This is a genomic window from Bradyrhizobium sp. SBR1B (assembly GCF_014198205.1).
GTDB lineage: Bacteria > Pseudomonadota > Alphaproteobacteria > Rhizobiales > Xanthobacteraceae > Bradyrhizobium.
In genome coordinates, this window is sequence record NZ_JACIHC010000008.1 from 56367 (window position 1) to 113128 (window position 56762).

51 protein-coding genes and 3 pseudogenes (1 of these 54 only partly in view) are annotated in these 56762 nt (G+C 64.6%); 18 read left to right on the forward strand and 36 right to left on the reverse strand.

The window, feature by feature from the left end; genetic code table 11:
- Positions 1–165: 165 nt before the first annotated feature.
- Entirely contained in the window at positions 166–1611 is a 1446-nt protein-coding gene (locus tag GGD61_RS21480) for a short-chain fatty acyl-CoA regulator family protein (RefSeq protein ID WP_018323280.1), read from the forward strand.
- A gap of 145 nt (positions 1612–1756) precedes the next feature.
- On the opposite strand, the gene GGD61_RS21485 is transcribed toward GGD61_RS21480, so the two are convergent.
- Positions 1757–2050: an antibiotic biosynthesis monooxygenase gene (locus GGD61_RS21485; protein WP_014497428.1), complete on the reverse strand. Its 294-nt coding sequence runs from the start codon at positions 2048–2050 to the stop codon at positions 1757–1759.
- Positions 2051–2281: 231 nt separating this feature from the next.
- Here GGD61_RS21485 and GGD61_RS21490 point away from each other — a divergent pair.
- Together GGD61_RS21490 and GGD61_RS21495 are read left to right on the forward strand one after the other, a co-directional pair.
- Positions 2282–3081 (forward strand): annotated as a pseudogene (locus GGD61_RS21490) (hypothetical protein).
- A gap of 175 nt (positions 3082–3256) precedes the next feature.
- Entirely contained in the window at positions 3257–3613 is a 357-nt protein-coding gene (locus GGD61_RS21495; protein WP_183231084.1) for a hypothetical protein, read from the forward strand.
- Between the two features lie 187 nt (positions 3614–3800).
- On the opposite strand, the gene GGD61_RS21500 is transcribed toward GGD61_RS21495, so the two are convergent.
- Both GGD61_RS21500 and htpX read right to left on the reverse strand, forming a co-directional pair.
- A complete protein-coding gene (locus tag GGD61_RS21500) occupies positions 3801–4442 on the reverse strand; it encodes a tetratricopeptide repeat protein (RefSeq protein WP_092261557.1) in 642 nt (213 codons plus the stop codon).
- Between the two features lie 137 nt (positions 4443–4579).
- Positions 4580–5515, reverse strand: coding sequence for a zinc metalloprotease HtpX (htpX, locus tag GGD61_RS21505; protein ID WP_092261558.1), 936 nt, complete (start codon positions 5513–5515; stop codon positions 4580–4582).
- 283 nt (positions 5516–5798) lie between these two features.
- Here htpX and GGD61_RS21510 point away from each other — a divergent pair, with 283 nt between their 5' ends.
- From GGD61_RS21510 to GGD61_RS21530, 5 genes are all read left to right on the forward strand, one after another.
- Positions 5799–7169, forward strand: coding sequence for an HlyD family secretion protein (locus tag GGD61_RS21510; RefSeq protein WP_092261624.1), 1371 nt, complete (start codon positions 5799–5801; stop codon positions 7167–7169).
- Positions 7166–9106, forward strand: a complete 1941-nt coding sequence (locus tag GGD61_RS21515) for a glycosyltransferase (protein ID WP_092261559.1) — start codon at positions 7166–7168, stop codon at positions 9104–9106. The genes GGD61_RS21510 and GGD61_RS21515 overlap by 4 nt, the downstream gene beginning before the upstream one ends.
- A gap of 116 nt (positions 9107–9222) precedes the next feature.
- Positions 9223–10524 (forward strand): lytic murein transglycosylase, encoded by a 1302-nt coding sequence (locus GGD61_RS21520; protein ID WP_092261560.1) that lies wholly within the window; start codon positions 9223–9225, stop codon positions 10522–10524.
- 109 nt (positions 10525–10633) lie between these two features.
- Positions 10634–11137 (forward strand): DUF1993 family protein, encoded by a 504-nt coding sequence (locus GGD61_RS21525; protein WP_018323272.1) that lies wholly within the window; start codon positions 10634–10636, stop codon positions 11135–11137.
- A gap of 179 nt (positions 11138–11316) precedes the next feature.
- Complete coding sequence (locus GGD61_RS21530; protein ID WP_092261561.1) at positions 11317–12417, forward strand: alkene reductase; 1101 nt, start codon at positions 11317–11319, stop codon at positions 12415–12417.
- A 207-nt stretch (positions 12418–12624) separates the two neighbouring features.
- Here GGD61_RS21530 and GGD61_RS21535 read toward each other — a convergent pair whose 3' ends face one another.
- From GGD61_RS21535 to glpD, 7 genes are all read right to left on the reverse strand, one after another.
- The gene (locus tag GGD61_RS21535; RefSeq protein WP_026202903.1) at positions 12625–14367 is read right to left on the reverse strand and encodes an ABC transporter substrate-binding protein; all 1743 of its coding nucleotides are present in this window, start codon (positions 14365–14367) and stop codon (positions 12625–12627) included.
- 130 nt (positions 14368–14497) lie between these two features.
- Positions 14498–14827 carry a DUF2160 domain-containing protein gene (locus tag GGD61_RS21540; protein WP_018323269.1) on the reverse strand — a complete coding sequence of 110 codons (330 nt, stop codon included), beginning with the start codon at positions 14825–14827 and terminating at the stop codon, positions 14498–14500.
- A 69-nt stretch (positions 14828–14896) separates the two neighbouring features.
- The gene (locus GGD61_RS21545) at positions 14897–15703 is read right to left on the reverse strand and encodes a carbohydrate ABC transporter permease (protein WP_018323268.1); all 807 of its coding nucleotides are present in this window, start codon (positions 15701–15703) and stop codon (positions 14897–14899) included.
- The gene (locus GGD61_RS21550; RefSeq protein ID WP_092261563.1) at positions 15703–16677 is read right to left on the reverse strand and encodes a carbohydrate ABC transporter permease; all 975 of its coding nucleotides are present in this window, start codon (positions 16675–16677) and stop codon (positions 15703–15705) included. Before GGD61_RS21550 ends, GGD61_RS21545 begins: the two co-directional genes overlap by 1 nt.
- Positions 16677–17762: an ABC transporter ATP-binding protein gene (locus GGD61_RS21555; RefSeq protein ID WP_183231085.1), complete on the reverse strand. Its 1086-nt coding sequence runs from the start codon at positions 17760–17762 to the stop codon at positions 16677–16679. The genes GGD61_RS21550 and GGD61_RS21555 overlap by 1 nt, the downstream gene beginning before the upstream one ends.
- Positions 17763–17774: 12 nt before the next feature.
- Complete coding sequence (locus tag GGD61_RS21560; RefSeq protein WP_092261565.1) at positions 17775–18854, reverse strand: ABC transporter ATP-binding protein; 1080 nt, start codon at positions 18852–18854, stop codon at positions 17775–17777.
- Positions 18851–20401 carry a glycerol-3-phosphate dehydrogenase gene (gene glpD, locus GGD61_RS21565; RefSeq protein WP_092261566.1) on the reverse strand — a complete coding sequence of 517 codons (1551 nt, stop codon included), beginning with the start codon at positions 20399–20401 and terminating at the stop codon, positions 18851–18853. Before glpD ends, GGD61_RS21560 begins: the two co-directional genes overlap by 4 nt.
- 275 nt (positions 20402–20676) lie before the next feature.
- Between glpD and GGD61_RS21570 the strand changes: the two genes are divergently transcribed.
- On the forward strand, positions 20677–20928 hold the full coding sequence (locus GGD61_RS21570) for a type II toxin-antitoxin system Phd/YefM family antitoxin (RefSeq protein ID WP_092261567.1): 252 nt from the start codon (positions 20677–20679) through the stop codon (positions 20926–20928).
- Entirely contained in the window at positions 20928–21344 is a 417-nt protein-coding gene (locus GGD61_RS21575) for a type II toxin-antitoxin system VapC family toxin (protein WP_092261568.1), read from the forward strand. The genes GGD61_RS21570 and GGD61_RS21575 overlap by 1 nt, the downstream gene beginning before the upstream one ends.
- A gap of 4 nt (positions 21345–21348) precedes the next feature.
- Here the strand turns inward: GGD61_RS21575 and GGD61_RS21580 are convergent, their stop codons facing one another.
- Both GGD61_RS21580 and GGD61_RS21585 read right to left on the reverse strand, forming a co-directional pair.
- The gene (locus GGD61_RS21580; RefSeq protein ID WP_092261569.1) at positions 21349–22194 is read right to left on the reverse strand and encodes a DeoR/GlpR family DNA-binding transcription regulator; all 846 of its coding nucleotides are present in this window, start codon (positions 22192–22194) and stop codon (positions 21349–21351) included.
- A 91-nt stretch (positions 22195–22285) separates the two neighbouring features.
- The gene (locus GGD61_RS21585; RefSeq protein ID WP_092261570.1) at positions 22286–22972 is read right to left on the reverse strand and encodes an HAD family phosphatase; all 687 of its coding nucleotides are present in this window, start codon (positions 22970–22972) and stop codon (positions 22286–22288) included.
- A gap of 154 nt (positions 22973–23126) precedes the next feature.
- Between GGD61_RS21585 and GGD61_RS21590 the strand changes: the two genes are divergently transcribed.
- A complete protein-coding gene (locus GGD61_RS21590; RefSeq protein WP_026202902.1) occupies positions 23127–23579 on the forward strand; it encodes a nuclear transport factor 2 family protein in 453 nt (150 codons plus the stop codon).
- A 235-nt stretch (positions 23580–23814) separates the two neighbouring features.
- On the opposite strand, the gene GGD61_RS21595 is transcribed toward GGD61_RS21590, so the two are convergent.
- From GGD61_RS21595 to GGD61_RS21645, 11 genes and pseudogenes are all read right to left on the reverse strand, one after another.
- The gene (locus GGD61_RS21595; RefSeq protein WP_018323258.1) at positions 23815–24006 is read right to left on the reverse strand and encodes a hypothetical protein; all 192 of its coding nucleotides are present in this window, start codon (positions 24004–24006) and stop codon (positions 23815–23817) included.
- Positions 24007–24231: 225 nt separating this feature from the next.
- On the reverse strand, positions 24232–24663 hold the full coding sequence (locus GGD61_RS21600; RefSeq protein WP_092261625.1) for an acyl-CoA thioesterase: 432 nt from the start codon (positions 24661–24663) through the stop codon (positions 24232–24234).
- Between the two features lie 209 nt (positions 24664–24872).
- Positions 24873–25496, reverse strand: a pseudogene (locus GGD61_RS21605) (fatty acid desaturase CarF family protein); the annotation flags it as partial.
- 58 nt (positions 25497–25554) lie between these two features.
- Entirely contained in the window at positions 25555–27651 is a 2097-nt protein-coding gene (locus GGD61_RS21610) for a 3-hydroxyacyl-CoA dehydrogenase NAD-binding domain-containing protein (protein WP_177237409.1), read from the reverse strand.
- Positions 27652–27653: 2 nt separating this feature from the next.
- Positions 27654–28937 (reverse strand): acetyl-CoA C-acetyltransferase, encoded by a 1284-nt coding sequence (locus tag GGD61_RS21615; RefSeq protein ID WP_183231086.1) that lies wholly within the window; start codon positions 28935–28937, stop codon positions 27654–27656.
- The gene (locus GGD61_RS21620) at positions 28937–31204 is read right to left on the reverse strand and encodes an acyl-CoA dehydrogenase (protein ID WP_177237410.1); all 2268 of its coding nucleotides are present in this window, start codon (positions 31202–31204) and stop codon (positions 28937–28939) included. Before GGD61_RS21620 ends, GGD61_RS21615 begins: the two co-directional genes overlap by 1 nt.
- Positions 31205–31459: 255 nt before the next feature.
- Positions 31460–32083 (reverse strand): flavin reductase family protein, encoded by a 624-nt coding sequence (locus GGD61_RS21625; protein ID WP_092261574.1) that lies wholly within the window; start codon positions 32081–32083, stop codon positions 31460–31462.
- A gap of 181 nt (positions 32084–32264) precedes the next feature.
- Positions 32265–32864: a TetR/AcrR family transcriptional regulator gene (locus GGD61_RS21630; protein WP_018323253.1), complete on the reverse strand. Its 600-nt coding sequence runs from the start codon at positions 32862–32864 to the stop codon at positions 32265–32267.
- A gap of 33 nt (positions 32865–32897) precedes the next feature.
- A complete protein-coding gene (locus GGD61_RS21635; RefSeq protein ID WP_092261575.1) occupies positions 32898–36035 on the reverse strand; it encodes an efflux RND transporter permease subunit in 3138 nt (1045 codons plus the stop codon).
- Between the two features lie 224 nt (positions 36036–36259).
- Positions 36260–37366, reverse strand: coding sequence for an efflux RND transporter periplasmic adaptor subunit (locus tag GGD61_RS21640; protein WP_183231087.1), 1107 nt, complete (start codon positions 37364–37366; stop codon positions 36260–36262).
- A gap of 313 nt (positions 37367–37679) precedes the next feature.
- On the reverse strand, positions 37680–39023 hold the full coding sequence (locus tag GGD61_RS21645) for an MFS transporter (protein WP_092261577.1): 1344 nt from the start codon (positions 39021–39023) through the stop codon (positions 37680–37682).
- A 78-nt stretch (positions 39024–39101) separates the two neighbouring features.
- On the opposite strand from GGD61_RS21645, the gene GGD61_RS21650 reads away from it, so the two are divergent.
- The gene (locus GGD61_RS21650; RefSeq protein WP_183231088.1) at positions 39102–39548 is read left to right on the forward strand and encodes a DUF2809 domain-containing protein; all 447 of its coding nucleotides are present in this window, start codon (positions 39102–39104) and stop codon (positions 39546–39548) included.
- A gap of 90 nt (positions 39549–39638) precedes the next feature.
- On the opposite strand, the gene GGD61_RS21655 is transcribed toward GGD61_RS21650, so the two are convergent.
- The 3 genes from GGD61_RS21655 to GGD61_RS21665 all read right to left on the reverse strand — a co-directional run bounded on the left by GGD61_RS21655 (position 39639) and on the right by GGD61_RS21665 (position 41552).
- On the reverse strand, positions 39639–40805 hold the full coding sequence (locus GGD61_RS21655; protein ID WP_092261579.1) for a winged helix-turn-helix domain-containing protein: 1167 nt from the start codon (positions 40803–40805) through the stop codon (positions 39639–39641).
- A 126-nt stretch (positions 40806–40931) separates the two neighbouring features.
- Positions 40932–41186, reverse strand: a complete 255-nt coding sequence (locus GGD61_RS21660; protein WP_183231089.1) for a hypothetical protein — start codon at positions 41184–41186, stop codon at positions 40932–40934.
- A 120-nt stretch (positions 41187–41306) separates the two neighbouring features.
- Entirely contained in the window at positions 41307–41552 is a 246-nt protein-coding gene (locus GGD61_RS21665; RefSeq protein ID WP_092261580.1) for a hypothetical protein, read from the reverse strand.
- Positions 41553–42104: 552 nt separating this feature from the next.
- Here GGD61_RS21665 and GGD61_RS21670 point away from each other — a divergent pair.
- A pseudogene (locus GGD61_RS21670) lies at positions 42105–42747 on the forward strand (OmpA family protein).
- 47 nt (positions 42748–42794) lie between these two features.
- On the opposite strand, the gene GGD61_RS21675 reads toward GGD61_RS21670, so the two are convergent.
- On the reverse strand, positions 42795–44225 hold the full coding sequence (locus GGD61_RS21675) for a phospholipid carrier-dependent glycosyltransferase (protein WP_183231090.1): 1431 nt from the start codon (positions 44223–44225) through the stop codon (positions 42795–42797).
- A 51-nt stretch (positions 44226–44276) separates the two neighbouring features.
- On the opposite strand from GGD61_RS21675, the gene GGD61_RS21680 reads away from it, so the two are divergent.
- Positions 44277–44978 (forward strand): FecR domain-containing protein, encoded by a 702-nt coding sequence (locus GGD61_RS21680; RefSeq protein WP_183231091.1) that lies wholly within the window; start codon positions 44277–44279, stop codon positions 44976–44978.
- Between the two features lie 2 nt (positions 44979–44980).
- Entirely contained in the window at positions 44981–46135 is a 1155-nt protein-coding gene (locus tag GGD61_RS21685; protein WP_183231092.1) for a hypothetical protein, read from the forward strand.
- Between the two features lie 111 nt (positions 46136–46246).
- Here the strand turns inward: GGD61_RS21685 and GGD61_RS21690 are convergent, their stop codons facing one another.
- From GGD61_RS21690 to GGD61_RS21700, 3 genes are all read right to left on the reverse strand, one after another.
- The gene (locus tag GGD61_RS21690) at positions 46247–46735 is read right to left on the reverse strand and encodes a VOC family protein (RefSeq protein WP_183231093.1); all 489 of its coding nucleotides are present in this window, start codon (positions 46733–46735) and stop codon (positions 46247–46249) included.
- A 41-nt stretch (positions 46736–46776) separates the two neighbouring features.
- On the reverse strand, positions 46777–47205 hold the full coding sequence (locus tag GGD61_RS21695) for a VOC family protein (protein WP_183231094.1): 429 nt from the start codon (positions 47203–47205) through the stop codon (positions 46777–46779).
- A gap of 118 nt (positions 47206–47323) precedes the next feature.
- Entirely contained in the window at positions 47324–47836 is a 513-nt protein-coding gene (locus GGD61_RS21700; RefSeq protein ID WP_007606929.1) for a cupin domain-containing protein, read from the reverse strand.
- Between the two features lie 128 nt (positions 47837–47964).
- On the opposite strand from GGD61_RS21700, the gene GGD61_RS21705 reads away from it, so the two are divergent.
- Positions 47965–48183 (forward strand): CsbD family protein, encoded by a 219-nt coding sequence (locus GGD61_RS21705; protein WP_026202894.1) that lies wholly within the window; start codon positions 47965–47967, stop codon positions 48181–48183.
- Positions 48184–48350: 167 nt separating this feature from the next.
- Here GGD61_RS21705 and GGD61_RS21710 read toward each other — a convergent pair whose 3' ends face one another.
- The 5 genes from GGD61_RS21710 to ggt all read right to left on the reverse strand — a co-directional run bounded on the left by GGD61_RS21710 (position 48351) and on the right by ggt (position 54562).
- Entirely contained in the window at positions 48351–48815 is a 465-nt protein-coding gene (locus tag GGD61_RS21710) for an FKBP-type peptidyl-prolyl cis-trans isomerase (RefSeq protein ID WP_018323238.1), read from the reverse strand.
- A gap of 60 nt (positions 48816–48875) precedes the next feature.
- Positions 48876–51167: a xanthine dehydrogenase family protein molybdopterin-binding subunit gene (locus GGD61_RS21715; protein WP_183231095.1), complete on the reverse strand. Its 2292-nt coding sequence runs from the start codon at positions 51165–51167 to the stop codon at positions 48876–48878.
- A gap of 2 nt (positions 51168–51169) precedes the next feature.
- Complete coding sequence (locus GGD61_RS21720) at positions 51170–52186, reverse strand: xanthine dehydrogenase family protein subunit M (RefSeq protein ID WP_092261587.1); 1017 nt, start codon at positions 52184–52186, stop codon at positions 51170–51172.
- 4 nt (positions 52187–52190) lie between these two features.
- The gene (locus GGD61_RS21725) at positions 52191–52805 is read right to left on the reverse strand and encodes a (2Fe-2S)-binding protein (RefSeq protein ID WP_026202892.1); all 615 of its coding nucleotides are present in this window, start codon (positions 52803–52805) and stop codon (positions 52191–52193) included.
- 170 nt (positions 52806–52975) lie between these two features.
- Entirely contained in the window at positions 52976–54562 is a 1587-nt protein-coding gene (ggt, locus tag GGD61_RS21730) for a gamma-glutamyltransferase (protein WP_183231096.1), read from the reverse strand.
- 198 nt (positions 54563–54760) lie between these two features.
- Between ggt and GGD61_RS21735 the strand changes: the two genes are divergently transcribed.
- Positions 54761–55555 carry a rhodanese-related sulfurtransferase gene (locus GGD61_RS21735; protein WP_183231097.1) on the forward strand — a complete coding sequence of 265 codons (795 nt, stop codon included), beginning with the start codon at positions 54761–54763 and terminating at the stop codon, positions 55553–55555.
- Positions 55545–55763, forward strand: coding sequence for a SlyX family protein (locus tag GGD61_RS21740; RefSeq protein WP_092261590.1), 219 nt, complete (start codon positions 55545–55547; stop codon positions 55761–55763). The genes GGD61_RS21735 and GGD61_RS21740 overlap by 11 nt, the downstream gene beginning before the upstream one ends.
- A gap of 6 nt (positions 55764–55769) precedes the next feature.
- On the opposite strand, the gene GGD61_RS21745 is transcribed toward GGD61_RS21740, so the two are convergent.
- Positions 55770–56762 carry the 3' portion of a diguanylate cyclase gene (locus GGD61_RS21745; RefSeq protein ID WP_092261591.1) on the reverse strand. The gene runs 912 nt beyond the window's last position, so the window shows 993 of its 1905 coding nt (coding positions 913–1905); its start codon lies beyond the right edge, outside the window — the gene reads right to left on this strand; the stop codon is at positions 55770–55772.

A 56762-nucleotide genomic window follows, 5' to 3' on the forward strand; every position in this document is an offset into this window, starting at 1 on the left:
AGATGCCTGTCAGGAGCTAAACGCGAAAACAGAAACTTCGGATAGATGGCTTGTTTTTTATTGGTGATGTCATGTAACATCGGAACATGTACTAGATGTTATTTTGTAAATCTTGTAAATTATAGGTCAGCTAGACTGTCCTTAATGTGCATGGAGTCCTGAGAAATGCCCGCCAATTCCGGCAAGAAACTCTTCGTCGGCCCGCGGTTCCGCAGGATCCGGCAGCAACTGGGGCTGTCGCAGACCCAGATTGCCGAGGGCCTCGGGATCTCGCCGAGCTATGTCAACCTGATCGAGCGCAACCAGCGCCCGGTGACGGCGCAGATCCTGCTCCGGCTGGCCGAGACCTATGACCTCGATTTGCGCGACCTCGCCACCGCCGACGAGGACCGTTTCTTCGCCGAGCTCAACGAGATCTTCTCCGATCCGCTGTTCCGCCAGATCGACGTTCCCAAGCAGGAGCTGCGCGACCTCGCCGAGCTCTGCCCCGGCGTCACCCATGCGCTGCAACGGCTCTACGCCGCCTATACCGAGGCGCGCCAGGGCGAGACGCTGGCGGCGGCGCAGATGGCCGACCGCGACGTCGGCACGCGCTTTGAGGCCAATCCGGTCGAGCGCGTCCGCGAGCTGATCGAGGCCAACCGCAACTATTTTCCGGAGCTCGAGCAGGCCGCGGAGGCCCTTCGCGATGAGCTGAACGTGCCGGCCGAGGGACTCTATGCAGCGCTCGCGGCGCGGCTGCGTGAGAAGCATTCGATCCAGACCCGCGTCATGCCGGTCGACGTGATGCGCGAGACGCTGCGGCGTTTCGATCGCCATCGCCGCCAGCTGCTGATCTCCGAGTTGGTCGATCCGCCCGGCCGCGCCTTCCAGCTCGCCTTCCAGCTTGGCCTCGGCGAATGCGCGCAAGCCCTGGAGAGCATCATCGGCCGTGCCGGACCGCTCGACGACGCGCCGCGCCGGCTGTTCCGCATCACGCTCGGCAACTACTTTGCAGCGGCCGTGATGATGCCCTACCCCGCGTTCCTCGCCGCGGCCGAAGCCCTGAATTACGACATCCACGTGCTGGCGCAGCGATTCAATTCCGGCTTCGAGCAGGTCTGCCACCGGCTCACCACCCTGCAGCGGCCGAACGCGCGAGGCATTCCGTTCTTCCTCTTGCGCGTCGACAATGCCGGCAACGTCTCCAAGCGCTTCTCCTCCGGCACTTTCCCGTTCTCGAAATTCGGCGGTACCTGTCCGCTGTGGAATGTGCACTCGACCTTCGACACGCCCGATCGCCTGCTCAAGCAGGTGATCGAGCTGTCCGACGGCACGCGCTATTTCTCGATCGCGCAGATGGTGCGCCGCCCCGTCGCGCCGCACCCGCTGCCGCAACCGCGCTTCGCCATCGGCCTCGGCTGCGAAATCCGTCACGCCGCGCGCCTGACCTACGCCGCCGGCATCGACCTGGAGAAGACCGAGGGCACTCCGATCGGCGTCAACTGCCGCCTCTGCGAGCGCGAAAACTGCGCCCAGCGCGCCGAACCGCCGATCACGCGCACGCTGATTTTGGACGAGACGACGCGGCGGGTATCGAGCTTCGCGTTCTCGAATGCGCGGGAGTTGTGACGGGCACTCTCTCCTTCGTCATGGCCGGGCTTGACCCGGCCATCCACGCGCTACAGCGTGCGAGGAAAGACGTGGATGCCCGGGACAAGCCCGGGCATGACGACCGAACATGCGGCCGCTGCTCGCCAATATCGCAAACAAGGCCCTACGCCAGCGTATGCACGATCACCGGCCCCGCAGCCGCGCTCGCATGGCCCGCAAGCAACGGCCCGAGATCCTTCTCGATCCAGGCGATCGCCCGCCGGTTCGCCTCCTCCGCCTGCTCGAACTTGTCGAAGATCGAGATCGCGGTCACGGTATCGTCGCCGGCATAGACGACGTAGTAGGCACGGAAACCGTCGACGTCGCTGATGATCGGAACGGCGCCGTCCTTGATGCGGCGCGCCAGCTCTTCCGCGCTCCCGCTTTTCGCCTTGGCCTGACGGATGGCGGCATACATGGCATCCTCCCCTTCCGGCTGTCTGGACTTTTGGGCTCTGTGCCCGGAGCCGATGTTACGCCGAAGCCCGCCGCCAATCCACGCTTGGTTAACCCCGCACTAATCTGCCGCAGCGATCTGCAACCACCGGTTAAGCACGCCTCAACATCGCTGCCTTAGTCTTGCCCCACTCACTTTTCGCAAACAACGGTGGCCTATTCTGCCGGGCGAAGTGACATCAGGGGGTTCATCATGCGCATTGCGTTGCTGCTGACCGCAACCATGTCGGCGCGCTCTTCGCCAATCCATCCCAAGCCGGATCGCTCGATGCCGATGCAGCGCAGTCGCTGCCGCCGGGCTTCCAGAGCTATCGCGGCTACATGTTCGACCTGTCGGAGAATTCCGACCGCAAGGATGTCGACAAGCTCACCGACAATCTGAAGAGCCAGATCGACGCGGTCGAGGCGGCCGGCCTGTCGCCGCGCGTGCTGCGCTTCTTCCGCACCGTGCCGATCATCGCCAGCGAGCTCGCCTGCCTCGACGAAGGTGCCGCCACCGCCTGCTACGGCCGCGTCGCTCCCAACGTCGAACGCCGCGTGCCGCGGACGCTGACGGTCTGGGACCACGACAAGCAGCGCTGGACCAATCCGAACGCCGTCGACCTCGCGGTCGATTCGGGCCTCGGCGTGATCATGCTGCGGCCGGACATGATGCGCTACGAAAAGGAGGCGGTGCTGCTGCACGAGCTCCTGCACGCCTACCACGCGCGGCTGTTGCCGGACGGCTACGCCAACAAGGGCGTGATCGCCTATTTCGCCCTTGCCAAGTCCAAGGACTTGCTGCCCAAGGAATCCTATGCGTTGAAGAACCCCATGGAGTTCTTTGCCGTGACCGCCAGCATCTTCCTGGCCGGAAAGAGCGAATTCCACGATCCGAAGTCGCGCGAGACGCTCAAGGAGAAGATGCCGGACTATTACAAATATCTGGTCGGAGTGTTCGGCTTCGACCCGGAGCCGGCGGCTGCAAACGGCCCGGTCGCCTCGCTGAAGTGAGGCGAACGTCGAGCTGCCTCAACCAGATCAACCAAAGAGCCGCGCGAAATGCGCGGCTTTTTTGTTTTGCAGGCCGGAAGCTGCGGATGACGCCCAGGCGGGAATTGCCAAGGCGGGGCCCGATCTGCATAGTCCCGCCCGCATCGAGACCCATTTTCGAAGAGGATAGAACAACATGGCGGACGCCGACCTGGATGTCGTGATCCGGCAACTGGCCAGACAGCTGCATACGGGCCTGATGACCCGCGCCAAGGAGCGGCGGGATCGCTTCAACGGCCTGGCGGCCAAGGCCAAGGGCAAGGACACCGGCGACCGCTTCAAGATGATGGCCAAGGCCACCATGGAGCAGGCCACCGCCGCCGCCAAGCGCCTGCAGATGTCCGCCGACAACGTCGCCGACAGCTACGCGCGGTCAATGCGGCTTGCCGCTAGCGCCCAGGTGGCGGCGAAGGTCGAGAAGAAGGCGAAGGAAGAGAAGCCGGCGAAGAAGGCCGCGAAGGCGAAGAAGGCCAAAGCCAAGAAGGCGAAGTAGGCGGACGAGAAGTATCTCTCCGCACAATCAGCACCTAGGGTGGGCATAGCGACTTGTCCGCCGTAGCTCGAAGAGCGAAGGCGGAAGCGTGCCCACGCGTCTGTTGCCGTATTGTAGAGATCGTGGGCACGGCGCAAGGGCGCCTTTGCCCACCCTGCGATTCCAGGATTCGGTGGATAGAGCCCCCTCACTGCCTCGGCACTGACACCTGCGTCGGCTCGGCGCTGGCGAGTTCGGCGAGCCTGGCGCGCGCGGCTTCGCGGGTTTGACCGTCCTTGCCGGCCGGCAGCGCCAGCGCCGCCTCGAAATCGGCGCGCGCATCGTCGGCCTGGCCGCGGGCGAGGAACGCCAGGCCACGGTCGAGGCGGGCCTGCGCATCCGAGGGGTCGAGGCGAACCGCCGTGTTGTAGCTCAGAATCGCGCGGTCGAGATCGCCGGTGGCGGCGAGCGCGAGACCGCGCTGGTGATAGGGCGCGGCGCGCTTGGGATCATGCGCGATCGCCTCGTCATAGTCGGCGATGGCGAGTTCGAGGTCGCCATTCTGACGGCGCGCGAGCGCGCGGTCGCGATAGAGCGAGGCGCGGTTGGGATTGAGGTGAATGGCCTCGTCGAAATCGGCGACCGCCCGCCTGAAGTCGCCGTGGCGCAGCGCGATCCGTCCGCGCCCCTCATAGGCAAAGGCGATCAGCGATCCGCGCAGCGGCGAGAAGCCGATCACGGCGGAGCAGATGTCGGGATCGTCCTCGTCGCCGCAATTGACGACCATGTGCGTGGACAGGCCGACGAGCACGCACAGGACGATCAGCAATGGTACGGCAGCTCTGGTCATCTTCGACGGTGGCCGGCAGCGGGCCGGTCACGCATCCCCTTTCGAAGGAAGTGTCTCGCCGGGGTCTTAACACCGGCTCGGACCATCCTGTGTGCGCCAGGTCACAAAGCCGACCGCAAATTGCCGCAGGTTCCATATCAGCCCCAGGGACCACGCGAGGACGAGCGCCCCCATGGGCTGCGCGGCGGATAGTTCTCGTTGGCGCCGACCGACGGCGCCGGCCGCGTGCCGAGCTCGGCCGCGAGCTGCTGAAGCGCCGCAATGCGGTTCTGCGTCGAGGGATGGGTGGCGAACAGATTGTCCACGCCATGGCCCGACAGCGGATTGATGATGAACATGTGCGCGGTCGCGGGGTTTCGCTCGGCCTCATAGTTCGGCACCTGATGCGCGGCGCCCTCGATTTTCACCAGCGCGGAGGCCAGCCACATCGGCTGCCCCGCGATGCGCGCACCGAGATTGTCCGCGGCATATTCGCGAGTGCGGCTGATCGCCATCTGCACCAGCATGGCGCCGAGCGGGGCGAGGATCATCATCAGGATCGAGCCGACGATGCCGAGACCATTGTTGTTCTCGCGGTTGCCGCCGAAGAACATGCCGAACTGCGCCAGCATGGAGATCGCGCCGGCGATGGTCGCAGTGATCGTCATCAGCAGCGTGTCGTGATTCTTGATATGGGCGAGCTCGTGCGCGATCACGCCGGCGAGCTCCTCGCGGCTGAGCTGACGCATCAGGCCGGTGGTGACGGCGACGGCGGCGTTTTGCGGATTTCGGCCAGTCGCGAACGCGTTGGGCTGCATCTCATCCATCAGGAACACGCGCGGCATCGGCAAGCCTGCCCGGCCCGCAAGTTCCGCGACCAGCCCGACCAGCTCCGGCGCGGTCGAACGATCGACCTCATGGGCGCCGTACATCGAGAGCACCATGCGGTCGGAGTTCCAGTAGGTGAAGAGATTGGTCGCGGCGGCAATAACGAGCGCGATCATGGCGCCGGAGGCGCCGCCGATCAGATAGCCGACGCCCATGAACAGGGCGGTGAGGCCTGCGAGCAGCATTGCGGTACGAAAATAGTTCATGGCCGTCTCCCAAGGCGGCCGCGGGCGAACCTCTGGCCGGCACCCCGGAGGTATGAAGGCTGCCTGCGACTGCAAGGTTCGTGCGTCGCCCGGCCGCACATTCCATCGCGGCGTCAGCCTTTCCCGCGCCGCTAAAGCTTGAGCGGGATTTGCGCAAAAACACCCGCAGACGTTTAGCAACCTGGAAAGCGCAATCGCGGCTTAATTCGTGGTAACCGGGCACGCCGCGCGGTCGCGGCGCATTGACCGGTTCCGTTGGCACCCCGTCAGCAAGGTGACCGTCATGATGGACCGCTCGAGCGCCGCCTCCCTCGATCCCGCATCTGCTCCCTCCCCTCACGACGCCAAGATCGACGCCAAGATCGACGCGAGGACTGACGCGAAGGGATTGCAGGAGGCGCTGTACGAGCAGATGTTCGCCAATGACGAGCCCGGCCCCGCGCCCGATGCGAAGACAGAGCCGGAATCGCAGCGGCGCTGGCCACGTCTGAGGCGCGGCGCGAAGATCGCGATCGGACTTGCCCTCATCGCCATTTTCGGCTGGCTGCCGCTGCGCGCGGTCTGGGAGTATTCAAGCGTCGAGGCCGTATTGAATTCCCGCCTCGTCACCCTGCGCACGCCGATCGGCGGCCGTGTGGCAGCCGCGCAGCGCTTGACCGACCAGGCCAGACTCGACGCCGGGACCGTGGTCCTGCGCGTGGTCAACCCGCGTGGCGATCGCACCCGGCTCGACGATCTCCGGCGGCAGAAATCGCGCCTGGAGAACGAGCGGCCGAGCCTTGCCGCCAAGCTTGCCTCGGCCCAGGCCGCGCAAAAGGACCTGGCGCGACAGGCGACGCAATTCCGCGACGGGCGCGTGCTCCAGCTCGAGGCCCGGATCGCCGAGATCCAGACCTCGATCGAGGCCGCGGCAGCGCGGCGGGAGGAAGCCAGTGCCGCGGTCGACCGGGCTTCCTCGCTGGCGAAATCCGGCAACGTCTCGACCGTCGAGCTGGCACGGCTGACGCGCGAGCTCTCCGTGTCGCAGCAGATCGAGCTCGGTGCGCGCAAGCGGCTGGACGCGGCCATGGTCGAGCTTGCCGCGGCACGGAACGGCTCCTTCCTCGGCGACAGCTACAACGACCGGCCGAGCTCGGTGCAGCGCGAGGAAGAGATGCGCCAGCGTGCTGGCGACCTCGACGCCGACCTCGCACGCATCGACACCGAGATCGCCTGGCTCGCCAGCGAGATCATCACCGAAGAGGTTCGCTTCGCCGATCTGTCCGAAGCCAACATCACGACACCGGTCACAGGGCGCGTCTGGGAGATGATGACCTCGCCGGGCGAGGACGTGCAAGCCGGCCAACCGCTGCTCAAGGTGCTCGATTGCAGCAGCGCCGTCATCACCGCGAACGTCACCGAGAACGTCTACAACCGTTTGCAGCTCGGCGACCACGCGACCTTCGAGCCGAACGACGGTGGCGCGCCGATCTCCGGCACCGTGGTCAACCTGACCGGCGCCGCCGGCGCGCCCGCCAATCTCGCCATCAATCCCGACGCGCTGAGCAAGGAGCCCTATCGCGTGACCGTTGCGCTCGGTGATGGCGCTGCCCACTCCTGCACGGTGGGACGCACCGGCCGCGTGGTGTTTGCAAGGCAAGAGACCGCGCCGTGACGACGGCGCTGACGCCCGGCCTGATTGCGCTCGGCGCCTTCATGGCGATCGTGCCGCTGCTCAGGCGCGACAGCACGATGGCACGCTCGTTCCTGGCCATCGTGTCACTCGTTTTCCTGCTCCGCTATCTCCATTGGCGCGTCACAGCGACTCTCCCGCCGCCGCATCTGACCGCGGATGCCGCGGTCGGCTATCCCTTCATGCTGCTGGAAGCGGCCTCGCTCGTCGCGGTCAGTTTGTCTCTGCTGTTCCTGAGCCGAACAATCGATCGTTCCAGATCAGCCAGGATTGACAGCCGCGCCTTCGATCCCGGCGCGCCGCTGATCGACGTCTTCATCTGCACCTACAACGAGGAACGATCGATCCTCGAGCGCACGATCATCGGCGCGACCGGCATGACGTACGGCAACTACCGCGTCTGGGTGCTCGACGACGGCCGACGGCCCTGGCTGCGGCGACTTTCGGGCGAACTCGGCTGCCATTATCTCACGCGGCCCGACAACCATCACGCCAAGGCCGGCAATATCAATCATGCGCTCCGGCATGTCGGTGCGATGCCGAAGCCGCCGCAATTCGTCGCCATCCTCGATGCGGACTTCGTGCCGCGGCCCGACTTCCTGGCGCGGACCATCTCGCTCATGGACGATGCTTCGGTCGGGGTGGTGCAGACGCCTCAGCATTTCATCAATCCCGACCCGATCCAGAGCAATCTTGCTGCAACCGACGTTTGGCCGGACGAGCAACGCTTCTTCTTCGACATCCTGCTGCCGGCCAAGGACGCCTGGGGCGTCGCATTCTGCTGCGGCACCTCATCGCTCATTCGCTACGACGGACTGGTGCGGATCGGCGGGTTTCCGACCGATTCCGTCACGGAAGACTATCTCGTCACCCTTCGCCTGAAGGAACGCGGCCTCAACACGATCTATCTCAACGAGCGGCTGACGATCGGGCTCGCGCCGGAAGGGTTGAAGGAATACATCACCCAGCGCGCCCGCTGGTGCCTCGGCTTGATGCAAATCGTGCGCGGCCGCAGCGGACCGCTCTCGCGCGAGTCGAAGCTTTCCTTCATCGACCGGCTCTCGCTGGTCGATGCTTTCATGAGCTGGTCCGCGGTCTACACGTCGAAGGTGGCGGGCCTCGTGGTGCCCTGGCTGTTCCTGCTCTTCGGTATCAAGGCGGTCCGTGCCGACCTGAGCGAGCTGCTCCGGTTCTTTCTGCCGTTCTATGTCTGGCACAGCCTCAGCATGGCCTGGCTGTCGCACGGCCGCTCGCTGGCCATGATGACGGACGTGTCGCAACTCATCGCCGCGCCCGCAGTGCTGAAGGCGGTGGCAACCGGTCTGCTGAAGCCGAAAGGACACAAGTTCAAGGTCACGGCGAAAGGCGGGGACCGGGACAGGAGGTTTGTCGAATGGCCGCTGCTGCGGCTCTATGGCACCGCGCTTCTCGTTACGCTCGCGGCCATCGCTTATGCCTTCATCCTGCACCTGCGCGGCGAGAACATCGCCTACGGCGGGCTGGCTTTGGCCTGGAGCCTCTACAACGCGTTCATCCTCACCGTGGTCTGCTTCGTCTGCATCGAGCAACCGCGCAAGCGCAAGGCGGAGCGTTTTGATCGCAACGAGACGGTGCTGCTGCGCCAGCACGGCAAGTCGCATCTCGCGCGGCTCGCCGACATCTCGATCACCGGCGCCCGCCTGATCGATCCCGATCCGCCGCACCCGGGCAGCGCGATCGAATGCCGGATTTATGGCCGCCCGATCGCCGCAGTCGTGGTGCGGCAGACCGCGGACGGATTCGCGGTGCGTTTCGAGGAAGGCATGGATACACGCGTGCATGCGATCAGGGCGTTCTATGCCGGCGAGTATGTACGCGCCTATCAGGGCGTCAGGGCGCTCCCGGTCGGGAAAGCGCTGCTGATGCGACTGTTCGGCTAGACCGGCATCCACTCGCATCCCATATGCTGGCATGGCACGGAAGGGATGGCCTGAGGCCATCACTTCACCTAAACTTCGGGCGAATCCACGCCTGCCCCTTCCCCGCCGGAACCCCTATGGTCCAGACCCGATTTCTGATCGCGGCCGTCGCGCTCCTCGCATGCTCCGCCACCGCCTCCGCCCAGTTCGCGCCGCCGCCCGCCAAGCCCGTGGCGCCCAGGACCACCGCAGCCTCGCCGCGTGCGGCGTCCTGCCATAACGGTGCGAGCTTCGATCGCTTCCTCGCCGACGTGAAGCAACAGGCTGTGGCCGCCGGCGTATCGCAGCGGACGATCGCGGAGGCTTCGCCCTACCTCGTCTACGACCAGGGCATCGTCAACCGCGACCGCGGCCAGCGCGTGTTCGGCCAGCTCTTCATCGAATTCGCCGGACGCATGGCGGCGCCCTATCGCATGCAGAACGGCCAGCAGCACATCAAGCAATACGCTGCCGCGTTTGCACGAGCCGAAAAGGAATATGGCGTGCCGCCGGCGGTGATCGCCGCGTTCTGGGGGCTGGAGAGCGACTTCGGCGCCAACATGGGAAATCTGCCGACGCTGAAATCGCTGGTGTCGCTCGCCTATGACTGCCGTCGCTCGGAGATGTTCGTGGGCGAGACCATCGCCGCGCTGAAGATCATCGACCGCGGCGATCTGCATCCCGACGAGATGATCGGCTCCTGGGCCGGCGAGCTCGGCCAGACCCAGTTCCTGCCTGTGCATTACGTCAACTACGCCGTCGACTATGACGGCGACGGACGGCGCGACCTGTTGCGGTCGCCAGCCGACGTGATCGGCTCGACCGCGAACTACATTGCCAACGGCCTGAAGTGGCGGCGCGGCGAGCCGTGGCTGGAAGAGATCAAGGTGCCGCAAAACCTGCCATGGGATAAGACCGATCTCACGGTGCGAGAGCCGCGCTCGACATGGGCGCAGCTTGGCGTCACCTATCCCGACGGCCGGCCGCTGCCGAATGACAATCTCGCGGCCTCGGTGCTGCTGCCGATGGGACGCAATGGTCCGGCCTTCATGGCGTACCCGAATTTCGCGGCCTACACCGAGTGGAACAACTCGTTGATCTATTCGACCACCGCGGGCTATCTCGCCTCGCGCATTGCAGGTGCTGCACCGATGCGCAAGCCGTCGGCGCCGGTGGCGCAGCTGCCGTTCAACGAGCTCAAGGAACTGCAGCAACTGCTCGTGCGTGCGGGCTTCAATGTCGGCAAGGTCGACGGCGTGCTGGGCCAGCAGAGCCGCGCGGCCGTCAAGGCGATGCAGATCAAGCACGGCCTGCCGGCCGATTCCTGGCCGACCGCCGAGCTGCTGGCGCGCATGCGCGGCGCCACGGCGCAGGCCCAGCCGGCGGGGACGTTGCGGTAGAATTTTCGCACTGCACAAGCAGCTTCCCGCGATTGTATTTTTCCGTGAGCCTCCCATGTGAGTAGCTCAGGTTTTCTCCTGAGATTTCCCATTCACAAGCGAGCATCACATGTCCTTCTACGACGCCGTCGTCCCCGCCTATTTGCAAATGCTGAACAGCGTGACCGGCCTGCTCACCAAAGCCGAGGCGCATTGCGCGGCCAAGAAGATCGACCCGAGCGTGCTGCTCGGCTCGCGCCTCTTCCCGGACATGCTGCCGCTGTCGAAGCAGGTCCAGCTCGTCAGCGATTTCGCCGCCAAGGGCTGTGCTCGGCTCACTCATAGCGAGGTGCCCTCCACGCCTGACACCGAGACGACCTTCGCAGAGCTGAAGCAGCGGCTGGCCAAGACCATCGACTATGTGAAGTCGTTCAAGCCCGAGCAGTTCGAAGGTGCCGAGACCAAGGACGTCACCTTCCCCGCGGGCCCCGACAAATCCATCACCATGAAGGGCCAGCAATTCTTGAGCGCGTTCTCGCTGCCGAACTTCTATTTCCACGCCACGACCGCCCACGGCATTTTGCGCCACAATGGCGTCGAGATCGGCAAGCGGGATTTTATGGGCGCGAACTGATTTGCGAAATCGCACGGCCGTGGCAGTCGTAATCCACTGCCACGGCCAAAATCGCACATGAATTATGCTACGCGGCCCCCGCCGCGTAGCGCGCCTGCACTTTCCGTATGGCTCATCTCTTGCGCTTGATGTCGCGATGCACAAGTGTTCCTGACCTTTCACCGTCTGGAACATCCCCCATGAGCCGTTCGACCAAATTGTTTGAGACCTACAAGCTCGGCCCGATCACGCTGGCCAACCGCCTGGTCATGGCGCCGCTGACGCGCAACCGTGCGGCGCCCGGCACGTTCGTGCCAGGTCCGCTCGCCGCTGATTATTATGGCCAGCGCGCCTCCGCAGGGCTCCTGATCACCGAAGCGAGCCAGGTCTCGCAGCAGGGCCAAGGCTACCAGGACACGCCCGGCATCTACAGCAAGGACCAGGTCGCCGGCTGGCGCAAGGTTACCGACAAGGTGCACGAGCGCGACGGCAAGATCTTCATCCAGCTCTGGCATGTCGGCCGCATCTCGCATGTCGACCTGCAGGCGGGAGGCGCAGCCCCCGTGGCACCGAGCGCGATCCGCGCCAAGGGCAAGACCTTCGTGAACGGCGGCTTTGCCGACGTCTCCGAGCCGCGCGCGCTCCAGCTCTCCGAAATCCCCGGGATTATCGACGATTTCAAGCGCGCCACGAAGAACGCGCTGGAGGCCGGCTTCGACGGCGTCGAGATTCACGGCGCCAACGGCTATTTGCTTGAGCAGTTCGCCAAGGACGGCGCCAACACGCGCACCGATGCCTATGGTGGCTCGATCGAGAACCGCGCGCGGCTGATGCTGGAGGTGTCCAGGGCCGTCGTGGCCGAGGCCGGCGCCGACCGTACCGGCATCCGCATCTCGCCGGTGACGCCTGCCAACGATATCTCGGATTCCAACCCGCAGGCCCTGTACAACCATATCGTCGACGGCCTCAGCGCGCTGAAGCTGGTCTATCTCCACGTCGTTGAAGGCGCCACCGGCGGCCCGCGCGATATCGCGCCGTTCGACTATGCATCCTTGCGCAAGCGCTTTGCCGGCGCGTATGTCGCCAATAACGGCTACGATTTCGATCTCGCCACCAAGGTGCTGGACACCAATGCGGCCGACCTCATCGCCTTCGGCAAGCCGTTCATCTCCAACCCCGACCTCGTCGAGCGGCTGAAGCAGGGCGCAACGCTGAACGACTGGGACAAGACCACGTTCTACGGCGGCGGTGCGAAGGGTTATACGGACTATCCGACGCTCGCGGCCGAGCCGGCGGAGTAACGACCAACCACACGAAAGCTGTCATGCCCCGCGAAGCGGGGCATCCAGTACGCCGCGGCCTCTCGGTTCAATCGCGACCGTCTCGGAATACTGGATTGCCAGCCTTCGCGGGCAATGACACCCAGTGTGTAAGACGCGCTGGTGCCACAAGCGCAAAACAAAAAGGCCGGGATTGCTCCCGGCCTTTCGTCCTTGTGAGACCTTGCCTTACTTCGCTTCCGCGCGCTTGGGCGGGGTGGCCGGCCACGACTTGATCAGAGTGTCGTAGTCGACGGTCTCGCCCTTCGGCTTCTCGTTGGCGAGCTTGCGCTGCGGAGCAATCGTGCCGTCCTTCTGGGCCTTGGCGAACCAGTATTCGGCCGTCTCCTTCTTGTGCAGCTTGGGACCGCAGGCGCCCTGCACGCCGGACTTCTCCAGGCGCTCCATGACGGAGTCCTGAGCGGCGGCCAGCGCGTCCATCGCCTGCTGCGGGGTCTTCGCACCGGACGACGCATCGCCGATGTTCTGCCACCACAGCTGCGCGAGCTTCGGATAGTCGGGCACGTTGTTGCCGGTCGGGGTCCACTGCACGCGCGCGGGCGAGCGGTAGAACTCGATCAGGCCGCCGAGCTTCGGCGCACGCTCGGTGAACGACTTGTCCCAGATGTCGGATTCACGGATGAAGGTGAGACCGACATGGCTCTTCTTCAAGCTCACCGACTTCGAGATGATGAACTGGAGATAGAGCCAGGCCGCCTTGCGGCGATCCGCCGGGGTCGACTTCAGCAGCGTCACGGAGCCGGCGTCCTGGTAGCCGAGCTTCATGCCTTCCTTCCAGTACGAACCGTGCGGCGAGGGAGCCATACGCCATTTCGGCGTACCGTCCGCGTTCATCACGGCGATGCCCGGCTTCACCATGTCGGCGGTGAAAGCGGTGTACCAGAACATCTGCTGGGCGATGTTACCCTGCGCCGGCACCGGGCCTGCTTCGGAGAACGTCATGCCCTGCGCCTGCGGCGGCGCGTACTTCTTCAGCCACTCGAGATACTTGGTGATCGAGTAGACCGCGGCCGGACCATTGGTGTCGCCACCACGCTCCACCGAGGAGCCGACCGGACGGCAGCCTTCCATCCGGATGCCCCATTCGTCGACCGGCAGGCCGTTCGGAATGCCCTTGTCACCGTTGCCGGCCATCGACAGCCAGGCGTCGGTGAAACGCCATCCGAGCGAGGGGTCCTTCTTGCCATAGTCCATATGGCCGTAGACCTTGACGCCGTTGATCTCCTTGATGTCGTTGGTGAAGAACTCGGCGATGTCCTCATAGGCGGACCAGTTCACGGGCACGCCGAGCTCGTAACCATACTTGGCCTTGAACTTGGCCTTGTAGTCGGCGTTGGTGAACCAGTCGTAGCGGAACCAATAGAGGTTGGCGAACTGCTGGTCGGGCAGCTGATAGAGCTTGCCGTCCGGCCCCGTGGTGAATGACTTGCCGATGAAGTCGTTGACGTCGAGCATGGGATCGGTGACGTCCTTGCCCTCGCCGGTCATGTAGTCCGACAGCACGACGGTCTGACCGTAGCGGAAATGCGTGCCGATCAGGTCGGAATCGTTGATCCAGCCGTCATAGACGTTCTTGCCGGACTGCATCTGGGTCTGCAGCTTCTCGACGACGTCACCTTCCTGGATGAGGTCGTGCTTCAGCTTGATGCCGGTGAGCTCGGAGAACGCCTTGGCCAGCGTCTGCGACTCATATTCGTGAGTCGTGATGGTCTCGGAGACGACGTTGATCTCCATGCCCTTGAAGGGCTCGGCGGCCTTGGCGAACCACTCCAGCTCCTTCTTCTGGTCTTCCTTCGACAGCGTCGAGGGCGTGAATTCCGCGATCCACTTCTGGATCACGGCGTCGTCGGCGGCGCGGACCGGCGCCGAGACGGCGAACGACACCGCAATGATGGCGGCGGCGCTGGACATGATCAGAAAACTATTCTTGGCCAATGGACCTTTCCTTCTCCTAAACTGTCGCATGTTGTTCCTCCGTTGCAGCGACAAACTTTTATACAGACCCGGATTGCCCCCGGATCTGGCCGTCCCTTCGCGAGCTTCAGACCGTGCGAAAAATGAGCACGGCCGTGACCAGCGAAATTCCACTTGCGAGCCACAGGCGCGAGATTTCAACGCCCTCCTCGCCGATCGGCAGCGTTGCGATCGCATCGGTGCCGAAGAAGCCGATCCAGAGAAGGTGGATGACCGCCGCCGATATCAGCGAGATGAACAGGCGGTCGCCGCGCGTGGTCGGAATTCGGAGCACACCGACCCGCTCGGCTTCGGGATAGACCGCCGCAAGCCACGTCATCACGGCGAGCGTGCAGGCGAGCGCGGCGAAGAAGATCGCCGTCGGCAGCGTCCAGGCCATCCATGCGATGGATTCCATGCTCTTACTCCTTGCGCATGATCTGGTCCGAAAACCGGTTTGCACTTTTCGGGATCATGCGCGCTCTCCTTACACGCGACCGAGCGCAAAACCGCTCGCGATGTAGTTACGGACGAACCAGATCACGAGCGCGCCCGGGATGATGGTGAGCACGCCGGCGGCTGCCAAGAGGCCCCAATCCATGCCCGACGCCGACACCGTGCGCGTCATGATCGCAGCGATCGGCTTGGCCGACACCGAGGTCAGCGTGCGCGCGAGCAGGAGCTCGACCCAGGAGAACATGAAGCAAAAGAAGGCGGCGACGCCGATGCCGCTCGCGATCAACGGCACCAGGATCTTGATGAAGAAGCGCGGGAAGGAATAGCCGTCGAGGAAGGCAGTCTCGTCGATCTCGCGCGGCACGCCGGAAACGAAGCCTTCGAGGATCCACACCGCCAGCGGCACGTTGAAGATGCAGTGCGCGAGCGCGACCGCCCAGGGCGTATCGAACAGGCCGATCGCCGAATAGAGATTGAAGAAGGGTAGCGCGTAGACCGCGGCCGGCGCCATGCGGTTCGACAACAGCCAGAAGAACAGATGCTTGTCGCCGAGGAAGCGGTAGCGCGAGAACGCATAGGCCGCGGGCAGCGCCACCGAGATCGAGATGATGGTGTTGAGAACGACATATTCCAGCGAGTTGATGTAACCGGAATACCAGCTCTCATCGGTGAAGATGCGCTTGTAGTGCTGCAGCGTCGGCGTGTGCGGCCATAGCGTCATCGTCGAGACGATCTCGCTGTTGGTCTTGAAGCTCATGTTGACGAGCCAGTAGATCGGCAGCAGCAGGAAGATCAGGAACAGCCCCATGATGAGGCGGCGGCCGGGAATCGAATGCATCACGCCACTCCTTCCTTTGGCTTGAGCACCGGCACGGGCTTGAGCGCGGCCGCAGACTTCGGCTCCGACGCCGGCTCACTTTCGGCCTGGACTTTGCGCTCGACACCGGCGTTGGTCATGACGGTGTAGAAGATCCAGCAGACGATCAGGATGATGAGGTTGTAGACCAGCGACAGCGCCGCGGCCTTGCCGAGGTCGAACTGACCCAGCGCGATCTTGACGAGCTCGATCGACACGAAGGTGGTGGAGTTGCCGGGTCCGCCGCCGGTGACGACGAACGGCTCGGTGTAGATCATGAAGCTGTCCATGAAGCGCAGCAGCACCGCGATCAGCAAGACGCGGTTCATTTTCGGCAGCTGGATTGCCTTGAACACGGCCCAGCGCGAGGCACCGTCGATCTGGGCGGCCTGGTAATAGGCTTCGGGAATCGACTTCAGGCCGGCATAGCAGAGCAGCGCGACGAGGCTGGTCCAGTGCCAGACGTCCATCACGATGACGGTGACCCAGGCGTCGATGTCGTTGGAGACGTAATTGTAGTCGATGCCCGCGGCGTTGAGGACGTAGCCGAGCAGCCCGATGTCGGGACGCCCGAAGATCTGCCAGATCGTGCCGACCACGTTCCACGGAATCAGCAGCGGCAGCGCGAGGATCACGAGGCAGGCCGCCACCGTCCAGCCCTCGCGCGGCATCGACAACGCGACGACGATGCCGAGCGGCACCTCGATCGCGAGGATCACCAGCGAGAAGAACAGATTGCGGCCCAGCGAGGCAAGGAACCGGCCGCCGAGATCGGTCGAGGGATCGAGCAATTCCTTGAACCAGCCGACGCCGTTCCAGAAGAACTGGTTGTTGCCGAAGGTGTCCTGCATCGAATAGTTCACCACCGTCATCAGCGGCAGCACCGCCGAGAAGGCGACGACCAGGAACACCGGCAGCACCAGGAACCAGGCTTTTTGGTTGACGGTCTTGTCCATCAGGCGGCTCCCTCCACCAGAAGGCTATCGGCATAGACGTGGACGTGGGACGGATCGAATTTCAGTCCGGCCATGCCGTCCGCGCTCGTGAAGCCCGCCGGCGCGCGCGCCGCGAGCTTGGCGTCACCAAGGCGTGCCCGCGCAAAACGGATCCGGCCGAGATCGTCGAGGCGCTCGATCTTCGCCGTGAGCAGGCCGGGCGCAGGTGCGACGACCTCGACGAATTCGGGACGGACGCCGATCTCGATCTTCGCACCGGCAGGCAGATTGTCGTAAGCACGGTTCAGCGCGATGACGTGACCGCCAATGCGCGCCTCGCGTCCCCTCATCTCGGCCGGCAGGATGTTCATGCCGGGCGAGCCGATGAAATAGCCGACGAAGGTGTGTGCCGGCTTGTCAAACAGCTGGGCAGGCGTACCGCTCTGCACCACGCGGCCGTCATGCATGACGACGACGGTGTCGGCGAAGGTCAGCGCCTCGGTCTGGTCGTGGGTCACGTAGATCATCGTGAGGTCGAGCTCGCGATGCAGCGCCTTCAGCTTGGAGCGGAGCTGCCATTTCAGCTCGGGATCGATCACCGTCAGCGGTTCGTCGAACAGCACGGCGGCGACGTCGGAACGGACGAGACCGCGGCCGAGCGAGATCTTCTGCTTGGCATCGGCCGTGAGCCGCGTCGCCTTGCGGTTCAGATAGGGTTCGAGATCGAGCAGGCGGCCGATCTCGGCGACGCGCTTGTCGATTTCGGCCTTCGGCACGCCGCGGTTTTTCAGCGGAAACGCCAAATTCTGTCCGACCGTCATGGTGTCGTAGATCACCGGAAACTGGAACACCTGCGCGATATTGCGCTTCTGGGTTGACAGAGGTGTGATGTCCTTGCCGTCGAACAGGATTTGCCCCCGCGACGGCGTGATGATGCCGGAGATGACGTTGAGCAGCGTGGTCTTGCCGCAGCCGGACGGACCAAGCAGCGCATACGCGCCGCCCTGCCGCCAGGTCATGGTCACCGGCTTCAGTGCAAAGCTGTCCTGCGGCGCATCATTGCCGCCGTAGGAGTGGGCGAGATCGACGAGGTCAATGCGGGCCATGGCGCATCCCCCTCAGGATTGACCGGGAGCCGCGACCAAACGGTCGGCAGCATCGAACACGAACACATCATTCGGATCGAGCACGGCGTCGAGCGTCTGGCCGGGCTCGAACTCGTGCACGCCGTGCAGCACCGCCACCCAGTTCGATCCTTCGCGGGTCAGATGCACGAAACTCTCCGAACCGGTGATCTCGGTCACCGTGACAGTGGCATGGAAGGCATGGCGATCGGCCTCGCCATTGGCGAGCGCGAGCTGATGCGCGCGAAAACCGACGCGATAGGCGCCGTCGGCCAGCGACGAATAGAGGCCAGAGGCCGGCGAGGCGGTGCCGCCGGCATATTGAACGGAGCCGTTCTTCTTCTCGATACCGACGAGGTTGAGCGGCGGATCGGAGAAGACCTGCGCGACACGCAGGGTCTGCGGCCGGCGGTAGACATTGGCAGTCTCGCCGATCTGGAGCGCCTGGCCTTCCCACATGCATACAGTGTTGCCGCCGAGCAGCAACGCCTCGGTCGGCTCGGTCGTGGCATAGACGAAGATCGCGCCCGAGGCCTCGAAGATGCGCGGCAGCTCGGCGCGCAGCTCCTCGCGCAGCTTGTAATCGAGATTGGCGAGCGGCTCGTCGAGCAGCACGAGATCGGCGCCCTTGACCAGCGCGCGCGCGATCGCGGTGCGCTGCTGCTGGCCGCCGGAGAGCTGGAGCGGCGTGCGCTTCAGAAACGGCTCGAGCCGCAGCAGCTTTGCGGCTTCCGCCACCCGCGTCTCGATCTCGTCGCGCGGCTTGCCCTGCACGCGCAGGGGCGAGGCGATGTTCTCGTAGACCGTCAGCGAGGGGTAGTTGATGAACTGCTGATAGACCATCGCAACCGAACGCTGGCGCACGTCGGCGCCGGTAACGTCCTTGCCGTTGACCAGCACCTTGCCCGAGGTCGGCTTGTCGAGGCCGGCGAGCAGCCGCATGATCGAGGTTTTGCCCGACAGCGTCGGCCCGAGCAGCACGTTCAGCGTGCCGCTCTCAAGCGTCAGCGAGACGTCGCGGATATGCTGGACCCCCTCGACGGTTCGGGTCACGTGATCGAGCGTCACGGTCATGAGCGTCCTCCCGCTTCCAGCAGAGGACTTTGCGGCACGGCGTGGGTCCTGATCCAGTCGTCAAGCGCAGCAATCTCGTCGGCAGATAGTCGCAGGCCGAGCTTGGAACGGCGCCAGACGACGTCCTCGGCGGTCACGGCCCATTCATTGGCCATGAGGTAGCGGACCTCGCGCTCGGTCAGCGTCGCGCCAAAGGCCTGGCCGAGATCGGCCGATGATTTGGCGTCGCCGAGCAGCTTGATGGCCTTGGTGCCATAGGCGCGCGCGAGCCGCCTGGCGTGCTCATGACTGATGAAGGGATAGCCGCGCTGCAGCTCGGCGATCAGGCCGTCGATGTCGGACACATTCATGTCGCCGCCGGGCAGCGGCCATTTGCCGGTCCACCCCTCCCGCGCTTTTGCGCTGCGAAGATAGGGCGCGAGCCGCTCCAGCGCCTCCTCGGCGAGGCGGCGATAGGTGGTGATCTTGCCGCCATAGATCGACAGCAGCGGCACGCCGCCGGGCGTGTCGAGCTCGAACACGTAGTCGCGCGTCGCGGCCTTGGCTTCGCTGGCGCCATCGTCATAGAGCGGGCGCACGCCGGAATAGGTCCAGACCACGTCGCCCGGGGTCACGGGCTTCGCCAGATACTCGCTCGCCGCGGTGCAGAGATACTGGATCTCCTCCGCCGTCGCCTTCACCTTGGCGGGATCGCCGTCATAATCGCGATCCGTGGTGCCGATCAGCGTGAAATCGTCCTGGTACGGAATCACGAAGATGATGCGGCCGTCGGCGTTCTGGAACATGTAGGCGCGGTCGTGGTCGTAGAGCTTCCTGACCACGATGTGTGAGCCCTGCACCAGGCGCACCTTGGCTTTCGCGTTGACGCCGGCGCCGCGGCCGAGCACGTCCTCGACCCAGGGGCCGCCGGCATTGATGAGCGCGCGCGCCTGGATCGACGAGCGCTCACCGGTCAGCGTGTTGACCATGCTCACGGTCCAGAGGCCGTCGGACTGCTTGATATCCGTTGCGCGGGTGCGGGTGCGGATCTCGGCGCCCTTGTCGGCGGCATCGCGTGCATTGAGCACGACGAGGCGGGCGTCATCGACGAAACAGTCGGAATATTCAAAGGCGCGACTGTAACGATTCGGGATCAGCGGCTTGCCGACCTCGTCACGCCGCAGATCGACCGAGCGCGTCGCCGGCAGCAGATGCCGGCCGCCGATGTGGTCATAGAGGAAGAGGCCAAGCCGCAGCAGCCAGGCGGGGCGCAGGCCGGCATGATGCGGCAAAACGAAACGCAGCGGGCGGATGATGTGGGGCCCGATGCCCCAGAGGATCTCGCGCTCGATCAGCGCCTCGCGAACGAGGCGAAACTCGTAATATTCGAGATAGCGCAGGCCGCCATGCACCAGCTTGGTCGACCAGGACGACGTCCCGCTCGCCAAATCGTTCATTTCGCACAGGAAAACCGTGTTGCCGCGGCCCACCGCGTCGCGCGCGATGCCGCAGCCATTAACACCGCCTCCAATGATGGCGAGGTCGAAAATACGCTCCAACAGACGCATCCCCCGGCGACTCGCTCGTTCCGTCGAGCGACTACTTTCGTTTTTGATTAGATCACACCGAAAAGCGAAAGCAAGACGAAAGAGAGGAGGAAGGAAGTGAAAGCGAAACTTTTTCAGCGCCAATACGGCGGAGAAATCAGCAGGAGAACGGACAGTTTTGAGGCAGACGGCTCGGCTGATCGGCTCAGGGGCCCACCGCACCGCTTCAGCTGACTTGGATGTAGCAACATGCCTACATATAATTTGCCCCAACGCAGGCGAGGAGGCGCGAACCGATGGTCACCACCCTGACCAGCCGAGAGTTCAATCAGGATACGAGCGGCGCCAAGAAGGCAGCAGCAAAGGGGCCCGTCTTCATCACCGATCGCGGCCGTCCGGCCCATGTCCTGCTGAGCATCGAAGATTATCTGCGCCTGAGCGGTGGACACATGAGCCTTGCCGAAGCTTTGGCACAGGCGAACGCGGACTTCGATTTCGATCCGCCTCGCATCACCGGCGGAATCTCCAGGCCGGCCGATCTCGACTGATGTTTCTGCTGGACACCAACGTCATTTCCGAACTGAGGCGGCCGGATAAGGCTGATCGCAACGTGCTTGCTTGGGCCAATACAGCGCCCGCGGCGAATTTCTTCATGTCTGCCATCTCGATTCTCGAAATTGAATTTGGCGCGCGCCTGATCGAGCGCAAAGACGCGGTGCAAGGTGCTTTCCTGCGCGCCTGGATCGACGATCACATTCTGGCCCGCTTCGAAGGGCGGATCCTGGCTATCGATACGGCCGTGGCGCAGCGTTGTGCCCAACTTCACGTTCCCAATCCGCGGGCCGAACGCGACGCCCTTATTGCAGCCAGCGCGCTTATCCACGGCCTGACCTTGGTTACGCGCAATGTGGGGGATTTTGAACCTACGGGCGTGCCACTGCTCAATCCGTGGAGCAGTACATAAGTCTCTATCTCAGCCGCACCACCGGCGCGGCTTCCGGTGCCGCATCCTGGGCATCTGCCGGCGCATCGTCGATGTCCGCGCCCTTCGGCAGCGCTTCCACCACTTCGATGCCCTTGCTGTGGCAGATGGTGGCGAGGCGCTCCGGAAGCTCCTGGTCGGTGACGAAGGTCTGGATCTGGGTCATGTGGGCGATGCGCACCGGCGCGCTGCGGCGGAGCTTTGTGGAATCGGCAACCAGCATCACGCTGCGGGCATTGGCGATGATGGCCTGCGCCACCTGCACCTCGCGATAGTCGAAGTCGAGCAGCGCGCCCTCCTCGTCGATCGCGGACGCACCAATGATGGCGTAGTCGACCTTGAACTGACCGATCAACTGCGTCGCGGTGGAGCCGACCACGGCGCCGTCGGCACGCCGGACCGTGCCGCCGGCGACCACCACCTCGATGCGGGGATGACGGTAGAGCAGCATCGCGACGTTGAGATTGTTGGTGATGACGAGGAGATCCTCGTGCGAAGTCAGCGCGCTCGCGACCTCCTCGGTCGTGGTGCCGATGTTGATGAAGAGCGAGCAGCCGTTCGGGATCAGCGAGGCGGCCGCGGCTCCGATCGCCTTCTTTTCGTCGGCGGCGACGAAGCGCCTTGCCTCGTAAGCGAGGTTTTCGACGCCGGAAGCGATGATGGCGCCGCCATGGATGCGGGTCAGCGATCTCCGCTCGCAGAGGTCGTTGAGATCCTTGCGGATGGTCTGCGCCGAGACTTCGAAGCGGCGCGCGAGCTCCTCGACCATGACGCGGCCCGAGGCCCGCGCGATGTTGAGGATTTCGGCTTGGCGATGGGTTAGTCCGGTCACGGCAAAGGCCTCAAATCAGGAGAATGCATGGTGCGGCGGTTCGCGCCTTCGGTCAATGCGCGCGCCGATCACGGTTAACTTATGCGGCCCGTCACCACGCCATGGTGCTCGCGAGACGCGCGAGCAGCTGCGGATCGTCGAAGGCACTGGCGGACGCGACTGCGCCGGCTGCAACCAGGTCAGCATGGCTGAGGCTGGTCCGGACGCCGATGGTCGGAATGCCGGCCGCCGTGGCCGATTGCACGCCGGTACGGGAGTCCTCGAATGCGATCGAAGCCTCTGCGCTCGCACCGACGAAACGCAGCCCTTCCTGATAGGGCAGCGGATGCGGCTTGCCGTGCGGCAGCTCGGCGCCGATCACGAGCGCCTTGAAACGATGCGAGATGCCGAGGCCGGAGAGCAGCAGCTCGGCATTGAGACGCGGCGCATTGGTCACGGCCACCATGGGAACGCCGGCTGCGTCCGCCCGGTCGAGCAGCGCCATCAGGCCCGGCAGCGGCTCGATCTGCCCGGCCACGAGCGCACGGAAGACCTCCTCCTTCTCATCGAGGATCAAGGCGCGCCGCTCCGGCGCCTCGTCGGGCAGAAAGCGCTCGCCGATCGCGACATTGGCGAAACCTTGCAGCTCTCTAGAGAACCGCGCGTGATCGAAGACGTGGCCGCGAGGGCCGAGCACCTGGTTGAACGCCTTCAAGTGCAGCGGGTCGGTGTCGGCCAGCGTGCCGTCGATGTCGAACAGCAAAGCCCTGCCCATCGCTTCCGTTTTGGCCTCGATCATTTCCGTACTTTCCCAAATCCACGGCGTATTGATGCGCGAGACGTATCAATATGGCTTCGACCGCGCAATGACGCATGCTGATGACGACGACGTGACACTCGACAAAGTCGCGCGCGGCTGCAACACTCGCCGCAAGATCAAAAAGGAGGAAACGATGACGATCAACCGACGCGATCTGGCTCTCTCGACTCTTGCCGTCTCCGCGCTTGCGCTCACGACACCGGCGCTCGCCGCTTCGGCGGACGAGGACGCCGTGGCGAAGAAGGTCGAGGCCTTCCGCCTCGCCCAGATCGCGGCCGATCCGAAGGCGCTCGGCGCACTGTGCTGGGATGACCTCAGCTACAGCCATTCCAGCGGCAAGGTCGAGGACAAGGCGACGTTCATCGCCAACGCCACCGACGGCAAGTCGAAATTCCTGTCGATCGACTACAAGGACCCCACCATCAAGGTCGTCGGTCCTGCAGCGATCGTGCGCTTCCACTGGCTGGGCGAACAGGAGATGGCAGCCGACGGGAAGAAAGTATCGACCAACCTTCACATCCTGATGAACTGGCAGAAGCAGGGCGACGAGTGGAAGCTCCTGTCGCGGGCAGCAACGAAGTTGTGACGACTCTTACCCTCTCCCCTGTGGGAGAGGGTGGCTCGTCGCGTAGCGACGAGACAGGTGAGGGGTTGCCTCAGCGAACCCCTCTCTCTCTGAATCTCGAGAACGCCGAAACATACCCCTTATCCGGCGCTTCGCGCCACCTTCTCCCACAAGGGGAGAAGGAAGAAAACAGCAGTATCAAGGGCGGCAAAAAATTCCGACCTCGCTCCGCGAGCCCGGAATCACCAGCGGGCGCTTACGCCGCTTCCTTCACATCACCGTTCACCAGCTTGCGCGCGGCGCGTTCGGCTTCGCGGGCGTTGCGGAAGAGCTGGCCTTCGAGACGGTTGAATCGGTGGGACGAGGCAAAGAAGCAATAGCCTCCCGAAGAACGAACGACGATACCTGCGGTCTGCGAATTGACTTCGATGATGTAGCTGTCCGGCATGGTCCGTGGATTCCTCAGTGCGGGCAAATAACGGCACTCATGCCCAAAGGTTCCCAGGCATTTTGAGGCCGTTTCCACCCCGAATCGACACGCAATTGAGTACGCCGAGACCTCATCCGTTTTATGACTGGTTCTTGGCGAAGCGGCGACGAAGATGACTCACTGGTGCCGCGTTTGACGGCGCTTGCCACGCATTTGTGAGATGAGGCAGAGCGTCGCGCGCGATTACGTCGCGATGACAGTGTCGGTCGGGCGAACCGCTTGCGGGCGACCATGTTCGTCGATCGAGACGTAGGTGAAGTTGCCGTCGGTGACGAGGAACGGATGCTCCTCCCCGCGGCGCAGCGCCCACGCTTCCAGATGCACAGTGAGCGAGGTGCGGCCTACGCGCACGAGATTGGCGTAGACCGACACGAGATCGCCGACATAGACCGCCTTGCGAAAGTTCATCGCCTCGATCGCAACCGTCACGGTCCGCGATTTCGCGACCTTCGAGGCAAACACGCCGCCGCCGACGTCCATCTGACTCAGCAGCCACCCGCCGAAGATGTCGCCATTCGCGTTGGTATCGGCGGGCATCGCCAGCGTACGGATGCAGAGATCGCCGTTAGGCCCGGGGGCGGAGCTGATAGGGGCGTGGACATGCGTATCGGTCATATGGTTGGTCTCCCGCGGCTCTCGGCTCTGGATACAAAGCCGCGGCGCCTTGCGCAACATCGACACGAGGCAAGCTTGCGCTATCCAATCGGCCGCGGCGACCCGACGAGGATTCCGGTATCGTTCAGTTTGCGTTGCCACTCCGCATCGTCGGCCCGCGGCGCGCGTCCGGTCGTCGCCGTTACCAACCGTTCCAGCCTGCTCCATAGCCGGAGACGGTCGCATGGATAATTGGCCCATCCATTGATGACACAATATCGGATGGTGTGGTCACGGTGATGACACCAATGATGCTCGGGTGAGCAGACCAGATGCAGCCGTTGCGCCATGCGCAGGAGCAGCGGGCGGACCGGCCGGTGCGCGAGATTGTGAAAGCTCATGCCAAACAGCATGCAGGTCGCGATCACGAACCAGACGATCATCAGCGCATAGGTGAGCGCGGAAACCGGAAACAACGCCGTGACGGTGGCCGCGACTCCGACCACCAGCGCGCTCGGCGCCGCACCGAGAGACGCCTGGTCGAGGAATCCATAGAGTAAGACGTGGCCGGGGTGGGTGTGATGCTCCCGCGTGATCGCGATGCCGCGGCCGAGCATCCCCTCGTCGAGCCAGGTGTCGACCACCCAATGCACCAGCCCTGAAAACAGGTCAGCGAGGAAATATCCTGCCAGGAGCGCCACGATCAACCACGGCCAGCGCAATTCCACCGCGGGATAACGCCCGACGAGATAGCCTGCGCAACAAAGGATCACGACGATATCGGCCCCGCAGCACAGCCGCGTGATGATGATCTCGCGCAGGGTCGCTTGCTTGAAGAACGGGATCGTCGGCACCGGCGATACTCCCCACGGGCTCTACCACCCATGATAGCATCTTTTTACCGACGGCCCCCTATTGCAAACTGTCCCAGCCCGCATCCGGCGCAAAACGTCCGCCGAATCGCTCGGCGAGCCCACGCAACGTGGACACGACGTTCTCCACGCCGCGCGTGCGCGCATAGTTCAGCGGGCCGCCGCGGAACGGTGCATAGCCGGTACCGAAGATCATGGCGCCGTCGACCGCATCAGGATCGTCGACGATGCCCTCGCGAAGGGCAGCAACGCAGACATTGGACATCGGCAGCATCAGGCGGTCGATCATCTGGTCGGTGACGCGCGGACCGGTCTCGGGGAGCGGTGCCTTCTCGGCCTTGCCGTCCTTCCAGGTGTAGAAGCCCTTGCCGGTCTTGCGGCCGAGCTCGCCCTTGGCGACCTTGTCGCGCAGCCAGGCCGGCGTCGGCGGCAGGAGATCGCCGAACTTGGTGCGCAGCATGTCGCCGACGTCGAGGCAGATGTCGAGTCCGACCTGATCGGCCAGCTCGATCGGGCCCATCGGCATGCCGAACTGCTCGGCCGCGGCGTCGATCAGACGCTGGTCGATCTTCTCGTCCAGCATCACCATGGCTTCGAGCATGTAGGGCGTCAGCGCGCGGTTGACGAGAAAGCCCGGCGAGCTCTTCACAGGCAATGGCAAGCGATCGATCGCACCGACGAAAGCGAGCGCGTCTTTCAGCACCCGCGGGTCGTTGCCGTCATGGCTGACGACCTCGACCAGCTGCAGCCGCGACACCGGATTGAAGAAATGCAGGCCGACCAGCCGCTCCGGTCGCGCCAACGTGGTGCGCAGATCCTGAAGCGGAATGCTCGAGGTGTTGGTGGCGAGAATCGCGCCCGGCTTCATGCGCGGCTCGAGCCCGGCATAGACCTTCTGCTTGAGCTCGAGCTTTTCCGGGACAGCCTCGATGATCAGATCGGCGTTGCGGACGCCCTCGCCGTCCATGTCAGGGATGAGACGATCGAGCGCGTCGCGCACTTCGGTCGGCTTGCGGATGATCTTGCCGTAGAGTTCGGCGGCGCGCTTCACCGCGCCCGCAATCGGCGCCGCCTTCATGTCGGCGAGCGAGACGCGCAGTCCCTGCCCGGCTACCCAAGCCGCGATGTCGCCGCCCATGGCGCCGGCGCCGATGACATGGACATGCTTGATGGTGTTGCCGCTGCCGGCCGCCTTCTTCATCTGCTCGCGCAGGAAGAACACGCGGATCAGGTTCTGGGCGGTCGGTGTTACCATCAGCTTGGCGAACGAGGCCTGCTCCGCCTTCAGCATCGCGGCCTTGTTGCCGCCATGGGTCTCCCAGAGGGAGATCAGCGCGTAAGGCGCGGGATAGTGCTCGCGGGACGCGGCCTTCGCCGCCTCCGAGCGCATGCGCCTGGCCAGGAGACCGCGCACGAAGCCAAAATTGGCTGCACGCCCGAGCAGGCCGGGCTTGGCCCGCTTCAGGCGGCCGAACAGCGCGTCCTTCACCGCGCCCCGGACATGGCGCTCTTGAGTCACGGTATCGACGAGGCCGAGCGATCTGGCGCGGCGTGCGTCGATGGTGCGGCCGGTCAGCATCAGCGCCATCGACTGGGTGGGATTGACCAGCGCGGTGAACCGCGCGGTGCCGCCGAGGCCGGGGTGCAGGCCCAGCATCACCTCCGGAAAGCCGAAGCGTGCGCCGTCGATGGCGATGCGCGACTGGCAGGCCAGCGCAACCTCGAGCCCGCCGCCGAGGCAGAAGCCGTGGATGACCGCGACCGTTGGTAGCTTCAAGGCTTCCAGATGATCGACCACCGCGTGCGCGGCGCGGATTCGCGTCTCCACCATCTCGGGATCATCAGCGCCGCGGAATTCGTTGACGTCGGCGCCGGCGATGAAGCCGGACGGTTTTGCGGAGCGGATCACGAGGCCGGCCGGGCGCTCGGTCTCGATCGCCGCGAGCACGGCGTCGAACTCCTCCATCACCTCCGAGGACAGCGTGTTGGCGCTTGCATCAGCGCGGTCGAACAGCAGCCAGGCGACGCCGTCTTCATCTCGCGTCAGCTTGAAGTGCCTGTACGGACTGTCCGTCGCGGGCTTGGGCCCGAGTTCGAGCACGCGGTCGCCGAGCGCGGTCATGATCTTGGAATCCATGGTCACACCGCCTCGATCAGCATGGCGCCGCCGAGCCCGCCGCCGATGCATTCGGTGGCAATTCCGCGCCGCGTGCCGAGCCGCTTCATCGCGTTGACCAGATGCAGCACGATGCGGTTGCCGGAGGTGCCGACGGGATGGCCGAGCGAGATGGCGCCGCCATCGACGTTGAGCTTGTCACGGTCGATCTCACCGGCCGCGCCGTCGAGGCCCAAAATCTCGCGGCAGAACTTGTCGTCATTCCAGGCAGCCAAGCAGCCGAGCACCTGCGTCGCGAAGGCTTCGTTGAGCTCCCAGGTCTCGACGTCCTTGATGGTGAGGCCGTTGCGCTGGAGCAGCGGCGTCGCTGACATCACGGGACCGAGGCCCATGATGGCAGGATCGAGCGCGGCCCAGTGGCTGTCGACGATCGCGGCCTTCGGCGTCAGCCTGTGCTTTGCGACCGCGGCGTCGGAGGCGAGGATCACCCAGGAGGCGCCGTCGGTGATCTGCGAGGAATTGCCGGCGGTGACCTGGCCCCAGGGGCGCTCAAACACCGGTCTCAGCTTGGCCAGCGTCTCCGCCGTGGAGTCCGGCCGCACGCCGTCGTCATGGTCGAAGAATTTTCCGTCGCGGGAGAACGCGGTCTCAACCTCACCCTTGAGAAAGCCCGCACTTTGCGCCTGGGCGAGCCGGCGGTGGCTCTCGGCGGCATAGGCATCGGATTGCGCGCGCGTAATGCCGAAGAGATGGCCGACGACCTCGGCGGTCTGGCCCATGTTCAGATCGGTGACGGGATCGGTCAGCCCGCGCTCGAGCCCGATGATCGGCTTGAGATCGCGCGGGCGCAACTTGAAGGCAGCCGCGAGCTTGGCGACGACGCCCTTGGCGGTGGCAAGGCCGGCGAACCAGCGCACGCCGGAGTTAGGCCAAACCAGCGGCGCGTGGCTCAGCGCCTCGGTACCTCCCGCCAAGATCATGTCGGCATGACCTTCGCGGATATAGCGGTAGGCGGTGTCGATTGACTGCATGCCGGAGCCGCAATTGATCTGCACGGTGAAGGCGACCATGTCCTCGCCCATGCCGAGCCGGAGCGCGGCAACGCGGGCCGGATTCATCTCGTCCGCAATCACGTTGACGCAGCCGAGGATGACCTGGTCGAAATCCGTGGGCGCAAACGGCTGGCGCGCCAGCAGCGGCCGTCCGCATTGCACGGCGAGATCGACCGGCGTGAAGGGCCCCGGCCCCGAGCGCGCCTTTAGAAACGGCGTTCGGCTGCCGTCGACGATGAAAACCGGTCGTGCCATCAGCTCGCCGCCCTCTGTTCACCGAGTTCCTGGAAGAACTGATGCACATTGACGGTTTTCTTGTAAATCGGCGACAGCGCCTCCGGCGCAAAATCGTCGACCTCGATTACTTTTGTGACGGCTTCATGAGCCGCGGCCAGTTGCTCGCCCTCGGCCTGCGTGATCACGCCCTTGGCGACGGCGTCCTTCCAGTCGCGGATATGCGCGGCGCGCATGCGCTTGGCGATGGCATCGGTACTTGCGACCAGCACGAACGCGCGCTCCAGCCGGGCAAAGCCGCCGTCGTCATCGACATGGGCGAGATCCTGCGTGAGGCGCTCGCGCGCCGCCGACGGCTCCAGCACGATGGCCGCGCATTGGTGCACGACGCGGTCGGAGGGGCCGAGCACGCGGGCGCCGAACGGCTGGACCACGAGCTTGAGGAAGCCGGCAACAAAGCGGTTGGGCAGATTGGCCAGGATTTCGGCCAGCCGGTTCTCGATGGTCCTGAAACCGGTCGCCATGCACCATTCCAGCGCGGCAAAGTCCTCCTTCTGACGACCCTCGTCGTGCCAACGCTTTAGCGCGGCCGACAGCAGATAAAGCTCGGAGAGAATGTCGCCGAAGCGGGCCGACAGCATCTCCTTGCGCTTGAGCGCGCCGCCCAGCGTCAGCAATGCCATGTCGGCGCAGAGCGCGAACGCAGCGGAGTAGCGCGAGAGCTGGCGATAGAACGGTGTGGCATCGCCCGCATCCGGCGCCATCGCAAAGGCGCCGAAGGTCCAGCTGCGGCCGAAGGCACGGAACAACGTGCGGAGGCTATGGCCGACATGTTTCCAGAACGCCTTGTCGAACGCGGTCAGCCCGCGTTCGCGATCGGTATCGGCCAGCGCGTTCATCTCGTCGAGCAGATAGGGATGCGCGCGGATCGCGCCCTGCCCGAACACGATGAGATTGCGGGTCAGGATGTTGGCGCCTTCGACCGTGATCCCGACCGGCACGGCGCGGTGCAGATTGCCGAGATAGTTCTGCGGACCGTCGATCACGGCCTTGCCGCCATGGATGTCCATGGCGTCGTCGATCGCGGTGCGCATTCGCTCGGTGGCGTGCAACTTCATGATGCCGGAGATGACGGCGGGATGAACGCCGGCATTCAGTGCCGCGCAGGTCAGCCGCCGGGCCGCATCCAGCTGGTAGGCGGTCGCGACGATGCGCGCGAGCGGCTCCTCGACACCTTCGAATTTCGAGATGGAGATGCCGAACTGCTCGCGGATCCGGGCATAGGCGCCGGTGGTGCGTGCAGCATAGGCGGCCCCCGCAGCAGAGAGTGACGGCAGCGAGATGCCGCGGCCGGCGGCAAGCGCGGTCATCAGCATCTTCCAGCCTTGCCCCAGCCGCTCCTTGCCGCCGATGACGTAGTCGAGCGGGATGAAGACGTCGCGGCCCCGGTTCGGGCCGTTCTGAAACACCTGCATTGATGGCAGATGGCGATGGCCGATCTCGACGCCGGGCAGATGGGTCGGGATCAGTGCCACGGTAATGCCGAGCTCCTCCCGGTCGCCCACGAGGTGGTCGGGATCATAGGCCTTGAAGGCGAGGCCGAGCAGCGTCGCGACAGGTCCGAGCGTGATGTAGCGCTTGTGCCAGTTGAGCCTGAGGCCGACGACCTCGCGGTCCTCGAAGGTGCCCTTGCAGATGATGCCGGTGTCGACCATCGAAGCCGCGTCGGAGCCGGCTTCCGGGCTGGTGAGGCCGAAGCAGGGAATATCGCGTCCGTCGGCGAGGCGCGGCAGCCAGCGCGCCTGCTGTTCCGGAGTGCCGAAACGCATCAGGAGCTCGCCCGGCCCGAGCGAGTTCGGCACCATGACTGTGACGGCAGCAGCGATCGAGCGGGTCGAGATCTTGCGCACCACTTCCGAATGGGCATAGGGCGAGAAGCCGAGGCCGCCAAACTCCTTCGGAATGATCATGCCGAAGAATTTTTCGTGCTTGACGAAGTGCCAGACATCCGGCGGCAGGTCGCGCCATTCCCAGAAGATCTTCCACTCATCGAGCATGGCGCAGAGCTCGTCGACGGGTCCGTTGAGGAACGCCCGCTCCTCCTCGGTCAGCCTGGCCTGCGGGACCTTCAGCAGCTTCGACCAATCCGGGTTGCCGGTGAAGAGATCGGCATCCCACCAGACATCGCCCGCCTCCAGCGCCTCGCGTTCGGTATCGGACATCGCCGGCAGCACGCCGCGGGCCCAGGAGAAGATCGGCTTTGTGATTTTGTCGCGGCGGAAGCTCATGGCTGACCTCATGCATCGGCGCGGTGTCGGGCATTTTAGCGGAAAGCGGCCGGCGGCGGTGAAGACTTCGCCTGCGACATTGACGCGGCCAAGCGCCCCCGGACCATAACGGCCAGGGTGCGACGGCGGTTCCGGGAGGGGAAAATGGCGATGGATCGTAGCCCGGATGGAGCGAAGCGCAGTCCGGGTAGGCCTATCCGCGCGGGGAGAATCCCGGATTACGCTGCGCTCCATCCGGGCTACGGGCGCGACCGATCAATCCGGCCGCACCATCTCGAACATGTTTTCCGGCTTGATCTCGAAATAATCGCCGCGGCGGCCGGCACGGACGATCGGGCGGGCGGCGGCGGTCTGGTAGACGCCGTCCTTGATCATGGCCTTGTCGATATGGACGGCGACGACCTCGCCCAGCGTCAGCCAGGCGTCGGCCTCCTTGCCGTCGGCGCCCTTGAGGCGGACGATGTCGGACACCTTGCACTCGAAGGCGACGGGGCTCTCAGCCACGCGTGGCACGTTGACGAGCTTGCCAGGCACGGCGGTGAGGCCCGCGATCTCGAACTCGTCGACCTCAGGGGCGACATGCGCGGCGGTCGCGTTCATGTGTTTGGCGAGGTCCATGGTGGCGAGATTCCAGACGAACTCGCCGGTCTGCTGGATGTTCTCGACCGTGTCCTTCCAGTTGGTGGAGGAGAAGCCGATGATCGGCGGCACGTAGCAGAACGCATTGAAGAAGCTGTAGGGCGCGAGATTGACGTGGCCCTTGGAGTCGCGCGAGGAGATCCAGCCGATCGGCCGCGGCGCGATGATGGCGTTGAAGGGGTCGTGCTTGAGGCCGTGGCCCTTGGAGGGCTCGTAGAAGTACAGATCTTTGTCGGTCACGCGCTTGCTTCTCCGTTTTCCGTCATTCCGGGGCGGTCCGGACGGGACCGCGCAAGCGCGGCCCGGAGGACCGAACCCGGAATCTCGAGATTCTCAGGTGCGCAATTGCGCACCATAGTTCGCCTCTTCGAGGCGCCCCGGAATGAGAGAGGCAGCTTATAGGAGGAAACCCGCCACCCCGTCAGTGGCGCGGAGACAGACCCGCGATGACGAAATCGATCATCTGGTCGATGGTCGGGCCCGGCTTGGTGGCGCACTGGGCGATCATCTGGGGGTGGAAGAAGCGTATCATCGCGGTGCAGGCGCACAGCGAGGCCAGCTGCAGGTCCGGCGCCTCGAACTCGCCGGAGGCAACGCCTTGCGCGATCATCTGGCCGATCACCCCGGCGATGCACTCCATATGGGCGACGCAGACGTCCCAGTCCTCCTCCATCGCGATCGCGACCATCTCGTGCAGCTTGTTGTCGCCGACATAGCGCTCGGTGTTCATGCGATGGATGGTGGTGAGCAGTTCCCGGAAACGCTCCTTGACCGGACCGGGCCTCGCCACGATCCGCTGCGCTTCGAGCTCGACCTCGCCCATCAGGCCCTGCGCCACCGCCTGATGGATCGCCTTCTTCGATTCGAAGAAGCGATAGACATTGGCGGGGCTCATCCTGAGCTCCTTGGCGATGTCCCCGACCGTCGTCTTCTGGTAGCCGATCTGGCGGAACAGCCGCTCGGCCACCTCGAGGATACGATCCCGGGTGTCGACTTCGATATGTTCCGAAATAAGGGCCATCAGTCAGGACTCGTTGGTCAGCAGTCTTCTCATCTATTCAGCCGCTTCGGCAAGCGGAATTGCGCGCTGGTCATCGCTCCCATGCTGCGGCGCGGCAGGTTGCTCGGGGGTACCCGCCTCGTCCAGGCTCTTCCTGAACCACAGCGCGTAGAGGCCCGGCAGGTACAGCAGCGTCAGGAAGGTCGCGACGAACAGACCGCCCATGATCGTGATCGCCATCGGGCCCCAGAAGGCCGAGCGCGACAGCGGGATCATGGCGAGGATGGCTGCCAGCGCTGTCAGCACCACCGGACGGGCGCGGCGGACGGTTGCCTCCACGATCGCCTCGCGCCGGGTCAGGCCATGCGAGACGTCGGTCTCGATCTGGTCGACCAGGATGACCGTGTTGCGCATGATCATGCCGGCGAGCGCGATCAGGCCGAGCAGCGCCACGAAGCCGAACGGGGCGTTGGCGACGTTGAGCCCGAAGGAGGCGCCGACGATGCCGAGCGGCGCGGTCAGGAACACCAGGATCAGGCGCGAGAAGCTCTGCAGCTGGATCATCAGCAGCGTCAGCATCACCATGACCATCAGCGGGAAGAGGACGAAGATCGAGGCGTTGCCCTTGGCGGATTCCTCGAAGGCGCCGCCCGGCTCGATGCGGTAGGCCGGCTCGAGGTGGTCCTTGATCGCCTTCAGCTTCGGCGTGATCTGGCTCGTGACGTCGGGCGCCTGCACGCCGTCGACGACGTCGGAGCGCACGGTGATGGCCATGTCGCGGTTGCGCCGCCACATGATCGGCTCCTCATGGGCATACTCGATCTTGGCAATCTGCTGCAGCGGCACGGCAACGCCATTGCGCGAGGTGATGGTGAGATCACCGACGCCGCCGAGGTCGAGGCGCTCGGACGGAATCGCACGGGCGACCACGCCGACCTTCTCGATGCCGTCGCGCACAGTCGTGACCTGCGAGCCCGAGATCAGCATCGCGAGCGCCTGGGACACGTCCTGCGGGGTCAGGCCCATGGCGCGGGCGCGGTCCTGGTCGACGACGAGCTTGAGGTAGGGCGACTGCTCGTTCCAGTCGAGCTGGACGTCCTTGACGCTCTTGTTCTGCCGCATGACGTCGCGGACCTGGTAGGCGATCTCGCGCACCTTGTTGGCGTCGGGGCCGATCACGCGGAACTGCACGGGGAAGCCGACCGGCGGGCCGAAGTTGAAGCGGTCGACGCGGACGCGCGCTTCGGACAGCATGCCGTCCGCAACCGCGTTCTCGATCTTGGCCTTGACGCGCTCGCGCCCCTCGACGCCCTTGGCGACGATGACGATCTCGGCAAAGGCCTCGTTGGGCAGCTGCGGATTGAGGCCGAGCCAGAAGCGGGGAGAGCCCTGGCCGACATAGGACGTATAGGTCTCGATATCCTTGTCGTCCTTCAGCAGCGTCTCGGCCTTCTTCACCGCCTTTTCGGTGACGTTGAAGGCGGTACCCTCAGGCAGGCGCAGCTGGAAGAACAACTCGGGCCGCTCCGACAGCGGGAAGAACTGCTGCTGGACATGGCCGAACCCGACGACCGAGGCGATGAAGACGCCGACAGTCGCGACCACCACGGTGATGCGGTGATTGACGCACCATTGCACGATGGCGCGCAGGCCCCGGTACATGCGGGTCTCGTAGACCGCGTGCGGATCGTGGTTGTGGTGCGCCTTCATCTCCGGCAGCAGCTTGACGCCGATATAGGGCGTGAAGATCACCGCCACGAACCAGGAGGCGACCAGCGCGATCGCCACGATCCAGAAGATGCTGCCGGCATATTCGCCGACGGCGGAATTGGCAAAGCCGATGGGGAGGAAGCCAGCGGCCGTGACCAGCGTTCCCGTGAGCATCGGAAACGCGGTAGATTCCCAGGCAAAAGACGCCGCGCGCATGCGGTCCCAGCCCTGCTCCATCTTCACCACCATCATCTCGACCGCGATGATGGCGTCGTCGACGAGCAGGCCGAGCGCGATGATCAGCGCACCCAGCGTGATGCGGTGCAGGTCGAGCGACATCATGTTCATGACGACGAAGACGATGCCGAGCACCAGCGGCACCGACAGCGCGACCACGATGCCGGTGCGCCAGCCGAGCGCCAGGAACGAGACGAACAGCACGATGACGAGGGCTTCCATGAAGGAGTGCACGAACTCGCCGACGGCGTGCTCGACCACCTTGGGCTGGTCGGCAATCAGCTTGACGTCGACGCCCTGCGGCACCGCCTTCATGAACTCGGCCGTCGCCTTCTCGACCTCCTTGCCGAGCTCGAGGATGTTGGCACCCTTGGCGGTGACGACACCGATGCCGATCGCGGCCTTGCCTTCCTGACGCACGACGAAGCTGGGCGGATCGACATAGCCATGGGTGACAGTGGCGATGTCACCGAGGCGGAACACGCGGCCGTTGCTCTCGACCGGCGTCTCGGCGACAGCCTTGGCACCGTCGAGCGCGCCGGTGACGCGCAGCGGCACGCGCTGCGAGGAGGTTTCCACCGTGCCGGCCGGCGTCACGTTGTTCTGCTTGGCGAGCGAATCGAACAGCGCCTGCGGGGTGATGCCGAGGGTGGCGAGCTTGGCGTGGGAGAACTCGACGAAGATGCGCTCATCCTGGTTGCCGTAGACGTCGACCTTGGTGACGCCGGGCACCTTCAGGAGGCGCTGGCGGAATCCCTCCGAAACCTTCTTGAGCTGCGCATAGTCGGCGCCGTCGCCGGTCATCATGTAGAGGATGGAATCGACGTCCGAGAACTCGTCATTGACGACGGGTCCGAGGATGCCGGAGGGCAGCTGGCCCTGCACGTCGACCAGCTTCTTGCGCAGAAGATAGAAGAGGTAAGGCACGTCCTTCGGCGGCGTGGAGTCGCGGAAGGTGACCTGGAGCGCGGTGAAGGCGGGCTTGGAATAAGTCTGCACCTTCTCGAAATAGGGCAGCTCCTGGATCTTCTTCTCGATGGGATCGGCGACCTGGGTCTGCATCTCCTGCGCGGTCGCGCCGGGCCAGATCACGGAGACGTTGACCACCTTCACCGTGAAGAACGGATCCTCGGCGCGGCCGAGCTTCTCATAGGAGAAGAAGCCGGCAACACCGAGCACGAGCATCAGGAAGAGAACCAGCGTCGGATGGCTGACGGCCCAGGCCGAAAGGTTGAAGCGCTTCATCGCTCTCTCCGAAAAGACGATCCAGTTACCAAAAAAAGACAGCCACTCTGTTCAAGCCGTCGTCGCGAGGCAGCGAAGCAATCCAGGGGGCTGGGCAGATTCTGGATCGCTTCGCCGCTTCAGCCTCTGCTTAGGGACAAAGGCCGAAACTCACCTCACACGACGTAACTCGACTTCTTCTGTCATTCGGGGGCGCCCGCAGGGCGAACCCGGAATGACAGGAACTAGAAAGACAGCGACGAGACGACCCGCACCCGCTGGGCCGGATCGAGCTTCTGCACACCGAGCGCGACGATCTTGGCGCCCTCTTCCACACCGCCGGTGATGACGACGTCGTTGCTCTCGTAGGACTTCACTGCCACCGGCTTCAGCGTGAGCGCACCGTTGTCGTCGACGACGTAGAAGGACGGCTTGCCGCCTTCGTTGAACAGCGCCGACAGCGGCAGCCGCGCAACGCGCTCGGTCGCGGCGTCCGACAGCGTCAGCGTCGCGGTCATGCCGAGCGCGACCTTGTCGTCGGCCTCCGGCAGCGAGAACTTTGCAAGATAAGTACGCGTGGCCGGATCGGCCGTCGGCGCGATCTCGCGCAGCTTGGCCGTATACTTCTTGTCCGGCTCGGACCAAAGGGTGACGCTGGCGACGCCCGACTTGGCGCGTCCGACCAGCGTCTCAGGGATCGCGACGACCGCTTCCTTTTCGGCAAAGCGGGCGACACGGATCGAAGCCTGGCCCGCGGAGACCACCTGGCCGGGCTCGATCAGCGTTGCGGTGACGACGCCTCGGGCGTCGGCAACGAGCGTCGCGTAGGAAAGGGAATTCTTGGTCAGCTCGACCGAGCGGACCGCACGATCGAGGCGCGCACGGGCCTCATCGGCAGATGCCCGGCTCGAGTCCAGCTGCGCGTCGGTGGTCCAGCCCTTGGCCTTCAGATCCTTGGCGCGCTGCTCGGCAGCGGCGGCCTGGGCCAGCACGCCGGTCGCGGCGGTCTGCTCGGCGACGGATTGCTCGGCCTGGAGCTTCAGGTCGACCTCATCGAGAGTGGCGAGCGGCTGGCCGATTTCAACGGTCTGGCCGACTTCCACGAGGCGCTTGGCGACCTTGCCGGCGACGCGGAAGCCGAGGTCGCTCTCGATCCGGGGCCTCACGGTGCCGACGAAGCTGCGCTCCGGCGTCTCGGCATCATAATGGGCGGTTGCGACCAGAACCGGCCGCGGCGGCTCGGCTTTCTCGGCGACGGTGTCATTGCACCCGGCAAGGCTAGCCGCCATCAGGGCTAACGACACACCTGCCAACAGCCTGGAATAGCTCGACAAAACCGACCGGACGAACATCGAAGGACACTCCTGCATCTCGAATGAGAGGAATGTCGACTAATCACTGATAAAAGTCAATAATCGTCAGTCATCAGGAATGCGTGATCGTTGAGGGGTAGTAGCGAGGCGGAGATTGTTGTCAGGAAGGTCCCATCGTAGGGCTAGACAGAGGCGATGAGCCTGGATGGAGCGCAGCAGGCCTCAGCTCAGACGCCGTAGGGTGGGCAAAGGCGCGCTAGCGCCGTGCCCACGATCTCTCAGTTGAGGATCACAATAACGGTTTGGTGGGCACGCTTTCGCTTTGCCCACCCTACGAGACTGGTCGCTCGGCTTACCGCCCCTGCCCGGCGAACTCATGCTTGCTGTCGTGGCCGCCGACGAACACCAGGATGCCGGCGATCAGGGGCAGCACTGCGAGCACCAGCAGGCCGGTTGAGGTCTGGCCGGTGGCTTCCTTGACCCAACCGATCAAATAGGGCCCGCCGAAGCCGGCGAGGTTGCCGATCGAGTTGATCAGGGCGATGGCGCCGGCGGCCGCGGTGCCGGAGAGCCAGGCGGTCGGCAGCGTCCAGAACACACCGAAGCAGCAGAACACGCCGATCGCGGCAACCGTCAGCAATACCATCGTCATGGTGGGATCCGTGAGATAGGAGGAAACGGCGAGCGCGACGGCGGTGAGCAGCAGCGGCGCGCCGACATGCTTCACGCGCTCGCGCGTCGCATCGGAGTGACGCGCCCACAGGATCATGGCGATGGTGCCGAACAGATACGGGATCGCGGTGACGAAGCCGGTCTGCGCGTTGGTCAACCCGAACGCCTTGACGATCTGCGGCAGCCAGAACTGCATGCCATAAAGCGCGCCGACGAAGCCGAAATAGATCAGGCTGAGCGCGATCACCTTGGGCGAGGACAGCGCCTCGCCGAGCGAGAAATGCTTCACCGCCTGCTTGGCGGCGATTTCCGAATCGAGCTTCGCCTTCAGCCACGCCTTCTGCTCGGTCGACAGCCAATTCGCCTTCTCCGGCTTGTCGGTGAGATAGAACCAGGTGACGATGCCGAGCAGCACCGAGGGGATGCCCTCGATGATGAAGAGCCACTGCCAGCCCTTGAGGCCCATCGCACCGTCGAGCCCGAGCAACAGGCCCGAAATCGGCGCACCGATCACGGTCGACACCGGCACCGCGATGGCGAAGGCCGCAAGGAAACGGGCGCGATATTCGGCCGGATACCAATAGGTGAGATAGAGGATGATGCCGGGGAAGAAGCCGGCCTCGGCGACGCCGAGCAGGAAGCGCAGGACATAGAAGCTCGTGACGCCGCTGACGAGCGCCATCAGAGCGGAGATGATGCCCCAGGTCACCATGATGCGGGCGATCCAGCGGCTGGCGCCGAACTTCTCCAGCGCGAGATTGCTCGGGACCTCGAAGATGAAATAGCCGAAGAAGAAGATGCCGGCACCCCAGGAAAAGATCAGCGGCGTGAACTTCAGCTCCGCATTCATGGTCAGCGCAGCGAAGCCGAGATTGACGCGGTCGAGATAGGAGAAGAAGTAGGCCAGCACCAGGAACGGAATCAGGCGCCAGGAGATAGCGCGGATCGTCGAGGTCTCGATTTCCGACTTGTTAAAGTTCTTGGCCGCGTCGGCGGAACCGGCATAGGTCGTGGTCTGGCTCATGGCTTCCCCCAGGGTTGTTGCTTTTATGGGCTGGTTGCGGTTTTCAGCATCGCGGGCGAAGAGTCAATGGAGCGAGCAATGCACGGGACGCAGCCGGATAAACCTGTTGCGCTGTTACGGACATCGCTGATCCGCGCCGCCCTCGCGCTCGCGGTGATCGTCTGCGGGCTGTCGCTGCGCTGGTACGGCTTTCCGCTCGGCCTGCCCGCCTTCGTCGTGAAGTATGGCGGCTCGCTGTTGTGGGCGACGATGGTGTTTCTGCTGGTCGGGGTTTTGCTGCCCCGGCTCACCCGGACTCAGATTGCGGCGATCGCCGTGGTCATCGCGGTGGTGGTCGAATTTTCCCGACTGGTGCATACGCCGTGGCTCGATGCATTCCGGCTGACCACGGCCGGCGCACTGCTGCTCGGGCGCATCTTCTCGCTGTGGAATCTGGTGGCGTATGCGGCGGGGACTGCGTTCGGCGACTGGATCGATCGGCTCGCCACGACGCACGCTCTCGTAGGGTGCGCAAAGGCGCCCTAGCGCCGTGCCCACGTCTTCTCATCAAATAGGCAGACGTGGGCACGCTACGCTTTGCCCGCCCTACGAGACCGACGCCGTGGCAATCAGCCTTCACTCCGCCAATTGAAACCGCTCGAAGCGATCAAGCTCCTCCTCGATCACGCGCTTGAGCTCCTTGCGCCCCACCGTCTTCTTGCCCTGCCCGACCCAGGTCCATTTCTGCATCAGCAGCTTCTTCGCCTGCCGGTCGGTCTTCAGATCAAGCGCGGCGATGATCTCGTCGCCGACCAGTACGGGTAGCGCAAAATAGCCGAGCTTGCGTTTGGCCTTCGGCACATAGGCCTCGAACAGGTGGTTGTAGCCGAAGATGAGACTGGTGCGTTTGCGCTGGATGATCAGGGGATCAAACGGCGAGAGGATGTGGACGAGATCAGGCGGGACCGCCTCGCCGTTCACCTCCAGCGCGGCCGGCGCCGCCCAATGCTCCTGCTTGCCGGCGCCGTCGATCGCAACAGGCACGAGCTCGCCGCGGCGGACGCGGGAGGCGATCAGGCCGGCCACCGCCTTCTTGCGCGGCGCGTCGAGGTGGCAGATCGAATCCAGACTCACCACGCCCTGCGACCGCAGCGCGCGGTCGAGCAGATAGGTCGTAATCTCCCTGGCCGACGCTGGCCTCGGCAGTGTGTCCCAGCCGAAATGCCGCGTCATCAGCTCATAGGTCTTGAGCATGCCCTGCCGCTCGCTAATGGTCACGGCGCCGGTATAGAAGGCGAGCTGCAAGGCCCGCTTCGAGGGCTTGCGGCTCTGCCACAGATGCTCCTTCTCGGTGAGCACGTCGTCCTCGATATCGCGGATCGTCAGCGGCCCGGCGCGCACCAGCCGCATCACCTTGCGCGTGTCGGCGGGCTTCACCGAGGCGAACCATTTGTGCCCTTCGCGGCGGTGCTCGCGCATCGCCGGCAGGAAGAAGCGGAAGTCGCCGGCGGGTACGTAGGAAAGCGCGTGCGTCCAATACTCGAACACGCTTCTGTCGACGCTCTGGGCGTGGCGCAGATCGGCGCGGCGATAGGACGGGATACGGCTGAACAGGATGTGGTGATGGCAGCGCTCGATCACGTTGATGGTGTCGATCTGCACATAGCCGAGATGAGCGACCGCGTCCGCGACGGCCTGCGCTCCCTCGCCGAACGGGGCGCGCTCATCCAGCCGCTGGGCATGCAGCCAGATCTGCCGGGCCTGTGTCGTGGTGAGGTGGAGCGGTTTGGGCGCGCGTGACATTGCGGGGAGGAATGTAGCGGGATTCGCGCCAAGAAAAAGAAGAAGAAAAAGAAGACCTCGAGGCAGCAGTAAAAAAACCGCGCTGCCATCTGCTGACAGCGCGGCCGGATGCGGGGCGCCTCGCGCCTACTTCATCGTCATCGCCTTCTGCGACTTCATGTAGTGCATGCAGGCGCTCTTCATCTTGCCGTTGCTCATGTCCGTGTTGGCCATGGCCATTTCCTTGTTCGCCGCCATCTTGGCCGGCGTGTCGGGCGTACCGCCCATCACGGCTGCTGACTTCATCATGTTGTCCTTGGTGCACGCCATCATCGCGGCGGACGCGGGGGACAGCGAAAGGGTGAACGCGACAAAGGCCGCAAACGTGAGCAAGATCTTCATCGAAAAGTCTCCTCCGTAAAACAAAACCGGCGTCATGCCGGCCTTCGCAATTACGTATTCTCTCGCGCTGACGTTTCGCGGAGAAGACAATTTTCTTGCTGCGGTGCGAAGGCGGAGGGCCTAGCGGCCATCCTTCGGGGTCTTGGGCCGGTCCCCGAGGCTTCCGGTGGCGACATCCGGCTCGCACAGGGCCTTGCCGCGCCCCTCCGCCTGGCAGCGATAGACGCTGCCGGTGAGGCGGTCGACCAGCCACACGTTCTCCTCGGTCGGCGCTTCGAGCCCGACATAGCGGGAGGTCAGCCCCGTGATCAGGGTCGACAGCAGGATCGCCACCGCGATCATGGCCGCACCGATATAGATGGGCATTGAGCTCAGGGACACTGTCCGATCCGGCGGGCCGCTGCGATTGAAGTAGTCACGCTGATAGTCACTTGGCCTCGGCACTGGACGGAACTCGGCTCCTTCACTCGGCAATTGGCGGGGGCAAATCCTGCTAGGCGCGCATCTGGCCGATTTCTTGTTCGCGGCCGGGCCGTGCGGCGACGGCTTTGCGACGATCGGTGTGCAAAGGTTTCCCGCACGCCTGCCGGCCCTCGCCGGCGCTGGAACCTTTGGCCAGCACCTCCCCACCGGCACGGAAGGAATGAGCCTGCTCGCAGCGTGATTTCAATCACACGGGGGATTGCCGCCGTTTGAACCCACGCGGCGGAGGATGCGACCACTGCTATTGGGACCATCGGCCCCACCCGCGGAGCAGCCGCGAAACGCGCCGGTTCACCGCCCGGGACGCGGAGAAACACCCGAAAATGAGCCTGAGAGCGCTGTCGCCACAGTGACCAAGATCACATCAGGGCTTTTGAACCCGCCCTATGCTCGCAGCATCAAATCGCTATCAGGCGTAACAACGAGGATACGACAATGACCCGTTTTGATAAGTTCTTTGGACTGAAGGCGATAAACTCTCTCCGCCGCGCTGTCGATGACGGCGGGCCTGGCTTTGGCCGGTGACAACAATGTCTCCACAGGCCAGATCCTGGATGCACTGAAGCCGAAGCCGGCGACCCGCGGCCTGTCCGCCGGTCCGCAGACCGATCCGGCGGTGCAGGCCAAGGAATCGACATTCCTGAATACGGTACGCAACCGCTCGACCCGGTCGCTCTCGACGGGCGAGCGCGAGCAGATCGCCGAACTCGCCGCGACCAAGCCGAAGATCGACCTGGAGATTCAGTTCGACTACAACTCGGCCGATATCGCCAAGACCTCGATGACCTCGGTGCAGGCGCTCGGCAAAGCCCTGTCCGATCCGGCGCTCAAGGGCTCGACCTTCGTGGTCGCCGGCCACACCGATGCGACCGGCGGCGAAGAGTACAATCAAGGGCTCTCCGAACGGCGCGCCGACACCATCAAGAAGTACCTGGTGCAGAACTACGGCCTCAACGCCACCGATCTGGTCACCGTCGGCTACGGCGAGACCAAGCTGAAGGACACTGCCAACGGTGCCGACCCGGTCAACCGCCGCGTCCAGGTCGTGAACATGGACACCAAGACCGCATCGAAGTGATCTCTAACTGATCCATACGCCGCCTGCCGCCCCGGCAGGCGGCGATGTCATATCCAGCTCTGGAACAGCATCAGCCGGCCGAAGCTCAGCATCGACGTGCCGATGAAGGCCGCAGAGATAGGCAGCATGACCGCAAAGCCGATCGCAGCGACACCGACATAGGCCCACAGCAGCCAGTGCGGCAGGCCGTCCCGGCGCAACACATAGACCAGCGCGAGCGACGCCGCGGTGGCGGCCGGCATATAGTAGTAGATGAACCCGAGCGTACGCGGCAGCAATGCCCATGCAAGCCAGGGACCGAAATAGAACGCCGCGATCAGGAACGCATCCCACCGGCGCAGCACGATGAAATCGCGCAGCACGAGCGCGAGTGCGAGCAGAGCCGGCCACAACACCAGCGGATTGCCGAGGAAGACGATTGCGGAGACGTTGTCCTCCCCCGTCTTGTCGAACAGGAACCACACCGGGCGCGCGAGCAGCGGCCAGGATGGCCATGCGCTCATATAGGTGTGTCCGGCGATCGCGGTCGTCGTGTTGTCGGCGAAAATCCGGCGCTGCGCCTCGATCAGATCCGGCAACGACACGCCGTAGAGCGGAACGAAAGCCGCCAGATAGGCCACGCCTGGCAAGACGGCGAAGCAGAGCGCGACGTGGTGCAGCCTCAAGCCGGGCCAGAGGTCCGGCCGATACCAGTCGTCCGGCCTCGCGTCGGCGAACAGCGTGCGCCAGCTCTGCATCAGGCGGATCACCGCGACGATGACGATGCAGACGCCGAGCGGAAACAGGCCGCTCCATTTGCAGGCTGCGGCAAGACCGAACAGAGCGCCCGCGAATGCGAACAGTGCATGCGGTCGCTCCCTGCGAAAGCCATGCATGAAGGCGGCGGTCGCGAGCAGACCGAATCCGAGCGCAAAGATGTCGAGCATGGCGATGCGCGCCTGCACGTAGAGCATCTGATTGAAGGCCGCGATCAGCGCCGCGGCGATCGCCGGCCCTTGCGCTGCGAACAGCGCGAGGCCGCACAGATAGATTGCGACGATCGCCAATGCGCCGAACAATGTCGCAGGATAACGCCAGCCGAGCGCGTTGTCGCCGAAGGTCGCGATCGACGCCGCGATCAGCTCCTTGGCCAGCGGTGGATGCATCGGATTGAGCATCGGCTGCGACATCGCCGGTGCCAGCATCTGCCGCGCCGCCGGCACGTAGTGCACCTCGTCGAAGACGAACTTTTCCGGCGTCGTCAGTCCGATCAGCAGCGCGAGATGGGCAGCTAGGAAAATAGCGACAGCAACTACTGCGCTTCGCGACAATCTCGGAACTGCAGACCGCTCAAGCGGCTGCTGTGGGGATGTTTTGCGTGGCAAATTTGCGTCACCGCGGACAAAAATAAGGATCGCGGTTTTCATTGAACGCATTCCGCCGCGACTGTCACTAAGCATAACGCACGTCCCGCGCCGCTTGTGATAATTTCGCCACATCAGAAGCGCGCGCGATCCGGTACGATCAGGGGCACATCGATCGGTTGTGAAATGAATTTGCGTTTCTGGCTTTTCCCCGCCCTGTTGTCGGCCGCACTGTGCGCGGCGCCCGCTGCGCTGGCGCAGACGCGCGTCGGCGAAGCCGTCGTGATCCAGAACGAAGTGGTCCGCATGGCCGCGGCCACCACGCCGATCTCTGTCGGCGACAGCATGCTGCGCGACGAGACCGTGCGCACCGGGGCCGACAGTGCCGCGCGCTTCGTGATGGCCGACAGCACCAATCTGTCGCTCGGCCCCAGCGCCACGCTCAAGCTCGACCGCACCGTCTTCAACGACGAGCACAGCTATCGCGATGTGGCGATCCGCATGACAACAGGCGCGTTCCGTTTCGTCACCGGACATTCCGAGAAGACCGCCTACAAGATCACGACGCCGCTTGCGACCATCGGCGTGCGGGGCACCACGCTCGACATCCTCTCGCAGCGGGGACGCTCCGTCGTCGTGCTTCAGGACGGCGCGGCGAGCGTTTGCACGACGAGCTCACAATGCGTGCAGCTCACCCAGCCGGGCGACACCGCAATCATTACATCGACCGGCGGCAAGGTCAGCATCACCAAGACCAACACGCCGCCCTGGACCTTCGCCGCCAACTGCGCCGCAAGTGCCGGGCTGTGCGCGGTAAACCAATATGCCGGCGCCTCGCCGACCATCACGCCCGCCGTCCAGGACGACGGCATGCTGTGCGGGCGCTGACGATGGCGCCGCTCAATTTTCGGCTCTTCGCCCTCACCGGCCTGCTGACCGTGGCCGCTGCACTTGCGTTTGTCGCGCTCGACATTCGTCCCGCCGCAGCTCAAGCGACCTGCGAAATCGGATGCGGCGAGCCGACGCCCTACCCGACCTATTCACCGTCTCCGACGCCGACATATTCGCCCTCGCCCTCGCCCTCCCCTTCGCCGAGCCCCTATCCTTCGCCGTCGCCGAGTCCATATCCGTCGCCGAGCCCGACACCGACCGGCGCCGATTCCAGCGGCAATTCGATCGGCGGCCTCGCGGGCCAGCGCTTCAACCAGATGATCACCAACCGGGTGCTCAGCACGGTCCTGCTCGGCGTCAACGAGCAGGTCAATTGCAGCGAGTGCATCAGCGCGTTCGGCTCGGCCGGCTCGTTCTCGGCCGGCATCCACGGCCGCAAGGAGCTCACCAACAATCTGTCGCTGCTCGCCGGCATCGCCTACACGCATTACAATGAGGGCGGCTACAAGATCACGAGCGCGCCGATCGGCGCCTTTGCGCTCCGCTACGACTTCACCGACTGGGGGTCGTCACGTCCGTTCTTCGACGTCGGAACGATCCTGACGCCGTGGGAGAAGGCTCGCTACACCCGCAGCTACAACACCAGCCTTGGCCCGGTGAGCGTGACGAGCTCGACCAACGCTTCGAACTACGCGGTCTACGGCCGCGCCGGCTGGATAAGCCGCCTCTCGCCGCGCGACGAGGTCGCGGCTTCGATCGAAGTCTGGCAGCTCTGGCAGCGCGTGTCCGGCTATAGCGACAATGCCGTGGCCTTCAACCCGTTCGACGCCACCATCGCGACCGGCACCGACCGCACCAGCCTGGTCAAGATCGGCGGCCAGTGGACGCATCTGTTCGGCAGCAACGTCGAGACCAACATCAATGGCGGCTGGGTGCAGTCGTTTGCGAGCCACAGCGGAATCGTCGCCACCGTGACCGGCGACGGCGTGGTGGTGCCGACCATGGGCAACCAGGGCTGGTTCGAATATGGCGGGCGGCTCGGCTTCCGCGTGCAGAAGGGCTGGGTCGTGGATCTCTTCGCCAACGGCACGCTCGGCCCACAGCCCGTCGGCAACACCATCCACGGTGGCGTGGGGCTGCGGATCAATTACTGAGGCAGCTTCGTAGGGTGGGCAAAGCGAAGCGTGCCCACCACCTCTCTCAACTGGAGACGGATCGTGGGCACGGCGCAAGAGCGCCTTTGCCCACCCTACGGCACCTCGTCGTCACGCTGCCGACTTGCCCTCGAACGCGCGGCGCAGCGCGGCGACATCCAGCTTCACCATCTTCATCATGGCCTGCATCGCGCGCGCGGCCGCTGCCCTGTCCGGGCTCGACAGGAATTCGAACATCACCTTCGGCACGACCTGCCAGGCCACGCCCCAGCGATCCCGGAGCCAGCCGCATTGCTCTTCCTTGCCGCCATCGGCGAGGAACGCATTCCAAACGCTGTCGACCTGGGCCTGGTCGTCGCAATGGATCATCAGCGAGATGGCGTGGGTATATTCCATCTTCATTCCGCCATTGAGCGCGACCAGCGGCTGACCGGCGACCGTGAACTCGACGACAAGCACGGAGCCTTCCTTGCCGGAGGGGCCGTCCGAAACATTGCGCTGAACGTGCGTGATCGCCGAATTCGGCACGAGCGAAACGTAGAACTTTGCGGCTTCCTCTGCATCGCCGTTGAACCACATGCAGGGTACGACCTTGGACATCGTGAATGCTCCTCGTTGGTTTAGCGTTCGACGGACTGCGATCAGGCATTCGCCATGGCGGGCTGCGGAGGGACAGCCGCCATGTCCAGCCAGTTCACACCCCACATGTGGCCATCCGGATCCTCGAAGCTGCGGCCGTACATGAAGCTGTATTCGTCCTTCGGGCTGGGATCGGCCACCCCGCCCGCCGCCTCTGCCTTGCCGACAATCGCGTCGACCTCGTCGCGGGTGTCGGCGGACAGGCAGAACAGCGCCTGGTTCGAGGTCTTGGCATCTGCGATCGGCTTCGGCGTGAACTGGCGGAATTTGTCGTGGGTCGCCAGCATCACGTAGATGGCCTCGGAAAAGACCATGCAGCTCGCCGTGTCATCGCTGATTTGCGGGTTCCGGGTCGCGCCGACCGCCTCATAGAAGGCGGTCGCACGTTTGAGGTCGGTCACGGGAAGATTGAGGAAGATCATCCTGGGCATCGGAAGCTCCTTGGGCGGGTTCTGCCCAAGGACGGACTGCCGGGGGGCCCACCCGACACGGCTTCCGAATATTTTTTCACCCCCCGGAGACGATCGCGCCTCCCACGGCAGGGCGGTCTTACTTCTTCTCGTTCGGATCCCGGTGGATGGGGTCGACCCACAGCACGGTCTCGGGCTTCTCGACCGGCTCGATGTCGAGGTTGATCGCCACCGCCTCGCCGTCACTGCGCACCAGCACGCATTCCAGCACCTCGTCCGGGCTGGCGTTGATCTCCTGATGCGGCACGTAAGGCGGCACGAAGATGAAATCGCCGGGGCCGGCCTCGGCGGTGAATTGCAGGCTCTCGCCCCAGCGCATCCGCGCCTTGCCCTTCACGACATAGATGACGCTTTCGAGATGGCCGTGGTGGTGTGCACCGGTCTTGGCATCCGGCTTGATGCTGACGGTGCCGGCCCACAATTTCTGGGCGCCGACGCGCGCGAAATTGATCGCGGCCGCGCGGTCCATGCCTGCCGTCGACGGCACGTTGGTATCGAGCTGGTTGCCGGGAATGACGCGCACGCCGTCATGTTTCCAGCGATCGTCGTGATCGTGGTCATGGTGGGAATGCGAATGGTCATGGCCGGTCATGGGACTTGCTTTCTGTTGGTTCCGTGCGCGGCAACCTAACCCGAAGCCGCACTCGCGAGCCATGCCAAAATCGGAACCCTCGTAGCTGCGGGACGTTGTCTTTGCGAGCAAAATGGATGGAGAGTTTCATGGGTAGCACGACCGACAAGATCAAGGGTAACGCCAACGAAGCGATCGGCAAGGCCAAGCAGGGCATCGGCGAAGCCACCGGTTCCGAACGCATGAAGGGCGAAGGCGTGGTCCAGGAAGTGAAGGGCAAGGGCCAGCAGGCCATGGGCGATGCCAAGGACGCCGCAAAGGACGCGATCGATCGCGCGGCGGCCGGGGCAAAGCGCGCGACGGAATAGCGCGCGCAGGACTGAACGCGAAAGACCGGCCGAAAGGCCGGTCTTTTTGTTCGTGTCGATTATCTCCGTCATGGCCGGGCTTGACCCGGCCATCCACGTCTTAGCAGCACGAAGAAAGAACGTGGATGCCCGCGACAAGCGCGGCCATGACGACGTGGAGACGTCAGTTATTTCACCGCTAGCAATTCGACGTCGAACATCAGCGTCGCATTCGGCGGGATCACGCCGCCGGCGCCGCGGGCGCCGTAGCCGAGCTGCGGCGGGATGATCAGCGTGCGCTTGCCGCCGACCTTCATCGAGGCCACGCCCTCGTCCCAGCCGGCGATGACACGGCCCTTGCCGATCGGGAATTCGAACGGCTCCTTGCGATCGACGGAGCTATCGAATTTCTTGCCCTTCTGACCGTTCTCATAGAGCCAGCCGGTATAGTGCATCACGCAGATCTGGCCGGGCTGCGGCGAGGCACCGGTGCCGACGGTGGAATCGATGATCTGCAAGCCTGAAGCTGTGGTCATGGTCTTTCCTGCGGTCTGGGCCGAGGCCGTGGTGGAAACGAAATGCGACACGCCCGCGATCACCGTGATCGCGAGTGCCGACATCAGGGTGAGGAGCGCGCGCTGGAAACGCTGCATAAGGCACCTTCCGTTTGAGGCGGAAGGTGTCTAGCGCAACGCGGGTGCTGTTTCCACCCCTCACACCTCGATATTTTCCAGCCGAACCGGGAGCTTGCGGATGCGCTGGCCGGTGGCATGGTGGATCGCGTTGCAGATCGCGGCATTGGTGCCGACATTGGCGAGCTCGCCGAGGCCCTTCACGCCGACGGGATTGATGCGGTCATCCTGCTCGGAGAGCAAAATGACCTCGACGCCGGCGACGTCCGCATTCACGGGCACGAGGTAGTCGGCAAGATTGTCGTTGACGTAGCGCGCATTGCGCTCATCGATTTCGGTGGCCTCGAGCAGTGCCGAGGACATGCCCCAGATCAGTCCGCCCATCAGCTGGCTACGCGCTGTGCGCGGATTCATGATCCTGCCAGCCGCAAACGCACCGACGAGGCGAGGACAGCGGATTTCGTGGGTGAAGCGATTGACACGGACCTCGACGAACTCGACGCCGAACGCATAGGCGATCTGGTCTTTCATGGCGTGACCACCAACGAGCCGCACCTGCCCGTTGTGCATGGCGCGGAAGGAATCCAGCGGCGCGCCTTCCGGCTTCCACTCGCCATATTCCTCGACGACGCCGACACCGAGCGCATCGAAGGCCTTCTCGATGTCCAGCGGACGATCGCCCTTCGCCGCTTGCGTGGCCGGCGTCTGGCCAAGACCCACGGTCTCCTTGGCCCGGTCGGTCAGGCTTTGAGCCGGCATCGCGGCCTTGAACAGGCGCTGGCGAATCTGATCGCACACCATCATCACCGCCGAGCAGGTGCTCGCGGTCGAGTTCGAGCCGCCGGCAACCGGCGCCGGTGGCAGATCGCTGTCACCCATGAAGACGGCGACTTTCTCGAGGGGCACGCCGAGCCGTTCGGCCGCGGTCTGGGCGATGACCGTATAGGCGCCGGTGCCGATCTCGTGGCCGGCGATCTCGACCCGGGTCCGGCCGTCGCGCTGCAGGCGCACGCGCGCGGCCGACGGCCCCATCTGCGTCGGATAGCAGGTCGCGGCACAGCCATAGCCGATCAGCCAGTCGCCGTCCGACATCGATTTCGGCTGCGGCGAGCGCTGCGCCCAGCCGAAGGCCTTGGCGGCCTCGTCGAAGCACGCCATCAACGAGCGCGAGGTGTAGGGCTTGCCACCGATCGGCTCGTTGGTGGTGTCGTTGATGCGCCGAAGCTCGACCGGATCCATGTTCAGCTTGACCGCGAGCGCGTCCATCGCGCTCTCCAGCGCAAACAGATACGGCACCTCCGGCGGCGAGCGCATGAAGCCCGGCGTGTTGCGGTCGGCACGCACGATCGACACCAGGCTGTCGACGTTCGGGCAGGCATAGAGCCGCGTCGTCGTCTTGGTGCCGCCGACGCAATAGGCGTCGGCGCGCGAGGAGACCTCGGCGCCCTCATGCCTCAAAGCCAGCAGCTTGCCATCCCGGTTTGCGCCAAGCTTGATCTCCTGGCGCGTCTCGGCACGGTGGGTCGTAATGGTGAAACCCTGATCGCGGGTCGGGACCAGCTTGATCGGGCGGCCCAGGCGCTTGGCGATGCCGGCGATGATGGCGGTCCGCGGCGTCATCGAACCGCGCGAACCAAAGCCGCCGCCGACATAGGGATTGACCACGCGCACCTTGTCGGCGTCGATGCCGAGCTGCTCGGCGACGCCGTTCTTCAAGCCATAGACGAATTGGCTGCCTTCGTAGATGACGAGATTGTCGCCCATCCAGGCGCAGCTCGTCGAAAACAGCTCCATCGGATTGTGGTGCTGCGTCGGCGTGTCGTAGGCGGCGGTCAGCTTGACCTCGGCCGCATCGAATGCCTTGGCGAAATCGCCGACCGCGGGGTCCTCCTTGAACTGCGCGTTCTGGCCCTTAGCGGCTGCCGTGGTCGTTCCCGGCGAGTCGAAGCTCGCGCTGGGCGCGGTGGCGGTGTAGCTGACCTTGACACGATTGGCGGCCTCGCGCGCGGCCTCGTAACTCTCCGCGACAACGACAGCGATGATCTGGCCGTCATGGGCGATGTCGGCCGACTTCAGCGGCTGGATCGTGGTCCCGGCATAGCCGCCATTGCTGAACAGCTTCGACTCCTTCAGCTTCGGGGCGTTCTCGTGGGTGACGATCTCGATCACGCCGCGGACGCGCTTGGCGTCATCGAGATCGAAACGGTCGATGCGGCCCTTGGCAATCGCACTGGTGAGCAGGAATGCATAGGCCGGATTATCCAGCGGCATGTCGGACGCATAGGTTGCCCGTCCCGTGACCTTTGCAGCCGCATCATAGCGCGGCACGGGCTGGCCCATATTCGCCTTGGGCGAGGGAGCTGCAGCGGTCATGATCAGATCTCCATCGTTACGGCCTGCTGGAGCGCGCGCGCCACCACGCGCTTGCCGAGCGCGATCTTGAAGCTGTTGTGCCGGCGGCCGCGGGCGTCTGCGAAAGCGGCATCAGCGACGCGTTGCGCCAGAGCTTCGTCGAACTTTTGTCCCTTCAGCAGCGCCTCCGCCTCGCGCGCCCGCCAGGGCATGGTGGCGACGCCGCCGAGCCCGACGCGCGCATCCCGGATCGTGCCGTCCTGCACGTCGAGCGCGATCGCAGCAGAGGACAGTGCAAACTCGTAGGATTGCCGGTCGCGCGCCTTGAGATACACCGAGCGCGGCCAGCGGCCCTGGATCGAGAAGGCCGAAATCAGCTCGCCGGGCTGAAGCGTGGTCTCGATATCCGGGGAGTTCCCCGGCGCCTTGTGCAGCTCCGCGAACGGTATGCTGCGCGTGCCGGCCCTGCCCGTGATCTCGACCACGGCATCGAGGGCGATCAACGCCTGCGCGAGATCGCCGGGATAGGTCGCAATGCACTGATCGGACGTGCCAAGCACGGCATGCATCCGGTTGACGCCGTCCATGGCGGCACAGCCGGAACCGGGATTGCGCTTGTTGCAATTCTCATAGGAGACGTCGCGAAAATAACTGCAACGCGTCCGCTGCATCACGTTGCCGCCGAGCGTTGCCATGTTGCGCAACTGGGCGCTGGCTGCGAGCTTCAGGGAACTCGCGATCACCGGATAATTGCGCTGGATCTCGGCATGGGCCGCCACGTCGGACATCTTTGCGAGCGCACCGAGCCGCAAGCTGTCGCTGCCCGGCTCGATTGCCGACCAGGCCTGCGCGAGCGGATTGATATCGACGATCGCGGCGGGCCGCATCACGTCCAGCTTCATCAGATCGATCAGCGTGGTGCCGCCCGCAAGCGGCTGGGCTATCGCCTGCGACAACGGATGGTTGGCTGCTGCGGCGGCGCTCAGCGCCTGCACGGCCATGTCAGGGTCTGTTGCCCGCTGATACGAGAAGGGTCGCATGCGCCTAGCCTTTCATGATCTCGGGCGCGGCTTGCTTCACAGCCGCGACGATGTTGGGATAGGCCGCACAACGGCAGATATTGCCGCTCATGTATTCGCGGATGTCGGCCTCGCTCCCGGCATGCCCCTCCTTGACGCAGGCCACGGCGGACATGATCTGGCCGGGCGTGCAATAGCCGCACTGGAACGCATCGTTGTCGACGAAGGCCTGTTGCATCGGGTGCAGGCGATCGTCGGTCGCCAGCCCCTCGATCGTCGTGATCTCCTGCCCTTCCGCCGCGAGCGCCAGCGTCAGGCATGACACCACCCGCCGATCGTCGATCAGCACTGTGCAGGCGCCGCACTGGCCGTGGTCGCAGCCTTTCTTGCTGCCGGTGAGCTTGAGGTGATCGCGCAGCGCATCGAGCACCGTGGTGCGCGCGTCGATGCGCAGGCGCTTGTCCTTGCCGTTGACGTGCAGCGTGACCTCGACAGGAAGTGAGGGGTCCTGTGCAGCTGGGGCTTTGGCTTCCTCTGTGGCCGCGCGCGCTGTGATCGGGACGAGCGCACTGCCAGCCGCGCCGGCCATGAAGGCGCGCCGATCGAATGCTGATCGTTTGGAACTTGAGGTGTCGGACATCGAGGCCTCCGCCGCTTATCTGCAAAGCAGCGCACGCCCTGCACCGCTCATCGCCCCTTAACCGGAAGCGATGAACTCTGTTCCGAACGAGAAAGGGCGACGCAGCAAATGCCGCGCCGCCCTTCGTCAACTTTTCCTGATCTTGCGCGCGGAACCCCGCGCGGCAGCACTCAATAGCCGAGCGCGCAGCCGTCCTTTCGCGGATCGGAGCCGCCGGTGAGCGTGCCCTTGTCCCAGTCGATCCAGATCGCCTGCGCGCCGCCGAGCGGGCCGACCACGCTGGTGGTCTTGTGGCCGAGCTTCTTCAGGCCCTCGACGATCGCAGCCGGCACGCTGTCCTCGAGCTGATACTGGCCCTCGTAGTGCAGGCCGCGCGGCATGTCGATCGCCTCCTGCACGTCGCAGCCATAGTCGAGGATGTTGGTCACGACGCGGGTCTGGCCGACCGGCTGGTACTGCCCGCCCATCACCGCGAACGGCATCACGGAGCGGCCGCCCCTGGTGAGCAGGCTCGGCATGATCGTGTGCAGCGGCCGCTTGCCGCCGGCGATGCAGTTGGGATGGCCCGGCTGGATGCGGAAGCCGCCGGCGCGGTTCTGGAACAGGACGCCGGACTTGTTCGAGACGATCGCCGAGCCGAAGGAATGCGCGATCGAATTGATGAACGAGCAGACGTTGCGGTCCTTGTCGACGACGGTGATGTAGATCGTCGACGGATTCATCGGCGGCGCGACGTTCGGCAGGTCAAGCATGCCGTCCATGCGGATCTTGGCGATGTGCTCGTCGCAGAATTCCTTGGCGAGGATCTTGGCGACCTCGACCTGCATGTGGTCGGGATCGGCGACGTGCAGCTCGCGATGCATGTAGGCGATGCGCGCGGCTTCCGCCTCGAGATGGAAACGCTCGATGCTGAGCGGCGCGTATTTCGTCAGGTCGAACCGCGACAGGATATTCAGCATCAGCAGCATGGTGAGGCCGGGCCCGTTCGGCGGGCACTGCCAGACGTCGTACCCTTTGTACATGGTGCCGATCGGCGTCGTCGTCTCGGTGGTGTGCGCGGCGAAATCGTCGAGCGTATGCAGGCCGCCGATGCCCCTGAGGGTCTCGACCATGTCTTCGGCAATCGGGCCCTTGTAGAAGGCGTCGCGGCCGTCCTTGGCGATCGCGCGCAGCGTTTTGCCGAGCTCGGCCTGGCGTATGACGTCGCCGGCCACCGGCGGCTTGCCGCCCGGCAACAGGTAACGCACGGTGTTGGTGCCGCCCTTCAGCTTCTCGAACTGGTTCTTCCAGTCGAAGGCGATGCGGGGGGCGACGACGTAACCTTCCTCGGCCGCCTTGATCGCGGGCTGGAGCAGCCGGTCGAAGCCGAACTTGCCATGGTCGCGAAGGACGGTCGCGAACGCATCGACCACGCCGGGAATCGAGACCGCATGCGCCGAGGTCAGCGGCACCGAGTTGATCTTGCGCTCCAGGTACCAGTCGGCGTTCGCCGCCTTCGGGGCACGGCCGGAGCCGTTATAGGCGATGATCTTGCCCTCGCCGCGCGGCTGGATCAGCGCAAAGCAGTCGCCGCCGATGCCGGTCGATTGCGGCTCGATCACGCCAAGCAGGGCCGAGCCCGCAACCGCCGCGTCCACCGCGGTGCCCCCCTCGCGCAACACCTCGATCGCGGCGAGCGAGGCCTGCGGATGCGAGGTCGCCACCATCGCGTTGGTAGCGTGGACCGTGGACCTGCCTGGGAAATGAAAGTTTCTCATCGAATGCTTGCTCTCTTGGGCCCGTGGCGCGGATGGCGCGCCATCTCGGAAAAACCGGGGTTACATGACACATTCCGGCAGCTTTCGGCAATGCTGGCATACCAGGGAAATGGCTGCCATCCGCTGGGCGAATAGACCTTTCGAGGCCGGCGGCCATGCGGGTTTTCCGGGCCGCACGCGCCTGCTAAACGAACCGCCATGTCTGATCCGAATTCGATCAAGGTCGCCGCCTTCTACCAATTCGCCACCCTCCCGGATTACCGCGAGCTGCGCGAGCCGCTGCGCGCGTTCTGCGCCGGTATTGAGCTGAAGGGCAGCGTGCTGCTGGCGCAGGAGGGCATCAACGGCACGCTCGCCGGTGCGCCGGCGGCGATCGACGCTCTTGCCCATGAGCTGGCGAACGGCGACATGTTCGGCGGCAGGCTGCACAATCTCGAATTGAAATTCTCGGCCGCCGAAGCGATGCCGTTCGGGCGGCTCAAAGTGCGGCTGAAGAAGGAGATCGTCACGCTTGGCGATACGGCTGCCGATCCGACCCGCCAGGTCGGCACCTATGTCGATGCGAGCGAATGGAACGCGCTGATCTCCGCGCCCGACATGCTGCTGCTCGACACCCGCAACGCCTTCGAGGTGGCGATGGGAACGTTCGAAGGCGCCGTCGATCCCGGCATCAGGAGCTTTGGCCAGTTCAAGGATTTTGCCGCCGTCGAGCTTGATCCAGCAAAGCACCGCAGGATCGCGATGTTCTGCACCGGCGGCATCCGCTGCGAAAAGGCGAGCGCGCACCTGCTCGCGCGCGGCTTTACCGAGGTCTATCACCTCAAGGGCGGCATTCTCAAATATCTGGAAGAGGTGCCGGAGGCGCAGAGCCGCTGGCGTGGGGAGTGCTTCGTGTTCGACGAGCGCGTCGCGCTCGGCCATGGTCTGCAAGAATCGCGCTTGCAAGAATCCGGTTTGCGCGAACGAAACAAGGATGCGACGCGTGACGAATGAGATCAAGACGCTGAGCGAGCGCATCGACACGCTTGAAACGCGCCTCGCCTACCAGGACGACACGATCGAGACGTTGAACCAGACCATCACCGCGCAGTGGAAGCAGATCGATCTGCTGACCCGGAAGATCGCAGAGCTCGGCGAGCGGCTGCAGGAGGCCGAGGCCAATGCGCCCGGGCCCACCAACGAGCCCCCGCCGCATTATTGAGCCATCTTACTGGCCGGAGGCCTTGGGCAGCAGGTTCATGAGCTCGCCGGACATCACCAGGCGGTCGCGGCCTGCATCCTTGGCGGCGTAGAGCGCCCGGTCGGCGGCCTCAACCAGCGAGGCCACGCCCGCCGTGCGCTCCAGCGCCGGCCGACAGGTCGCACCGCCGACCGAGGCGGTGACACATCCGGACTCCGGATTGGTGGCATGAACGAGGCCGGCTTCGTGGATGGCACTGCGGATCCGTTCGCCGAAAAGGGCGCAGCCGACGGCATCGGTGTTGGGCAGCAGCATGGCGAATTCCTCGCCGCCATAGCGCGCCGCCAGATCGCCCGCGCGTTGCGTCTCGGCCGCGATGATCTTTGCGACCAGACGCAGGCAGGCATCGCCCGCGGGATGGCCGTATTCGTCGTTATAGGCCTTGAAGTGATCCACATCGATCATCAGCAAAGCAAGGCTCGAGCGGTCGCGATAGGCGCGCGCCCATTCCTCTTTCAGCCGCTCGTCGAAGCGGCGGCGATTGGCAAGGCCGGTGAGGCTATCCTCGATCGCAAGCGTCTCGAGCCTGGTTTCCAGCTTCTTGTGCTCGGTGATGTCGCGGGAGATCGCGACCACGCCGTCGACGCGGCCATTGTCCTTGCGCGTCACCCGCATGGTCGATTCCAGCCAGACTTCACCGTTCTGCCGGTGCGAGTTGCGGTAGGTGAGACGCGCCTCCTCCCGCTCGCCACGCTTCATGGCGTCGACGATCGCCTGGACCTCCGGCAGATCCTCCGGATTGATGCCCGCCAGCGCCGGCGTGCCGATCAATTGATTGGCGCGCCAGCCGACGACGCGCGCGGACGAGGGCGAGACATAGCGCAGCCGCTCGTCGAGCCCGATGCGGGTCACCATGTCGCTGGAGCCTTCGGCGAGCAGGCGGAAATGCGCCTCTTTCTCGACCAGGGCCGCGGCCATGCGCTGGCCCCGCTGCAACTGCCGCACCAGCACGGCGCCGAT

Excerpts from the sequence above, each read along its gene's own strand:
- GGD61_RS21480 (WP_018323280.1), top strand. The coding sequence starts at position 166 with ATGCCCGCCAATTCCGGCAAGAAACTCTTCGTCGGCCCGCGGTTCCGC.
- GGD61_RS21485 (WP_014497428.1), bottom strand. The coding sequence starts at position 2,050 with ATGTATGCCGCCATCCGTCAGGCCAAGGCGAAAAGCGGGAGCGCGGAA.
- GGD61_RS21495 (WP_183231084.1), top strand. The coding sequence starts at position 3,257 with ATGGCGGACGCCGACCTGGATGTCGTGATCCGGCAACTGGCCAGACAG.
- GGD61_RS21500 (WP_092261557.1), bottom strand. The coding sequence starts at position 4,442 with ATGACCAGAGCTGCCGTACCATTGCTGATCGTCCTGTGCGTGCTCGTC.
- htpX (WP_092261558.1), bottom strand. The coding sequence starts at position 5,515 with ATGAACTATTTTCGTACCGCAATGCTGCTCGCAGGCCTCACCGCCCTG.
- GGD61_RS21510 (WP_092261624.1), top strand. The coding sequence starts at position 5,799 with ATGATGGACCGCTCGAGCGCCGCCTCCCTCGATCCCGCATCTGCTCCC.
- GGD61_RS21520 (WP_092261560.1), top strand. The coding sequence starts at position 9,223 with ATGGTCCAGACCCGATTTCTGATCGCGGCCGTCGCGCTCCTCGCATGC.
- GGD61_RS21525 (WP_018323272.1), top strand. The coding sequence starts at position 10,634 with ATGTCCTTCTACGACGCCGTCGTCCCCGCCTATTTGCAAATGCTGAAC.
- GGD61_RS21530 (WP_092261561.1), top strand. The coding sequence starts at position 11,317 with ATGAGCCGTTCGACCAAATTGTTTGAGACCTACAAGCTCGGCCCGATC.
- GGD61_RS21535 (WP_026202903.1), bottom strand. The coding sequence starts at position 14,367 with ATGTCCAGCGCCGCCGCCATCATTGCGGTGTCGTTCGCCGTCTCGGCG.
- GGD61_RS21540 (WP_018323269.1), bottom strand. The coding sequence starts at position 14,827 with ATGGAATCCATCGCATGGATGGCCTGGACGCTGCCGACGGCGATCTTC.
- GGD61_RS21545 (WP_018323268.1), bottom strand. The coding sequence starts at position 15,703 with ATGCATTCGATTCCCGGCCGCCGCCTCATCATGGGGCTGTTCCTGATC.
- GGD61_RS21550 (WP_092261563.1), bottom strand. The coding sequence starts at position 16,677 with ATGGACAAGACCGTCAACCAAAAAGCCTGGTTCCTGGTGCTGCCGGTG.
- GGD61_RS21555 (WP_183231085.1), bottom strand. The coding sequence starts at position 17,762 with ATGGCCCGCATTGACCTCGTCGATCTCGCCCACTCCTACGGCGGCAAT.
- GGD61_RS21560 (WP_092261565.1), bottom strand. The coding sequence starts at position 18,854 with ATGACCGTGACGCTCGATCACGTGACCCGAACCGTCGAGGGGGTCCAG.
- glpD (WP_092261566.1), bottom strand. The coding sequence starts at position 20,401 with ATGCGTCTGTTGGAGCGTATTTTCGACCTCGCCATCATTGGAGGCGGT.
- GGD61_RS21570 (WP_092261567.1), top strand. The coding sequence starts at position 20,677 with ATGGTCACCACCCTGACCAGCCGAGAGTTCAATCAGGATACGAGCGGC.
- GGD61_RS21575 (WP_092261568.1), top strand. The coding sequence starts at position 20,928 with ATGTTTCTGCTGGACACCAACGTCATTTCCGAACTGAGGCGGCCGGAT.
- GGD61_RS21585 (WP_092261570.1), bottom strand. The coding sequence starts at position 22,972 with ATGATCGAGGCCAAAACGGAAGCGATGGGCAGGGCTTTGCTGTTCGAC.
- GGD61_RS21590 (WP_026202902.1), top strand. The coding sequence starts at position 23,127 with ATGACGATCAACCGACGCGATCTGGCTCTCTCGACTCTTGCCGTCTCC.
- GGD61_RS21595 (WP_018323258.1), bottom strand. The coding sequence starts at position 24,006 with ATGCCGGACAGCTACATCATCGAAGTCAATTCGCAGACCGCAGGTATC.
- GGD61_RS21600 (WP_092261625.1), bottom strand. The coding sequence starts at position 24,663 with ATGACCGATACGCATGTCCACGCCCCTATCAGCTCCGCCCCCGGGCCT.
- GGD61_RS21610 (WP_177237409.1), bottom strand. The coding sequence starts at position 27,651 with ATGGATTCCAAGATCATGACCGCGCTCGGCGACCGCGTGCTCGAACTC.
- GGD61_RS21615 (WP_183231086.1), bottom strand. The coding sequence starts at position 28,937 with ATGGCACGACCGGTTTTCATCGTCGACGGCAGCCGAACGCCGTTTCTA.
- GGD61_RS21620 (WP_177237410.1), bottom strand. The coding sequence starts at position 31,204 with ATGAGCTTCCGCCGCGACAAAATCACAAAGCCGATCTTCTCCTGGGCC.
- GGD61_RS21630 (WP_018323253.1), bottom strand. The coding sequence starts at position 32,864 with ATGGCCCTTATTTCGGAACATATCGAAGTCGACACCCGGGATCGTATC.
- GGD61_RS21635 (WP_092261575.1), bottom strand. The coding sequence starts at position 36,035 with ATGAAGCGCTTCAACCTTTCGGCCTGGGCCGTCAGCCATCCGACGCTG.
- GGD61_RS21640 (WP_183231087.1), bottom strand. The coding sequence starts at position 37,366 with ATGTTCGTCCGGTCGGTTTTGTCGAGCTATTCCAGGCTGTTGGCAGGT.
- GGD61_RS21645 (WP_092261577.1), bottom strand. The coding sequence starts at position 39,023 with ATGAGCCAGACCACGACCTATGCCGGTTCCGCCGACGCGGCCAAGAAC.
- GGD61_RS21650 (WP_183231088.1), top strand. The coding sequence starts at position 39,102 with ATGCACGGGACGCAGCCGGATAAACCTGTTGCGCTGTTACGGACATCG.
- GGD61_RS21655 (WP_092261579.1), bottom strand. The coding sequence starts at position 40,805 with ATGTCACGCGCGCCCAAACCGCTCCACCTCACCACGACACAGGCCCGG.
- GGD61_RS21660 (WP_183231089.1), bottom strand. The coding sequence starts at position 41,186 with ATGAAGATCTTGCTCACGTTTGCGGCCTTTGTCGCGTTCACCCTTTCG.
- GGD61_RS21665 (WP_092261580.1), bottom strand. The coding sequence starts at position 41,552 with ATGCCCATCTATATCGGTGCGGCCATGATCGCGGTGGCGATCCTGCTG.
- GGD61_RS21675 (WP_183231090.1), bottom strand. The coding sequence starts at position 44,225 with ATGTGGCGAAATTATCACAAGCGGCGCGGGACGTGCGTTATGCTTAGT.
- GGD61_RS21680 (WP_183231091.1), top strand. The coding sequence starts at position 44,277 with ATGAATTTGCGTTTCTGGCTTTTCCCCGCCCTGTTGTCGGCCGCACTG.
- GGD61_RS21685 (WP_183231092.1), top strand. The coding sequence starts at position 44,981 with ATGGCGCCGCTCAATTTTCGGCTCTTCGCCCTCACCGGCCTGCTGACC.
- GGD61_RS21690 (WP_183231093.1), bottom strand. The coding sequence starts at position 46,735 with ATGTCCAAGGTCGTACCCTGCATGTGGTTCAACGGCGATGCAGAGGAA.
- GGD61_RS21695 (WP_183231094.1), bottom strand. The coding sequence starts at position 47,205 with ATGCCCAGGATGATCTTCCTCAATCTTCCCGTGACCGACCTCAAACGT.
- GGD61_RS21700 (WP_007606929.1), bottom strand. The coding sequence starts at position 47,836 with ATGACCGGCCATGACCATTCGCATTCCCACCATGACCACGATCACGAC.
- GGD61_RS21705 (WP_026202894.1), top strand. The coding sequence starts at position 47,965 with ATGGGTAGCACGACCGACAAGATCAAGGGTAACGCCAACGAAGCGATC.
- GGD61_RS21710 (WP_018323238.1), bottom strand. The coding sequence starts at position 48,815 with ATGCAGCGTTTCCAGCGCGCGCTCCTCACCCTGATGTCGGCACTCGCG.
- GGD61_RS21715 (WP_183231095.1), bottom strand. The coding sequence starts at position 51,167 with ATGACCGCTGCAGCTCCCTCGCCCAAGGCGAATATGGGCCAGCCCGTG.
- GGD61_RS21720 (WP_092261587.1), bottom strand. The coding sequence starts at position 52,186 with ATGCGACCCTTCTCGTATCAGCGGGCAACAGACCCTGACATGGCCGTG.
- GGD61_RS21725 (WP_026202892.1), bottom strand. The coding sequence starts at position 52,805 with ATGTCCGACACCTCAAGTTCCAAACGATCAGCATTCGATCGGCGCGCC.
- ggt (WP_183231096.1), bottom strand. The coding sequence starts at position 54,562 with ATGAGAAACTTTCATTTCCCAGGCAGGTCCACGGTCCACGCTACCAAC.
- GGD61_RS21735 (WP_183231097.1), top strand. The coding sequence starts at position 54,761 with ATGTCTGATCCGAATTCGATCAAGGTCGCCGCCTTCTACCAATTCGCC.